Origin of the sequence: Cobetia sp. MC34, assembly GCF_018340035.1 — a bacterium.
GTDB lineage: Bacteria > Pseudomonadota > Gammaproteobacteria > Pseudomonadales > Halomonadaceae > Cobetia > Cobetia amphilecti.
In genome coordinates this window covers 1-57,671 of record NZ_JADPPY010000004.1, presented here as the reverse complement: position 1 = coordinate 57,671, position 57,671 = coordinate 1, and the positions used below count along the sequence as shown (strand labels likewise).

Here is a 57,671-nt window from a genome sequence, read left to right as displayed (position 1 = left end):
AGCACGCGCGCCAGGGTGGCACGCGCGATCGCCGCGATGATGCCGGGCTCGGAGCGCAATTCAGGGCTGGCCGGTGCCTTGATGCCGGCACTGGAGTGCACCATCGACATCGAGTCCTCGACGCTGATGTGCTGGGAAGCTACCTGTGAGGAGCGATCGATCTCGCTGCGACCGAGACACGGCAGAATCAGCGCATCGGTCTGCTTGCCCATCACCAGATGACTGCGATTGAGCTTGGTGCTGATCTGTACGTTGAGCTCGAGGTTGCGCATCGCGGCCTCGGTCCGCTCGCTGTCCGGCGTGGCACGCGTGAAGTTGCCGCCCAGCGCGATGAAGGTCTTCGCCTTGCCCTGCTCCAGCGCCGCCAGGCTCTCCACGGTGTTGTAGCCCTGCGCACGCGGCATGCTGACGCCGTAGCGCGCTTCCAGCGCATCGATCAGCCAGGTGGGCGCCTTCTCGTCGATGCCCATGGTGCGATCGCCCTGGACGTTGGAATGGCCACGCACCGGACAGGCCCCGGCACCGGGACGGCCGAAATGCCCGCCGAGCAACAGCAGATTGACGATCTCGCGCACACTCTCGACGGCATGCAGATGCTGGGTGATGCCCATCGCCCAGGTGCAGATGACGTTGCCGGCGCCCGCGAAGATGGCGGCCGCCTCCTCGAGCTGAGCGCGCGTCAGGCCGGACTGGTCCTCGAGGGTTGCCCACTCGGTCGCCTCGACCAGCGCCTGCCAGGCCTCGACGCCCCGGGTATGCGCCTCGATGAAGCTGGCGGCGCGCGTGAATTCGCCCCGCGCCTCCATCGCGAACAGCGCCTTGGCCATGCCGCGCACCGCCGCCATGTCGCCGCCCATGCGCGGCTGGTAATAGCGATGGCTGATGGGTTGGCTGGAGAGGGTCATCATCTCCAGCGGCGACTGCGGATCGGCAAAGCGCTCCAGCCCCCGCTCACGCAGCGGATTGAAACTGACGATGCGCGCGCCACGCCGTGAGGCACGCCGCAGATCGCCCAGCATGCGCGGGTGATTGGTGCCGGGGTTCTGACCGAACACGAAGATGGCATCGGCGTGCTCGAAGTCCTCCAGCAGCACCGTGCCCTTGCCGACGCCGAGGCTCGCCTTCATGCCGACACCGCTGGCCTCGTGGCACATGTTGGAGCAGTCGGGGAAGTTGTTGGTGCCGAACAGACGCACGAACAGCTGGTAGAGATAGGCCGCCTCGTTGCTGGCACGCCCCGAGGTATAGAACAGCGCCTCATCCGGCGACGTCAGCGCGCTGAGGTGCTCGGCGACGAGCTCGAAGGCCGCGTCCCAGCTGATCGGCATATAGCGATCACTGGCCGCGTCGTAGCGCATCGGTTCGGTCAGACGTCCCTGATCCTCGAGCATGAAGTCGTCCCAGCCCAGCAGCTCCGTGACGGTGTGCTGAGCGAAGAAGCGCGGCGTGACCCGCTTGGCGGTCACTTCCCAGGCCACCGCCTTGGCGCCGTTCTCGCAGAATTCGAAGGAGGAGCCGTGTTCCGGGTCCCCCCAGGCACAGCCGGGGCAGTCGAAGCCCTTGTCCTGATTGGCCTTGAGCAGGGAGCGCACGCTCTTCCACGGTGCCCTGGAGTGACTGACATGCTGACCGACGCTCTTGAGCGCGCCCCAGCCACCCGCCGGCCCGGAATAGGCGGCAATGCGCGGATGACGCGTCTGTTGCACATCCTCGCGGGGCAGGCTGGCAGACGCAGGCGTCTCGATCTCGGGGGCAGCAATGTCGGTCATGTCAGGATCCACTGGCTAGGATGAACGGGGGCGATCAGCGTGACCGCTGAGCAATTCGAGTCGACGCCCGCGGTGGGCACAGATCAGATTGAGGTCGCAGGCGCGGGCGGTCTCGACGGCGAGTCGCGAGGGCACCGCGAGGGTGATCAGGGTCGGAATTCGCGCACGGATGGTTTTCTGCACCAGCTCCAGGCTGCAGCGGCTCGACACCAGCAACGCCTCGGGCCACACACCGCTGTCGAGACTCATGCCGATCACGCGGTCCAGCGCATTGTGGCGACCGATATCGGCGCCCTGCGAGATCAGACCGCCTTCGGCGTCCAACCCCAGCGCCAGATGCATGCCGCGGCGCGTGGCGCGCTCCAGGCGTTCCAGCCCACGCATCAGCGCATCGGGCGCCAGCGCTGTCCGTGGCGGCAGACGCATGAGTCCCGCCATCAACTCCGCTTCGTCCTGCACGCCACAGGCGCCGCAACTCGAGACACTGCTCTCACGCCGCTGATGACGCTCAGCCTTGCGCGCCAGCGAGTCACTGACCTCGAGACGCACCGCCAGCCCATGACGCAGCCGCGAGAGATGGATCGCCGAGACCTCGTCACGCCGCGTGATCCAGCCCGCGGTGAAGGCATGCCCCAGCGCCAGCGGCTCAAGGGCCTCTGGGCTGGCCAGCAAGGTGCCCATCGCGGTGTCATTGAGCGCCAGGCTCACCGGTAGCTCCGATGGGCCATCCAGCTCGCGCAGCGGCACCTCGCGGGCATCCGCATAGCCTGCAGCGCCTGGCGCTTGTTGATAGAGCGAATCTTTCATTACGGCTCTCCGTGGCGCAGATGCGTGGCGAGAACGGTGCGCGCAACCCTCACCCGACCTCTGCGCAATATGGGAATATCCTACCGGCATGCCGTGAGGGCGACCAATTGAGCCGAGTCGCCAATTGATAGACACCGCCAATGAAGATGGCGTCCTGCCGGTGACAGGCATGCGGGCCATCGTGGTGGGCGAGAAATTCGCGCGCGAGTCGCGTAAAATGCGTCGCCGACCCTTGAGGGTGCTCCTGCTGTCGCGCTATCACCCGTCCGCCGGCCGCTCTCATCTCTCGATCATCCTGCTCCGGATTTACGTTCCGGCCCGCATGAGGACCCTTCGCATGACCGACACTCCCGACCTGACTGCCGCATCTGATCAGGCCAGCGCCCCGCAGCTGACTAGCACATCTGCCTCCACCCGCCCCAGCCCGCTGGCGCCGCAGCATGTGGTCTGTGCGCTCTACAAGTTCGTCACCCTCGAGGACTTCGAGGCGCTGCGCGACCCGCTGCTGGCGGTGATGAACGAGCACGCCATCCGCGGCACCCTGCTGCTGGCCCGCGAAGGCATCAACGGCACCGTGTCCGGCTCACGCGCGGGCATCGATGCGCTGCTCGCCTGGCTGACCAGCGACCCGCGTCTGGCCGAGCTCGACACCAAGCAGTCACTGGCCGAGCAGGCGCCCTTCCTGCGCGCCAAGGTCAAGCTCAAGCGCGAGATCGTCACCATGGGCGTCGAGGGCATCGACCCGCGTCACACCGTCGGGACCTATGTGGAGCCGAAGGACTGGAATGCGCTGATCTCCGATCCTGAGGTGCTGCTGATCGACACGCGCAATGACTATGAAGTGGAAGTGGGGACCTTCGCCGGTGCCGTCAACCCGAACACCACTGCCTTCCGTGATTTCCCGGACTACGTCTCGCGTGAGCTGGACCCGCAGCAGCACCGCAAAGTGGCGATGTTCTGCACCGGCGGCATCCGCTGCGAGAAGTCCACGGCCTATCTCAAGGAGCAGGGCTTCGATGAGGTCTATCACCTCAAGGGTGGCATCCTGAAGTATCTGGAAGAAGTGCCCGAGGAAGAGACGCTGTGGCAGGGCGAGTGCTTCGTGTTCGATGAGCGCGTCACCGTCGACCACCAGCTGCGCCCCGGCCAGTACGACCAGTGCCATGCCTGCCGCCTGCCGATCACCGAGGAAGACAAGCAGAGCGAGCGCTACCAGAAAGGCGTCAGCTGCCCGCGCTGCTACGACAAGCTGAGCGATGCCCAGAAGGCGCGCTTCGCCGAGCGCGAGAACCAGATCCGCCTCGCCAGAGAACGTGGCGAAGCTCATCTGGGCATGGATGCCGTCGCCCAGATGCAGGCACGGCGCGATGCCAAGCAGCAGCAGCGTGAAGCCGCCCGTCGTGCCGCGCTGGAGGCCAGCAAGAAGTCCAGCGAGAAGAGCTGATAGCGGCCAACGTCGCTTTCGCTACCCGAACACCCCGTCTCGACGGGGTGTTCTGCGTTGCAGGCTCACTCAATCGGCCACACCCGCCGAGTGAGGCAACGAACGCAGCAGTTCCAGTACGGCATTCAGCCGTCGGCTACGCTGCTGACCACTGCGCCACAACAGCCCGACCGTCTCGCCCTCGCCGGGCAGCCGACGCGCGATCAGCCCTTCACCAAGCCGCGAATCGGCCAGGTTCTCCGCCAGCACGCTGACTCCCAGGCCAGCCTCCAGCATCACGCCGAGGCCGGAAATCGAATTGGCCTCCAACAAGGGCGAGGGCTGCAGCCCCAGCAGCTCGAACTGCTGATTGAGGCGTCGCCGCTGCTGCATCTCCGGCGTCAGCAACACCAGCGGATAGTCACGCAGGCACTCCCACTGCGGCGCGTCGGGCAGGCGGAAATGCGTCTGACTGGCGATCAGCGCCGAATGCTCCTGATAGAGCGGCCGACAGGCAAAGCCGCTCATGGCCGGCGCCGCGGGGTAGCCGACCGCGAGATCCAGCTCGCCATCCTCGAGCCCCTGGGCCAGCGATGAGGTCGACAGCTCGCGCAGGCGCAGCGAGAGCTGCGGAAAGGCCTCCCGCAGCCGCGGCAGAAACTCGCCGACCGCCGCCAGCGCCGACGGCACCACGCCCAATGACAGGCGGCCGGTCAGCACCGCGTCCGGCGACAGGTCTCCCTTCAGCTCATCCAGCTCGGCGAGAATGCGCCGTGCGTGGGTCAGCACGCGCTCCCCTTCCGGCGTGAAGCCCTCGAAGCGGTGGCCGCGCAGTATCAGCGCCGTGCCCAGCTCCTCCTCGAGCTGCTTGAGGCGCGCCGACAGCGTCGGCTGGGTGACATGACAGACCCGTGCGGCGCGACCGAAATGGCGCTCACTGGCCAGCGCGACCAGAAAACTCAACTGTCGATGATCCATGTCGGGCCCTTGGCTCGCGGTGGCGGGAGTGACGCACGCTGGGGGCGCATGCCGTCAGCGCTATGATGACGCAAGGCGGCCCGTCAGTCAGCACGCCTGCATGTCTGGCGATCAGACACGAAAACGCCCGGCGCGATGGCCGGGCGTTGGATATCACCACTATCCGGGGCGTCGCTTATTGAGCGGCGTCCTGGACAGCTTCGCCAGCATGCTCGACATCCTGGCCGGCACCGTCAACGGTGTTGCAGCCGGAAAGCGCGGCCAGAGTGAAGAAAGAGGCGAAGATGAGTGCAATGGTGCGGGACATGGTCATGCTCCTTGCGGTAGTGAATATCGAGAAATCTCGTAAAGACGCCAGTGCCTGCGCCTCTACCCTCATACCTTGGGCCGCCCCATGGGCTTTCAAGGGGTGAGATTCATGTTTTGTTCACTCGCCGCCCATGCCATGGACAGTGCCATCAACTGGCCGATTCCTCGATGGAACCCCCAAGGTGTTCGAGATCTTCCCCGAAACCTTCCACGGTATTACAGCCACCCAACAGCAGGCCGAACAGCAGCGCGGTGCCAGTCATCATCATGAATCGTCGCATGGGCATTCCTCTCTCTCGGGCAATCAGCTGGCGGCGTTGTCGATCGAACCGCCCAGATGCTCCAGGTCCTTGCCGAAACCGGCCACGGTATTGCAGCCGGCCAGACTCACACTGGCCACCAACAGGGCAGCCACCATCAAACGCGTCATTCTCATCACTTCTCTTCCTGATCAACGGCCAATGAAGGTAAGACACCCTCACTGACCGAAGGTGCCAATACTCAACGATTTACCAGCAGAATCTTGCCCAGCGCCTCGCCGGACTCCAGCAACTCATGCGCCTTGGCGACGTCACGGAAGCTGAACTGGTGCTCGTCGAGCAGCGGACGTACCGCGCCGGCCTCCAGCATCTCGCTCAGGGCGTTGAGCAGTTCCGGCTGGTCGTCCATGCCGATACCGGTCAGCAGCGGTACCGAGCGGAAGATGACGTGCAGCGACAGGTTCTTGGAGTGCAGCTGGGTCAGGTCGTGGGTCGAGCGGGTATTGATGGAGCACAGACGACCGGAGGTCGCGGTGGCCTCGATGGAGCGATCCAGATTGTCGCCACCGACGGTGTCGAAGACCAGATCGAAGCCACGCCCGGAGGTCAAGCGCGTCACGTAGTCCGCGACCGCTTCCTCGCGGTAGTTGATGATCTCGTCGGCGCCCAGCTGGCGTGCCAGGTCCGCCTTGGCTTCGCTGGACACGGTGGTGGTGACATGCGCGCCGAGATACTTGGCGATCTGTACCGCGACATGGCCGACGCCGCCGGTGCCGGCGTGGATCAGCACGTGCTCGCCCTCCTTGATCTGACCGCGCGAGACCAGCGCCGTCCAGGCCGTCAGGAACACCAGCGGCAAGGCCGCGCACTCCTCCAGCGTCAGCGCCGCCAGGCTCGGGCGCTTCACGATCACACGGGTGTCGGCGATCATGTAATCGGCCAGAGCACCCTGCCAGCCCTTCACGCCACCGGCACAGCCCAGCACTTCATCCCCGACGGAGAAGTCCGACACGCCTTCGCCGACGGCATCGATCACCCCGGAGACATCGCCATTGAGAATGGCCGGGAATTCCGGATGCGACTTGACCAGCCCGCTGCGCAGCTTGGTCTCGATGGGGTTGATGCTGGAAGCCGTCACCTTGATACGCACCTGCCCCCGCGCCGGTGTCGGGGTCTCCAGTTCGCGCTCGACGAACACTTCGGGACCGCCGTACTGCTCGATGACCATGGCTTGCATGAGGAAAGACTCCTGAACGATGAAGGAAGAGACGCCATAGCCGGGCTCGGCGCCATCATGAATAGGGGGTGAGCGGCGTGCCGGTGTGTCGACGGGACAGACTGGCATTTCGCTCAGATTACCGCGAGCTTACTCCGTGTCTTGCATAAGGTCAGCATCAGGTCAGCGCCAGCTTGAGCACGATGATGAAGATGACCGCGACCGTCAGCCACTTGACCCACCGCGCGCCCGCGGGACTCATGTTGACCCGTGCACCGAGGAAGGCGCCGCTCATGTTGCCGACCGCCAGCACCAGACCGTAGGCCCAGCGCACCTGACCATCGAACACGAACACCGCCAGCGCCGGCAGGGTATACATCAACACGATGAAGACCTTGAAGACGTTGACCTGGGTCAGGTCGATCTTGAGCAGCCGGTAGAGCACCACGATGAACAGCACGCCGACACCGACCTGGATGAAGCCACCATAAATGCCGATGCCGAACATCGCCAGCAACACCACGGGCGTGATGCGCTCCGGCGTCAGCTCACGGGTGTCGATGCGCGGCGTCGGCAACAGCATCATGATCGAGCACACCACCATCACCACGATCAGGACGCTCTCGAAGGCCTCGGCACTGATGCGGGTCGCCAGCCAGGCGCCCAGCATGGCGCCTGCCACGGCAGGCACGGCCAGTCGCCAGGCCACCCCCATGTTGTGCGCGCCCGCCTTGAGGAAGGTGCTGGTCGCGGTCGCACTCTGCAACGCGATCGCCACGCGGTTGGTGGCATTGGCCTGCGCAGGCGGCAGGCCGAGAAACATCAGCAATGGCAGCGTCAGCATCGAGCCACCCGCCGACAGCACATTGATGAAACCGGCCACGCCACCCAGTGCGATCAGCGCCACTACGCTGATCAGATCAAGGCCGCTGGTCAGCCCTGCAACATCCGACATCATGTCGACATTCCTTGTCCCGCCATCCCGTTGAGTGAAGACGCCCAAGGCGGACAGGCCCCAGAGCGCGCGATGCCCGACACACCACCCTCGCGTGACTGAGCGGGGGAAAGTGATGCCGGGCATCGTTCATAGCATATCGCGTCGCGTCACGCCTGCTTCAGCCACATCGGCTGACGCGTCTGGCGCTCATCCGACACGCCTGGCTCAGTGCGCCAGCGCTTCCTGCCGGCCACTCTGACGCACGCTGTAGGTCAGCACGCCCAGGAAGATGACCAGACCCGCGAGGTCGTAGGTCAGCTGACCATGCGGCCACAGCATCAGTGCACCGAGCGGGAACATCGCCAGACGCAGCCACCAGGGCAGCTCGTGCTCCAGATAGCCTTCCAGGCCCGCGACGATGGCGTAGATCCCGAACAGCGCGAACACGAACACCGTCAGCATCTCGCCGATGTCACCGGAGATCAGCGGGCTCCAGGCGAACAGCAGCGGCACGATGTAGAGTCCCTTGGCGATCTTCCAGGCCATCAGGCCGGTCTTCATCGGCGGTGTACGGGCGATCGCGGCTGCCGCGAAGGCGGTCAGGCAGACCGGCGGCGTGACATTGGAATCTTGGGACAGCCAGAAGATGATCATGTGCGCACTCACCAGTGCCATGGTCAGCACGTGCGGCGACAGCGCCTGCTCATACAGTTGGCTCTGGAAGGTATCCGGCACCAGCGCCAGCAGTTCGCGGGCGGCGTCCATGCTCATCGGCGCGCCCAGCAGGTCCAGCTTGTCCGGTGCTGCCAGCATGAAGATGGCCTTGGCCTGCTCCGGCAGGTTGCCCGCCGCCAGCAGATCCACCAGCTGGGAATGGGCGATCAGGTTGTAGAGCGCCGGGGCGGACAGCGTGCCCAGCACGATATAGGACGCCGTCACCGGCAGGCCCATGCCCAGAATCAATGACGCCAGCGCGATCAGGATGATGGTGATCAGCAGGCTGCCACCCGCCCAGTCGGTGATCATCAGCGAGAAGGTGTTGCCGATACCGGTGGTGGAGACGACGTTGACGATCAGGCCGACGGTGATCAGCAGGATCGCCGTGGTGGTCATGTTGCGCACCCCGGCCAGCATCGCCTCGATGATGTCACCGAGCTTCATCGGATTCTTCGACAGCCACGAGGCCGCGATGACGGACAGGATCGCGATGCCGGCGGCGTAGGTCGGCGTGAAGCCGTAGATCAGCGCACCGACCAGCACGAACAGCGGTGCCAGATAGTGCCAGCCATCCTTGAGCACGTCCTTGAGACGCGGGCCCTGCGGGTCGTCCAGCGCCGTGGCGTCGGAGCGCTTGGCCTCGATGCGCACGAACATGGCCACCGACAGGAAGTAGAGCAGCGCCGGCAAGGCGGCCACGCCGACGATGGTCAGGTACGGCACCTGGGTGTAGGAGGCCATGATGAAGGCGCCCGCGCCCATTACCGGCGGCATCAGCTGGCCACCGGTCGAGGCGGCGGCCTCGACGCCTGCCGCGAAGCGCGCCGGGAAGCCGGCACGGCGCATCAGCGGAATCGTGATCACACCGGTGGAGACGGTGTTGGCGACACTCGAGCCGGACACCGAGCCCATCAGGCCGGAGGCGAACACCGCCACGAAGCCCGGGCCACCCTTGAAGCGACCTGCCGCACAGCGCGCCAGATCGATGATGAAGTCACCCGCGCCGGACTTGACCAGAAAGGCCCCGAACAGGATGAACATGAACACGTAGGACCAGGAAATGCGGGCGATGGAGCCCAGCATCCCTTCCCCGCCGATGAAGCTTCTGAACAGCACCGTCTCCCAGGTCAGGCCCGGGAAGTTGAACACGCCACCGACATACTTGCCCCACCAGGCCACGTAGGTCAGCGCGATCAGACACAGCACCGGGATGAACCAGCCGGTGGTGCGGCGCGCGAACTCGAGGATCAGACCGACCGCGACGATGGAGACCACCCAGTCCGCGGTGGAGAACACCACGCCGCGGTCATAGAGCGCATCCTCGAAGCCGATCAGATAGAGGCCGCAACCCAGCGCGGCCAACCCCAGCATGACATCCACGCCCAGCACCCAGCGCTTGGCACCATCACTGGCCGGCGTCAGCATCGGAATGGTCAGCGCGCACAGCAGACCGAACAGGCCGTAGTGCAAGGCGCTCACCCACAGCTCCGACAGGGTCGAGACGGTGTTGAAGTACAGGTGCGCCAGACAGATGACGATGGAGATCACGAAGACGGCACGCCCCAGCCAGGGCAGCTCCATGCGCCACGGCGCAGCTTCGGCGGATTCGTCGCGCACACCGGAGAGATCCGGCTCCTGCGCTTCGCTATCAGTGGGACGAGAGGGCTCTGGCGAGCGGGAATCATGCATGGCGTTGCCTCAAAACGGGATCAGACAGCGATGGCGCAGCGGCGACTTGCGTCACCATGCGCCCGGGCTTGCGAGGAGAATACGGGCTTCTACAGCAATCATTCGTGGGCACTGCTCTGGTCCTGCGCTTGCCACTTTACCCACGCGGGGCAGTGACATGGCGCCGGACCGGCGGTGGTTTATTGGTCTGGGAAACTGCGCTGCCCTCACCGCCGCCAGAGGCGAGCGATGAGGGCAGCGGGAACATCAGGTGTGGATCACTCGGCGATCAGGCGCGCCGGAATCTCGATGCCCTGCTCCTTGAAGTAACGTGCTGCACCCGGGTGCAGCGGCAGCGGCAGGCCCGCGATGGCCTTGTCGATGGCCATGGCCTTGGTGGCCGGGTGGATGTTGTTCAGGAACGGCAGGTTCTCGTACATGGTCTTGGTGATCTGATAGACGTCTTCTTCGGAGACATCGTCACGCACCACCAGGATGTTCGGCTGGGCGATGGTGTTGATCGCCTCGTCCTGCCCCGGGTAGGTGCCAGCGGCGATTTCATACGGGGTCCACAGCTCGAACTGCGAGTTGACCTTGGCCAGCTGCTCTTCGGTGAAGTCCAGCGTGGTGATCTCGCCTCCCAGGTTGGCGTAGGCACGGGTCACGGCGGAGGCCGGTGCGCCGGCCGGAATGTTCATGCCGTCGATGTTGCCATTCTGCATCGCATCGGCACTCGGGCCATAGCCCATGTAGGCCAGATCCATCTTGTCGGCATCGATGCCCAGCTGCTCGAGGATGAAGCGACCCGAGCCTTCGGTACCGGAGTTCTTCTTGCCGATGGAGAAGCTCTTGCCGTAGAAGTTGGTCATGTCCTCGATGGTGCCGGACTTGACCTCATCATTGCGGGCCACGAAGTGCTCGACGTTCTGCCACAGCATCGAGATGCTGCGCAGGTTCTTGTGCGCCTTGTTGACCGGCGGGGTGCCATTCCATGCCCAGGCGCCGTAGAGGCCCTGGATGATGCCGAACTGGGCCTGGTCCTCTTCCATCAGCTTGAGGTTCTCGCCGGAACCGGCAGAGGAGATCGCGGACACGGAGATGCCGGCGGTCGGCTCGAGCTTGACCTTGATCAGCGTGGAGAGTGCCACGCCGACCGGGTAGAAGGTGCCACCGGTGGTGGCGGTACCCATGATGTACTTGCCTTCCGCCTGAGCCACGGCACTGAGACCAAGAGAGGCTGCGATGGCGAGACCGAGACCGGCCTTGAGGAACTGGCGCTTTTGCATGGAGTGACTCCTTGGCGAACCTGCCGGGCGCAGGTTGAGCATTCTTGTAATGTGGGTAGGCAGACGGACATTGCGGCTGAGCAGGCTCTGGCCCTGGGCGGTGCTGGCCATGTCGCGACCGACAATGCGCAAGGTAGCCCTCTTTTGCGTGGGGCGTTCGTTGCGAGCCTCTGCTTCAGCGTAGGAAGAAGGTTAGCAACTGTCCGCGCGGCGCGGTATTTGGCGATGGGGGCATTGCGCAGCCCCCACAGCACGCACGGGCAATCCGCAAAGTGGCAGGATTCTGCCGATCTGGTCACACTGAGGGCATTCGCGGGCGTTCACGCCAAGGAGTCCGCCACGATTCGGGTTACCCTTTGCCCTCGACTCACGCCCGCCCTGCTCCATCCGATCAAGGAGAGACGATGACCCCCTTCAGCCTTCACCCGCAGCTGGACGCCGACACCCACTTCGTGGCCGACCTGCCGCTGTGCACCGTGCGTCTGATGAACGATGCGCGCTATCCGTGGCTGGTACTGATTCCGCGCCGCGATGCCATCCGCGAGATCTACGAACTGGACAGCAGCGCCCAGCAGCAGCTGTGGCAGGAAACCACCCAACTGGGCGAGCTGCTGATGACGGTAAGCGGCGGCGAGAAGCTCAATATCGGCGCACTGGGCAACATGGTGCCACAGCTGCACATGCACGTGATCGCCCGCCGCAGCGATGATGCAGCCTGGCCAGGGCCGGTGTGGGGCGTCGGCACGGCAGAGCCCCACGACAGCGAAGCGCTGACGGTGCTGGTCGACACCCTGCGCATGAAGATCGCCGAGCTGCCGAGCTACTCCTACTGACTCAGCCTCCTGCCAGCTGCGGCGAATCAGCTGTCACCGATGCCGTCACCTGCACTTTCACAGACACTGTCATCTACAAGAACGGGGCCCAATGGGCCCCGTTCTTGTAACTTGCAGGTAGTGTGTAGCAGGTAGTTAGGGCGACGCCGCAGACCTCACTCGCCGCCTGAGCTCTGCCCTGAAGACCTCGGGCCCAGAGGGCTCTGGAGGGAGGTGCCCGGCGCCGAGCGATCAAACGGCGAAGCACCGCGACCGGTGGGAGAGTCCAGCGCCTTGAGACTGCTGGCGACCAGCAAAGCGCCAAAGACCGTGATGATGATGCCGCCGAGCAGCCCGACCAGCGCCGCCCACGGCCACTGACGACGCGCGCGGCCGTTTGAGTGCGGCCCACCCAGGCGCGAGCCGGCCGCCGCCAGCCGTCCGCTGGCCTTCATGATCAAGGTGGCCATCGCCACGCTACCCACCGTCAGCGCGGTGCCCAATGACATCGCCAGCACCGCCAGTACCCCACTGCCGACCATGTTCAGCGCCAGCGCGGCCAGCAAGACCAGAATCGCGCCGGAACACGGCCGCAGGCCGATCGCCAGCACCGCCATGCCCATGGTGCGCCAGTCGCCACTGGCCTGCTCCGCCGTCACGCCATGCGCATGGCCGCAACCACAGTCATGCCCGTGTGAATGAGCGTGGCCGTGAGAATGAGAGTGAGAGTGAGAGTGAGAGTGAGAGTGAGAGTGAGAGTGAGAGTGAGAGTGAGAGTGAGAGTGAGAGTGAGAGTGAGAGTGAGAGTGAGAGTGAGAGTGAGAGTGAGAGTGAGAGTGAGAGTGAGAATGTGAGTGGTCGCGGCCAGGCGACGGCTCGAACGCCAGCCCCTGCATCGCTGGCGCCTGCGGCGCTCCCACGCTAGAGACAGGCTGTGCCCTGACAACACGCCATAGCGTGCGAGCGGCGCGCCACAGTAGCAACAGCCCCAGCACCAGCACCCCGAGATGACTGAGCAGAGTGACCTTCTCGACCTGTCCGAGCACATCGCGCCCCGCCCAGTCGAGCAGCCCCGCCCCGAGGCCGACCAGCACCAGCGCACTGACGCCCTGCAGCAAGGCCGCCAGCAACGACAGCCACAGTGCACGGCGCCGAACGATGGGCTGGCTGACCAGCAGCGTACTGATGACGACCTTGCCATGCCCGGGGCCCGCGGCATGCAGCACGCCATAGGCGAAGGACAGCCCGATCAGCGCCCAGGGCGTGCCGGGATGCGCGGCAAGCTCACTCATGGCGCGCCCCAGCGAGCGCTGGAAACGCGATTGCTCGGCGAAGATCCACCCCAGCGCCTCGCCCCAGCCCTGCACCAGGCCTGGCCAGAGCGCCATGCCCAGCACGAGCAGCCCGCAGCCGACCGCCAGCCAGCCGGCCAGGCGCCGCCCCCGCGACGAGGCCGGCTTCAGCAGGCCATCACGCATGCCCTTGAGGCTCTTGATATCGCCAAGCCCGCTGGTGTCCTTCGGCTCACTGCTCATCAGCCACCTCACAGCTGACACTGCCGACCTCGGCGAAGTACTGGCCGATATCCATCGGTGCGGTAGCGTTGATATCCAGCATCGAGGCCTCGGCGACCTTGGACGGGTCCGGGTCGGCCGGCGTGATGCCCGGCGTGCAGCTCAGCGCCGAGTCCTGCCCTTCCAGCCCGCTCACCACCAGCCCTTGCTGCACGGCGATGGCATCCGGGTCATGCAGAATCTCGATGTAATAGGTGGGGTCGTAGATACGATAACTGAGGGTATGGCCAGCCATCGCCACCGGCTCGGCCAGCGGCAGCTCCATCTGGAAGGCGACACGCTCGCCCTTGAGCCAGGTGGTCTGGCGCGTCGCCTTGCCAAGCGCCACGGGTTCGCCGTCCAGCGTGACATGGGTGTAGTAATCGAACTGCGACAGATTGGCCAGAATCTCGCTGCCCAGCACATCGAGGCGCTGCTCCATGCTGGTATCGTCCTCGAGCGCGGCCAGCTCCTGACGCAGCGTCAGGCTGTAGAAGGGGTCGAGCAGCCAATACTGGCGCATCGCGACGGCCCGCCCCTGGTCATCGAGGCGCAGCGTCACCCGCAGATCGACCCAGCCGTGCGGATGCGCGGCGGCGGGCTGACTGGCCACCAGGGTGCCCAGCATCAGCAACGGCGTCAGCCAGGCTACGGGGCGCAGGCTGTGACGAGACGGGAAACGCGCCAGCGCGGACGACAGCGCCGCCACCAGGCGATGAACAGCAACAGACATCGGGAAACTCCGGCAGAACGTCACGGGGACGACAGGAAGGGATTGGCAGGATGTTACTTCATGACAAAACGGGCGGCATCCCGACGCAGCCCTAGGATACCTTCGACAGGCAGCGGTGACGGTCAGTTCGCCTAATCATCATGGCCATGACGAAAGTCTTCACGGCGCAGCCCGTATTTGTGCATCTTGAGATTGAGCGTACGCCGCGGCAGTGCCAGCTCCTCCAGAACCTGAGCGATGTTGCCGCGTGCGCGGGTCAAGGCGGCGCGAATCAAGGTCGACTCGAACATCGCCACCTGTGCCGCCAGCCCATGCTCCTCGCTGCTCGCCAGCGCCTCATCGCTCGCGCCATTGCCGGTCTCGCCTGCGCCCTCCTCCGCTGAGGCACTGCCCGGTGCGGATGACTGCCGCGCGGTGGGCAATTCCCCCAGCACCACACGGCGACTGGCGGCCTGGCGCAGCTGCCACAGATTTCCCGGCCAGTCCGCCGCCATCAATGCGGCCAGCTCACCGCTGGCGAAGGGTTGCGCCTCCACCTCATGCACCTCGGCGGCCTGACGGCTGAAATGGGCCATCAGCAACGGGATGTCCTCGCGCCGCTCGCGCAGGGCGGGTGTCGTCAGTTCGATCTCGGCCAGTGCATGCCCCAAGGTGCGCGTCAGCGGCCCACTTGCCATCACGTCGCCCCCGCTGCACTGCGCGCTGCACACCAGCCGTGGCGCCTGACGGGCGCCGTCCTCACGCGTGGCGATCCAGCCTTCCAGCCACTGCCATTGCGCGCCACTCAGGTGGTCCACCTCATGCAGCAGCAAGGTATTAGCCGCAGGACATGCCGCGAGCGCATCCTCGATCGCGCTCGCCAGTGCTTCCGCGCCCTCTGCCCTGGCTTGCGACAGGGGCGCGCATTCCACTCGCGCCAGCAAGGCCGTCGCCGCCGTCGGCATGGCGGCAGTTGAGGGCGGCGCGTCAGCAGGTGGCGCATGCTCGGCCAGTGCCAGCGCCAGAGTGCTGCGCCCGCTGCCCGCCTCGCCGCTGATCCAGACGCGCGCCGGGTGCCCGCGCAATTCAAGCAGTCGCTCACGCAGCTGGCGAATCTGACGGCTCTCGCCCCGCAGCAGACCACTGAGGCCGCGCACGCTCAAGCGGCGGCGCAGGCGTTGGTTTTCATCACTCAGGCGCCGCCCCGCCAGCGCCTGACGCAGCTTGAGCTCCAGCGCTTCGGGGTCAAACGGCTTCTCGATGAAGTCGCGCGCGCCGCCCTGCATCGCGGCAACGGCCGTGGCGACATCGCCGTGACCGGTCATCATCAGCACCGGCAGCTCCGGTGCCTGCAGCGCAAGCCGCGCCAGCAGCGTCAGGCCATCCATGCCCGGCATGCGGATATCGCTGATCACCACGCTGACCGGCTCGGCGGCGGCCAAGGCTTCCAGCAGCGCCTCGGCGCGCGAGAAGCAGCGCAGGTGGATCTCGGCCAGCTCCAGCCACTGAGCAAGGGATTCGCGCACCGCCGGATCGTCATCCACCAGCCATACCGGCGCTTCACGGGTCAGATCGCTGTCCTGCTGCAGGCGCAGCTCTGCCGGATCCAGGCCCGTGGCGGCAAACTCCTCTGCGCCCTCGAAGCCATCGCTGTCGTGCGTATAGCCTGTCATTCGTGCGTATACCCCGTCATGTCACGGATTGCTGCCCGCTGCCTTGTTGTTCGATGCCGTCGGCTGCATGCATTGCCTCCGACGCCGGCGTGCGTAGCCACAATTCGAAGCAGGCGCCGCCCAGCGCAGAGCCCTCAGCCAGTGAGGAGCCCTCAGCCAGCGAGGAGCCCTCGGCCGGTTCAGACACAGAAGCGCCATCGGCCAGACGCAGCTGGCCACCGAGATCACGCGCCAGGCCATAACTCAGAAACAGCCCCATCCCCATGCCCTCGCCGACCTCACGCGTGGTGGTGAAAGGATCAAACAGCGTGGCACGCAGCGCAGGGTCGATGCCGGGGCCGTTGTCCTCGATGCGCAGACATCCGCCCGGCTGCCCCTCAAGGCTGGCCACTGCCGGCCAGGCCTGCCAACTGAGGCGCAGTCGCGGGGCCGCGCGCTCGTCGTCCGGCGCATCGCTCTGCTGATCGGCCTGCTGATCGGTCTGCTGCGCTTTCTGCTCCCCCTCCAGCGCATCGAGCGCATTGCGGATCAGGTTGGTCAGCAACTGCTCGAGACGCACCTGTTCGCCCATCACGATGATGTCTCGGGGCAGCCGGTCCTGCTCCACCGTCAAGTCGAGGGCGGTGACTCGCTCGGCGAGCAGTTCCAGAGCGAAGTCGATGCGCGGCGCCAGCGCCAGGGCGACGGGCGCCTGCTGACTGGCCGGACGCACGAAGACGCGCAGCTGGCGAATCATGTCGGCCAGACGCTCGGACAGCTCACTGATGCGCGTGAAGTTGCTGGCGGCGGATTCGGCGGCACGCGCGGTCAGCTCGGGGCGCGTAGCGGCGGAGGCGATGCCCCGCGCCAGCAGTTTGCCGCCGCTGGCGGCGTAGGTGCGAATGCCGACCAGCGGCTGATTGAGCTCATGGGCGATACCGGCCGCCATAGTGCCCAGCGCGGCCAGCTTGCCGGCCTGCACCAGCTCGTCACGCGTGGCCTCGAGTTCGCGCGAGCGCTGGGCGACCCGCTCCTCGAGACGCTCGTTGATCTCGCGCATCATCACCGCTTCACGCCGAATCAGCCCCAGGCGCGCCTGACGCTCGCGCATCCACAGCGCCATCATCGCCAGCCCCAGAATCACGGCGAGCCCGACCAGCACCACATTGCGCGCCTGGATATAGAGTGGCCGCAGCGGCATCAGAAAATGCAGCTGCCAGCCCAGCGGCCCGCTGGCCAGCGACTCATCCAGATAGCGCTGGCCCATCGCCGCCGTCGGCAGCCGCGCGATCTCCGACGCCGCCAGTTCGTGGTTGTCGCCCAGCACCAGGCTGCCGTCCTCCAGCTCCCGCGACAGCGGTGTCAGCGGCGCCCCGCGAAACTGCTGCTGTGCCCGAATGCTGTCCAGTGCCTGCGGCTCGATCGCCTCCAGCGCGCGATACTTCCAGTTACGCCGCGAGGCCAGCAGGACGATGCGATTGGCATCGGCGAGCAGCACCGTCTCCCCCGCCTGGCGCCAGGTATCCTCCAGCGCTTCCAGCGAGACCTTGACCACCATGACGCCCAGCGGCTGACCCTCGGCCCCCAGCACCGGCGCCGAGACGAAATAGCCAGGGCGCCCGGTGGTATTGCCGACGGCGAAGAATTCACCGCGCCCGCGCGCCAGGGCATCGATGAAGTAGGGGCGGTAGTCGTAGCGATAGCCGACGAAGCTGTCTGGCTCATCGAAGTTGCTCGCGGCCACGGTCATGCCGTCGCGGTCGGTCAGGAAGATGGCCGCCGCGCCGGAGGCACGCGCGACACGCCGCAGATGCTGATTGAGATCACTGTTCGAACCGAGGGGAGCGGCGGCACTGGCGGCGTCGCGTTCGTCTGAGGGGATAACAGGCGGCGTTGCCGCAGACGAGGCGCCCGGCTCGCCAAGGGCGATACGCACACGGGCCTGGCGCGCCAGCAATTCCGGCAGCCATTGGAAGCGCGACAACTCGGCATTCAGCGTGCTGGCGTAGAAATTCAGGCGAGTCGCGGCGTGCTGGCGGGCATCACGCTCACCACGCGCCAGCTCCCAGTGCCAGAGAGCAAACAAGGCCATCAGCCCGGCCAGCAGACTGGCCGAGAGCGCCAACCAGGCCAGACGCCGACGGCGCAGCGCACTCAGTGTCATGGGCCATCACACCGCGCGAGCGCGGGCTCGCCCGGGCTCCGGCACTGCCCACCTGCAAAGTGGTGGACAAGGCCAGAGAGGCGACGCCGAGGGCCGCCTCGTGGGGTTGTCATGCGTGGGGTTGGCATGCGCGGGGCGGTCACGGCGCGCCGATCACCGGCACGGTGCGCGCATCCAGAGCCACGGCGACCTCCACCAGCAGGTTGTCGAGGCGGCCCGGCGCGATATCGGCACCATTGCTGTCACCGCTCACGCTGAGACGAATCTGGCCGTTGACCTCGCTCACCCAGGCTTCCAGCGCCAGCGGCGGCCGGGCAGCGTAGCTGGCATCGAGGCGCTCGAGGTCCGGGTCTGCGCGCTCGATGATGAAGCCACGCTCCGCCAGCGTCGTCAGCAGGGTGACGAAGACCTGCTGGGAAGTCAGGGTGCCGCTGTTGGGGGCGATCACTGCGGTGCGCGAGTCCGGCGCATGGGTCGGCTGATTCATGCAGCCACCCAGTACCAGCAGGCCGGCGAGCAGCGTCGCGAGCCCCAGACGTTGCCACAGCGAGCGTGGAGATGCCTTGCGCATGTTCATCAGCGAACCTCCCGTGGATCACGACCCGCCAGCGCGGCCTGCAGCTGACGCTCGATCTGGCGGCAGCTGTCGCTGTCATTGTGAGGACGGGCATCGATGACGTAGCCGCCCTGATTGATGACCTGCTCATCGCGGATCACGCGCACGCGCTCATCCGGCGCGACCAGCGAGATGCGCTCGAAGCTGATCGGGTCATCGCGGAAGGTGTCATTGCCGACGCCCACGCCGAAATCATTGCCCGCCGCGACGCCATAGCCCACCGAGAAGCCGATGCGCGAGCCGAAGGGCCCATCGATCGCGCCCAGGCCAGGCTGGTCCACCTTGCGCTCACCCGTCACCACGCCCAGCGCCTGTTCGCTCTCGCGGATCTTGTAGCCACGGGCCTCGACGACCTGCGCCGCGGCACGCAACCACTGATTGGCATCGCCCTCACGCGGGAAGATGCAGGCTTCGGGCAGGCCAGCGCTGTCATTCGCGGCCAGCGGGTCCTTGCCGGACAGGGCCGAGCAGCCGCTCAGCAGCACCAGCCCCACTGCGAGCAGTGTCATGCGCGGCAGGCGCGAGCGCGCTGACGTATCAGCCACGCTCGGCCGTGCGGGAAATTCGGGAAGTCGATGGAGCATGCGAACGTCTCCGGTCAGCCACTTGAGCCGGCGCGGCATCACGATTTTCACACCATGAGACACGCCAGAGGCACTAGACTGACACATAAGTCTTGTAGGATTTCTGCATAATTATGGTATCGAGACAGCGGAATACCCTGGATGCAGCAAGCCTCATCTTAGCGCCCAGCCATGCCAGCGCCTACCGTATCCAGCCCCCGACAATGGGCGACAAGGCCGCACCGCCATTGCCATCCCGCACGATGATCACGCAACGCCAGCACTGCCAGGACCGCTCGCTCGGCGCGCAAACCGCCGGTCAGCGCGCGCAACACTGGTTACATATGGAAACGATATCGCGCGGACAACTCACGACGCTACAGGTTCAATAAGTTACCATTATCGACGAATAGGCAATCAGGGAGAGAAATTTATGTCAGAAAATGCCGACCAGCCCGCGGTCGCCAAGATCAATCCGCCAGTCTTCTTCGGCTCCGCCGTGGTGATTCTGGCGTTCGTGATCTTTACGGTCGCCATGCCGGATACCGCGCAGACCGCCTTCGGTCATGTCCAGACCTGGATCATCGACACCGTCGGCTGGTTCTACCTGCTGGCCATGGGCGTGTTCGTGATCTTCACGCTGGGTCTCGCCTTCTCGAGCTATGGCGACATCAAGCTGGGGCCAGACCATTCCGAGCCTGATTTCAGCTACGGCTCCTGGTTCGCGATGCTGTTCTCCGCGGGCATGGGCATCGGCCTGATGTTCTACGGCGTCGCCGAGCCTGTCTTCCACTTCACTGCGCCTCCGGTCGGCGATGCCGGCACCGTCGAGGCCGCCCGTGAAGCCATGAAGACCACCTTCTTCCACTGGGGCATCCACGCCTGGGGCGTCTATGCCGTGGTGGCGCTGGCGCTGGCCTACTTCAGCTTCCGCCACAACCTGCCGCTGCGCATCAGCTCTGCGCTGTATCCGCTGATCGGCAAGCGCATCCATGGCCCGATCGGCCATGCCGTCGATATCTTCGCCGTCTTCGGCACCATGTTCGGGGTCGCGACCTCGCTGGGTCTGGGCGTGCTGCAGGTCAGCTCCGGCCTGCATTATCTGTTCGATATCGACAACGACCTGACCACCCAGATCATCCTGATCGCCATCATCACCTGTCTGGCGACCGTTTCCGTGGTCATGGGTCTGGACGGCGGCATCCGTCGTCTCTCCGAGCTGAACCTTGGCCTGGCACTGGCGCTGATGCTGTTCGTGCTGTGCGTGGGCCCGACCATCTTCCTGCTGCAGACGCTGATCCAGAACATCGGTGGCTACCTCAGCGAAGTGGTCGACAAGACCTTCAACATGTTCGCCTATATCCCCGAAGATGGCCCGTCCAAGTGGCTGGGTGGCTGGACCCTGTTCTACTGGGGCTGGTGGATCGCGTGGTCCCCGTTCGTGGGCATGTTCATCGCACGCGTCTCGCGTGGCCGCACCATCCGTGAATTCGTCTACGGCGTGCTGTTCGTACCGATGGGCTTCACCTTCCTGTGGCTGACCTTCTTCGGCGACAGCGCCCTGCACATGCTGCTGACCGATACCGCGGGCAACCTGGCAGAAGCGGTCTCCGCCGATGCATCCGTGGCACTGTTCAAGTTCCTGGAGCTGTTCCCGTTCGGTAGCATCACCTCCATGCTGGCCACCCTGCTGGTCGTGACCTTCTTCGTCACTTCCTCGGATTCCGGCTCGCTGGTCATCGATATGCTGACCTCCAAGGAAGGTGACGAATCTCCGGTCTGGCAGCGTGTCTTCTGGGCCTTCTCCGAAGGTTTCGTCGCCGTGGCGCTGCTGATGGCAGGTGGTCTGGGCGCGCTGCAGACCGCTTCGCTGGCCTCTGCCCTGCCGTTCGCGATCATCCTGATGTTCGTCTGCTATGGTCTGCTCAAGGCACTGCGTCTCGAGGGCGTCAAGCAACGCTCCATGCAGCACCTGAGCAACACGCCGGGCCACACCGCCGGTGGCGCACGCAGCTGGCAGAAGCGCGTCCAGACCCTGGTCGAGACGCCGCGTCAGAAGAACGTCGAGCAGTACCTGATCAACACCGTCACGCCGGCACTGGCGGATGTCGCGAAGGAATTCGAGGCCCAGGGCCTGGATACTCGCGTCAATGACGAGGAAGACCGCAGCTATCTGCAGGTCAGCCACGGCGAGGAAGTCGACTTCGTCTACGGTGTGCGGGTGCGCGAATACGCAGCACCGGCCTTCGCGCTGCGCAACGTCAAGCGCAAGGGCACCAGCGATGTGGAGCGTCATTACCGCGCCGAGGTCTTCCTGCGTGAAGGTGGCCAGACCTATGACGTCATGGGTTACACCAAGGAGCAGGTGATCGGCGACGTGCTGGACCAGTACGAGAAGCACATGCACTTCCTGCACATGGCGCGCAACTGACGCCTGAGCGTTGCAAAAGTGATGACAGCTGATGACATGGCTGTCGCAAAGGCCCCGCCCCGTGCGGGGCCTTTGCGTATGTGGCCGAAATCAGCATGTCCGAGCCGACGACATTGGCTGCAATATCCGTGTGCGACCTTGAAAACCGCGTGCGCGCACCACATCTCCTACCAGGCATTCATCTACGGCTTGAGGGTGGTGCGCCGGCGACGATAGGGGTGGCCGATGAGGGCGATACAGTGAATTCGTTACCCTGCATCCCGCCCAGCCTCTACACTGGTGGCATACTGGCAGCACGGCTCGCCACCTGCATCTCCACTTTCCCCACAATGCCGTTCACTTCACATTTTTCAGGAGAGTCTTCATGTCCAACGATACCAATGCCATCGGCCTGCACACTGCCAGCGCCACTCAGCTGGCCGAGCACCTCAACATCCTGCTGGCCAACTACCAGACCTTCTACATGAATGCCCGTGGCTACCACTGGAACGTGAAGGGCAACCAGTTCTTCGAGCTGCACGTGAAGTTCGAGGAAACCTACACCGACCTGCTGACCAAGGTCGACGAGATCGCCGAGCGTATCCTGACCCTGGGTCACGAGCCGCTGCACGCCTACAGTGACTACGCGCGCGTCGCCACCATCAAGGAAGACACCCACGTCAGCGACGGCACGGCTTGCGTCAAGGGCCTGCTGACCGGTTACAAGTCCCTGATCGAACTGCAGCGCGAGATCATGTCCGTCGCGTCTGACGCCGATGATGAAGGTACCGCTTCACTGGTCGGTGACTACATCCGCGAGCAGGAAAAGACCGTGTGGATGCTGTCCGCCTACCTGGGCGAGTAAGCGCTCAAGCCAATGCAGTGCCAGGGCATGGCAGCGCGGATCTTTGATGCTGCTGCCTGACGCTGTACTTGACTGACACTGGGCCGCGAGGCATTCGCGCAGTGTGAACGCCGCCTTTCGACCCTGCACACGCGGGACTCGAAAGGCGGCGTTGTCATGTGGCCATGAAGGCCCGCCAGATACCGACCAGGAGGGTTGCATGTCACTGCCGCTGACACGTCTGCTACGCAAGCTGCTGCATGTGGCTGCCAAGCCCATGCGCCACGCCCAGAGCAAGGATGGCTACGTCATTCACGCCTATCGTGGCTACGGCTCGCACAGCGAAGCCTTTCTGATGGGGCGCATCTTCCGCCAGCCCGGCTCACGCAGTCAGCTGGCTCCCGGCGCCGGGCGCGACCTGATGGATGTCGGTCGCCGCATGCTGCGCTGGGGCAAGAGCGGCGTCGAGGTAGAGGTCGCGCTGGGGGACAACCGCACCACCGCCATCACCGACCGCGATGGCTACTTCAGCGTGCATCTGCCGCTCGATGAGCCGCTGGAGCACCAGGGCCAATGGCATACCGCCCGCATCACCGCGTGTCCGCCGAAGCAGCCTCCGGTGGAGGGTGAGGCGCAGGTCTATCTACCGCCCATCAGTACACGCCTCGGGGTGATCAGCGATATCGACGACACCGTGATGTACACCGGTGTCGCCAACAAGCTCAAGATGCTTTACCGCCTGTTCATCGAGTCCGCCGAGCGGCGCACCGCCTTCCCCGGCGTGGCCGCGCTCTATCAGGCGCTGCATGAGGGTGATGACGGCCAGCAACAGCGCCCGCTGCTCTATGTATCGCGTGGCCCGTGGAGCATCTACGAGATGCTGGAGGTCTTCTTCCAGCACAACCGCATTCCGGTCGGGCCGATCCTGTTCCTGCGCGAGTGGGGTCTGACCCTGCAACGCCCACTGCCCAGACGCTCCGAAGACCACAAGCAGGCGCTGATCGAGAAGATGCTCGGCCTGTATGACGAGATGCAGTTCCTGCTCATCGGCGACAGCGGCCAGCATGACCCGGAAGTCTACGCCGAGGTCGTGCGCCGTTATCCCGGCCGCATCTGCGCGATCTACATTCGCCAGATAGGCGATTCGGACTCGCGCAAGGCCGAGCTGGACCGGCTCGGCGAGGAGCTGGCCGCGCTCGGCTGCGTGATGCTGTTGAGCACCGACAGCCTCGACATGGCGCACCACGCGCATGCCAACGGCTACATTGATGCCGCCAGCGTCGAGATGGTACGTGCCGAGATCGAGCATCAACTCGCCGACGAGCCGGCCTGAGCGCCTCGCTAGCCAGCGGATAGATAGCGGCACTATCGCGGTACTACAACGCAAGACGGAGACCCCAGGGTCTCCGTCTTGCGTTGTGCGCGACTGATATGAGCCTCACCGAACGGCTCTGCCGAATGACGGCCTCAGGCGATGCGTGAGCGAATCAGCTGATCGAGCGACAGCCGTCCCGGGCCCTGCAATACCAGCACCAGCAGGCTGGACAACCACAGACCATGAGTGACCCAGGCCTGGGGATAGACGAACAGCTGGATGGTCAGCGTCATGAGGGCCAGCCCCAGCCCCAGCGCCGCGAAGCGCGTCCCCAGCCCCAACCACAGCATCAGCGGGAACAGGTGCTCGGCGATGGTCGCCAGCCAGGCGGCCAGTATCGGCGAGACCAGCGGCAGGGCGTATTCATGCTCGAACAGAAAGAAGGTGCTCTCCTTGATCGAGAAGCCGTCGACCTTGGTCTGCGCCGACATGAAGAATACCGCGCCGACGATGATGCGCATCAGGATCAACAGCGCATCCATGCGCAGGTTTTCCAGCCAGACGAACACTTTCAGGACCTGCCCCGCCACACCGGTACGAACCGCAGGCGTCGTTGATGATTCAAGGCTCATGATGAGGCCTCCTCAAGGGTGCGCCAGGGCGCGAAGGGTCAAACAGAAAGAGCCAAGCAGAAAAGAACCAGGCAGGATCAGGTCGGCGCGCGAAAGACACCACTTGCCAGCAGCAGTTCGAGCAACAAGGCAGCGGCCTCGCACAGCACCGTGACCTGCACCTCCAGCGCCGGGCGTGTGATCAAGATCCGCTCCGGGCGCGCGGTAGCCAGACCTTCAAGCGTCGCGTCGGCATGCTGATGGCGCTGCCAGATCTCGAGCACCGCATGCTCCAGGTGCAGCAGACAAGCCGCGGGGTGCGCCGAGAACCTGAGTTCCATCACCGCCTCAGGCGGCAGTCCCGCCAGCTGAGTCGGCACCAGGGCTTCGGCGTCCGCCGCGTGATAGGCCACCAGGCGAGCGGCCTCGAAGCGGGCCAGGTCCACCGCATAGAACGGCAGCTGAGCGACCGACACCTGACGCGTCTCGACCAGTGTGGTCAGGGTCGCGTGCAGGGTCTCGGCAAGCCCGGCCCCGTACTCCATCATCAGCGGTGAGCGCGGCAGATGCTGGCGGGAATGATCGTGGGCCAGGGCCGCAAAGAAGCGCTCGCCCACCACCTGACGGGTCACCGGATACGCCTCTTCCTGCGCACTGATCAGGCTGGCCCAGACATTGTTGCGATAGACATCGAGGCGCTGCTGATGGCCTGCCTCGATACCCAGAAGCGCGGCATCGGGCTGGGTGAGTGCCTCGATGAAGGCGCGCTGCCAGTCGGGCTGGCGCTCAGCGCTGGCATGCCGCTCGAGAGAGGTCATCGGTCGCCCTCCATACCGGAGCGCGTCAGCTGCTGCGCCCGTGTGCTGTGCAGCAACGCCTGAGCGCGCGTGGTCTGCCCCAGCAATACCTCCAGCGCCGGCACCTGGGTATCCCACTCAATCAGCGTCGGACGCGGCCCGATGCGATTGATGAAGTCGGCATACAGCGCCCAGACCTCATCGCAGACCGGCGCGCCATGGTTGTCGATCAGCAGGCCTTCACGCGAGTCCTCGCCATGCCCCGCCAGATGGATCTCCCCGACGGCGTGGCCCGGAATGGACTCCAGCCAGGCCGCAGGATCGATCCCGATGTTGTGCGCCGAGACGAAGACATTGTTGACGTCGATCAACAGTCCGCAGCCACTGCGCTCGACCAGGCGAGTGAGGAAATGCGTCTCGGGAATCAGTTCCGCCCCCAGCTCGCGCGCATCGAAACGCAGATAGTGGGCGGGATTCTCGATCAATACCTGACGGCCCAGGGTGTCCTGCAACTGCATCAGGTTATCGCTGACCCGTGCCAGCATCGCGTCCGTCAGCGGTACCGGCAGCAGGTCGTTGTAGAAGTGGCCGCTATGGCCGGCCCAGGCCAGGTGTTCTGATACGCTGGTGGGCGGATGACGCTCGCAGAGCGTTCTGAGGCGCGCCAGATGCATGGCATCCAGCGGGCGCTCCGATGCCAGCGACAGGCCGACACCATGAATCGAGAGCGGGTACTCCTGCAGCGCATCCAGCCGGGCATGGGGTGCCCCGCCGGCGCCCATGTAGTTCTCGGCATGAATCTCGAGAAACCCCAGCGCCGGGCGCGACGACATCAGCTCACGCACATGCTGCGCCTTGAGGCTGATGCCGACGGCCATCTCGTCGAGGGACGGATAGGCCGTACCGAAATCCGGACTGCCGGAGGAAGGGGATGGCTGGTGCATGAAGACCTCTCGAGGCGGCGAACATCCGGTGGCGGCGTGGCGCCAGGCCACCGGACGTCAAGTTCGGGGGGGGGCGCTCGGGAAAGCCCGAGCCAGCCCCGAGGCGTGATGCTTACTTGATCTCTTCCAGGCTGCCGGTGCCATTCGGCGTCTCGATGGAGGTGCAGGTGCCTTCCGGAACCAGCTTCCAGGCATTGCCCTGATAATCGACGGTGGAAGTCCCGGCACACGAAGTGCCCGGGCCAGCGGCGCAGTCATTCTCACCGGCCAGCGACACGCCGTAGCACTTTTCCATGCCCGCCGCGTGGGCCGGGAGGGAGACGACAGCGGTAGACAGAGCGACAGCGGTTCCGAGTGCGGAGGCCAGGGCAAAAGCGGTCTTGGCGGACTTGTTCGTCTTGGTAGACATGGGCACATCTCCTGAGAAAATGCTCTTTAATGAGCCAAACGTTATTTATCTATCACTTTCGCCCCTGCGCTGCGGGCTCAATCCAACTTACGGGGGGCTTGGGGAGATGGATGCAGAAAAGATCGAAATTCTTGCCGCGACTCGACAATATCGCGCTGACCGCACTCCCCTCATCGCATGCGGAAACGATACCCCGCGCTTGCGTTGACCTCGCCATGCAAACGCCAGCGGCCCCATATAGGGGCCGCTGGCGTCGACTGTCATCTGCTGTCTGAGGGCATGTCGCAACGTCTGTTGTAACCTCAGTCGCAACGGCTGCCTGGAGTGCTGCAGGCGATGAGGCCGATCAGCTATCGCCCTGCCACTTGCGCTCCATGAGCTCCCAACGCGAGAGCGACGCAGGCGCCTGCCCTGCCTCGGTGTCCAGTGCTTCGGCACCCGGTGCCTCGGCATCCGGTACTTCGGCACCCGGCGCTCCGGCGACATCCTGGCCTTCACTGGCCGCCGCTTCTTCAATGGCAGGCGCTTCTTCACTGGCAGGCTGTTCGGGCGCGGGCTGGCGATCAAGCGTCGGCGGCGCGGATGCCGGATGCTGATCCAGCGCCTGCTCGGGTTGATGCAGGGTGTCGCGCGACTGGCGCACCAGCGCTTCCGGCAGTGGCTTCTTCATGCGCGCGCCGAGTTCCAGCAGCTCCTCGGCACGGCTGATCAGGTTGCCGCGCCCGCTGGCCAGCCGCTTCATGGCGGTATCATGTGCCTCGCGCGTGCGTCCCAGCTGAGTGCCCAGCTCCTCGAGGGATTCGGCGAGGCCACGGAACTTGTCGAGCAGCGCTCCCGCGCGTTCACCGATCACGCGCGCATTGTCGTTCTGACGCTCCAGGCTCCACAGACTCGCCACGGTGCGCAGACTGGCCAGCAAGGTGGTCGGCGTCACCATCACCACGCCCTGGGTGAAGGCGTCCTGGAACAGGCTGTCATCGTGTTCGAAGGCCAGCGCGAAGGCCGGCTCCATCGGCAGGAACAGGAACACGAAGTCCGGCGAGCCCAGCCCCTCGATGGCGGGATAGTTGCGCCGCGCCAGCCCGGTGACATGGCCACGCACCGAGGTCAGATGCGCACGCAGCGCGCGTGCTCGCGTCACGTCGTCCTCGGCGTTGACGTACTCGGTGTAGGCGGTCAGCGAGACCTTGGCATCGATGATCAGGTGCTTGTTGTCCGGCAGGTAGACGATGGCATCCGGACGCTGGCGTCCGCCCTCGCCGGTGAACGACACCTCGCGCTTGAACTCGATGCCATCACGCAGACCGGAGCGCTCCAGCACGGTCTCCAGAATCATCTCGCCCCAGTTGCCCTGCATCTTGCTGTCGCCCTTGAGCGCCCGCGACAGGTTGGCCGCCTCCTCGGTGATCTGGCGATTGAGCCCCGCCAGCTGGTCGAGCTGACTCTTGAGGCTGGTGCGCTCACGTACCTCCTCGCCATGCAGCTGCTCGAGGCGTTGACGGAAGTCGCCGACCTGCTCACGAAACGGCTTGAGCAGCTGCTCGAGCTGGGCGCCACTGGCGGCGGTGAAGCGTTGCTGGCGCTCCTCGAACACCTTGCCCGCCAGCTGCTCGAATTCCTGACTCAGGCGCTCGCGCGAGTCGTTGAGCAATGCCAGCTGCTGCTCGTGATGGCTGGCCTCCTGACGCTGGCGCGTCACCAGCGAGGCATGTGTCTCGCGCAGCTCGGCGTAGCGCTCGCTCAGTGTCTCGAGACGCTCTTCACGCTCCAGCAGCTGCGCCTCCAGCACTTCCTGCTGGCGGGTCAGGCTGCGTGCCAGCGTCTGCTGCTCACTCAGGGCGCGTGACTGTTCATCCAGGCGCCCCTGCAGCGATTCGCGCAGCGTGGCGAGCTGCTCCGTCAGCGCATCACGCGCCTGGCGCGCCTCCTCCAGCGACTGGCTCAGGTAGCGTTGCTGCTGCTCCGCCTGCTGCCCATCCAGTGCGGCACGTTGCTCGATCAAGGCCGCCCGCTGCTCGGCCTGTTGCTGGCGCTCACGCGACTCGTCCAGCGAGGCCTGCCACGCTTGCTGCATCGACTGCTGCTCCTCCTCACTGCTTTCCTGCAGCGCATGGAGCTGCTCGCGGCTTCGTCGCCAGCCCAGCCCCAGGGCCAACGACAGCATCAACAGCACGCCGACCAGCAACCACATCACGGCGGAAGATTCAGAAAGCAGCGACATCGGGCACTCCATGGCCTGTGAAAACGCAGCGGGGTTGCCCCCTTGAAAGTCAGTATCGCGCATCCATGTCTTGAGTGTCAGGGCACGAAAGGACGGGAATTGCCTGCCATCATCGAGCGATGCTCACCACGGTGAGTGACGCACGCCGAGAGCAGAATTCTCCCCTTCTCTGCCCAGCACGCTCGCAAGAGCCGAAGCACGGAAAGGAGATTCGCATGACACAGCAGACCGATCAGCAGACACGTCAACAACTGCAAGGTAAGCGCGTGGCCATTCTCGCGACCCATGGCTTCGAGGAATCCGAGCTCGCGGTGCCACGCGCCGCACTGCAGGAGGCGGGCGTCGAGGTAGACATCGTCTCGCCGGAGAAAGACGGCATTCGCGCCTGGGCCGAAACCGACTGGGGCGAGAAGTACCAGATCGACACCCCGCTCAGCGATGCCAGCGAACACGACTATCACGGCCTGGTGCTACCGGGTGGCCTGTTCAATCCGGACACCCTGCGTCAGGACGAGAGCGCACTGAGCTTCGTGCGCAGCTTCTTCCAGGCCCACAAGCCGGTCGCCGCCATCTGTCACGCGCCGTGGATCCTGATCGATGCCGGCGTCGTCGAAGGCCGTCAGATGACCTCCTTCCCTTCCGTCGCACAGGACCTGAAGAACGCCGGTGCCGAGTGGCAGGACAGCGAAGTGGTGTGTGACAGCGCGCTGGTCACCAGCCGCAAGCCAGCAGACCTTGATGCGTTCAACGCCAAGCTGCTTGAGGAACTGGCCGAAGGCAAGCACCAGCATCAGCACGCCTGAGGCCGCAAGCCAGAGAGCCGCAAGCTAGATAGCCGCAAGCTCTGAAGCTTGAACAGACAGACGCCCCTGCCACTTCGGCAGGGGCGTTTTCGTTGCCTCAAGGGCGCAATCCGGTGCCTTGGCGGCAGAAGTGAAGTGTCCTCGCAGCACTGGCTGAACCCCTCATCTCCGAGGATCGTTGGCCACTCTGCAGCCGTGCATCCCAGAACCTCATTGCGAGCAACCACTTACGCCACAGGCAACGCAATCTGGACAACTCAGCTCCACAACAACACGACAAGCGACGCACGGAGACATTAGCGAACGCCTTTCGTAAAAGGCGCTGCGACACGATATTCTGACGACAAGGATCCTCTTGGGTGACTGACCGACCATACGGGAGACCGCCCCATGCATATCTCTACCTTGACCACAGCCCTTCACTCTCCGCTGACTTCCCTGCTGCCCTCCTTACTTCTGGGACTGACGCTGATGCTCGCCACGCCGACGCTGGTCGCCGCGGATGATCGCCATCGCGCGCAGGGCCAGCACGGCGAGCGCCACAGCACGCCGCACAGTCGCCACGAGGCGATCAAGCGCCGCCACCTCAGGATGTTCGACGAGCCGCGCGTGGAGCGCCATCACTCGCGCCAGCACTCTCGTCATGACATCCGCCGCCACGTCCCCAAGCGCCGCTACCATCAGCATGGGCGTCTTGAGCACGACCGCTACCGCCCGTACTACTACCAGAACCATGACTCCGGTCGGCATGGCATACGCCGCTACCATAACGGCGTGAGCATCGGCATTCCGGCGATCCGCATCAATATCAACTGAGCTTGCGCACTCTCATCAGGCCACGCCAGCGCCTGATGCCCAGAGATGACGACGCCCCCGCAGGCTGACCTGCGGGGGCGTCGTTCGTCTACGTGACGAGTCTTGCCTGAGAGTTGATCAAGCGGCCTTGGCAGGCTCGGCAAGTTTCGTGATCAGGCCCTTGAGCACCTGCCAGAATTCACCGACCGACTCGACCTCGACCCGCTCGCTGGGCGAGTGGGCACCGCGAATCAGCGGTCCGAAGGAGATCATCTCGAGCTGGGGATACTTGGCCCCCAGAATGCCGCACTCGAGCCCGGCATGGATGACCTTGATCTCCGGCGCACGGCCGGTGACGCGCTCGTGCAGGCTGCAGAAGCGCGCCAGCAGCTGCGCATCCGGCGCCGGCTGCCAGCCCGGATAGGCATTCTCGGCCGTGGTGGTCGCGCCGATCAGCGCAAAGAGCCCACGAATGCGTTGCTCCATCATGGTCACGGCATCATCGCGCAGCGAACGCACCAGCGCGCAGAGATGGAAGCGCCCCTCGCGCAGCTGCACCACGCCGAGGTTGTTGGAGGTTTCCACCACGCCTTCCACCGCCGCGCTCATGCGCTCGACCCCGTAGGGCGCGGCATCCAGCACCGCGACCAGCCGCTGGGTGTCCTCGACGGACAGCGCGTTCTCGGCGTTGCCGCGGGTCACGCTGAGCGAGACATCCGGGTCCGTCTCGCGCAGCTCATCGCGAATCTGGGCCTCGAAGTCCGCGAGGCGCTGGCGCGCGGCGGCGACGCGCTCGTCATAGATCACCACGCCGACCGTGGCCTCACGCGGCAAGGCATTGCGCAGCGTACCGCCAGACCAGCTGACCAGACGCGGCTTGAACTCGGCCAGCGCGACCAGCGCGCGTGACATCAGGCGATTGGCATTGCCGCGCCCACGATGGATATCGAGCCCGGAATGGCCACCGACCAGGCCGCCGATGGTCAGCTCCAGCTCCGCTTCGGCATCCTTCAGAGAGGAAGTGGCAAACTCGTGGGCGACATTGATGTCCGCGCCACCGGCACAGCCGATATAGACCTGACCGCGGTCTTCCGAATCCAGATTGAGCAGGTAGCGCCCTTCCAGCCAGTTCTCGGCCAGATTCAGCGCGCCGCCCATCGAGGTTTCCTCCTCGAGGGTGAACAGCGCTTCCAGCGGGCCGTGCACGAGGCTGTCGTCTTCGAGAACGGCCAGCGCCGCCGCGACGCCGAGACCGTTGTCGGCCCCCAGAGTGGTGCCGCGCGCCTTGAGCCAGCCGTCTTCCAGATAGGTATCGAGGGAATCACGCGTGAAGTCGTGATCACTGTCGCTGGCCGCCTGGGCGACCATGTCGAGATGGCCCTGCAGCACGATGCCCGCTGCGCTCTCGTGGCCGGGGGTGGCGGGCTTGCGCAGGCGCAGGTTGCCGAAAGCGTCGCGATCATGGGCGAGACCACGCGCTTCGGCCCAGTCGATCAGATAGGCCACCAGCGCGGCTTCATGCCCGGACGGGCGCGGGATATTGCACAGAGTGCGGAAATGACGCCAGAGGATGGCGGGGTCCAACGTATCGATATGCTCATTCATGGCGAAGATTCCTGTTCTTGTCATCAATGAGCATACGGAACAGCGGACGGGCGTGGCTAGTGGTTGTCGACACCTATCGATCAGTGACTTCGAATATGCAAGGATGACAATCACGACCCTGCTGACAGCTGCATGCCATTCCCCACCTTCATCGGAGCCTTTTATGCCTCGTCGACTACTGCTGCTGACCGCCATCTCCGCCACTGCTGGCCTGCTGATGCTGAGTGGCTGCTCGCCGATTCCTGACATGCCCGGCCCGATCGGCATTCCGGGCCTCTGAGCCACGCCCGGCCGCTCTGCTCTTGTCAGACAGGCTTGACCGATGCTCATGTCAGATGAGCTTGTCAGACGGCCTTGTCATTCGCTCTGTTCGATCAAGCGCCCGGTGGCCGCTCGGCACCAGCGATCGCGCGCCTTGCGGCCCACGATGCCCTGCCCCTCGGCCCAGCTGATGAAGGCAGGCGCATCCTGTCCGCCCAGCGCCAGCACCAATCCGTGACGTGACGCCTCATCGAGTCGTGCAGGCTCACAGGATTCGAGTACTGTCTCGAGCCACGGCCGCACCAGCGCCAGCCCCCCGCCACCACGGCGATACCAGTCCAGTCGCTGCGCGCATGCGGCTGGCGTCAGCATGGCCAGGTCAGTTTCACTTCCCCGCTGCCTCAGCCTGTCGGCCAAGCCGGGCGGCAAGCCGTGCAGCTCATGCGTGAGCAGGCTGGGCAGCAGGCGCTGGAAGTCCTGCTGCAGCGCGCCGAGCAAGGCATCCTGCGCCAACTGCCCGCGCGGCGCAGATTCGCCACTCCCGCTTTCGCCGATAGCCTTGCCCATCATCACTGCGTGCTCGCCACTGGCGGCATCGCGCTTGAGGCCCATGCGCAGCGGCACGAAACCCTGCGCCAGCCAGAAGGCGACCAGATCGGCCTCGGCCCCGAAGCTGGTGCCGAGCCGCGTGACGCCTGCCGCCAGCGCCTGCTGCTCCAGCGCCTTGAGCAAGCGCGCGCCCTGACCACGCCGCCATAAAGCGGGATGCACCGCGATGCGCAGCACCCGCCACCAGCGGGCTTCGGCGGCGCCCTGGTGGCCTGCATGCGCCGCCAGCGACTGTGCCAGCAGATGCCCGCGCGGACGCCGCTTGCCGCACCAGATGTCATGCGCCAGAGGCGTCGGGAAGCCGCCCTCCTCGACGGCGGCCACCACCCCCAACCAAGCATCACGCCCTGTCGTGGCATCACGCTGACGAATCGCCATCAGCGTGAGCCCCGGCGTGTCGAGCAGCTGGCGCAGGTCCGCCGGTGTGGTGCGGTAATGCGCCTGCACCAGCAGGCCGAACAGCTGCCGCAACGCCGCCTCATCACGCGCCAATGCATCACGCTCCAGTACGACAATGTCGCAGCCCTCCAGCCACTGCTGAGCATTCTTCGCGCATGGCTCAGGCAGCTCAGGCGGCTGCGCCGAGAGCAGCAGCAGGTCATCGGTCAATGCTTCCAGCGGGTCGCCGGACGCCCAGCGCACGGGCGTCGTCATCTCCAGCGCCTGCCAGCCGGGACACTGGCGCTCGAGGTGATGGCGAAACCGCAACTGAAAGCCGCGACCGGTGCCTTCATAGCCATGCACGGTGGTGGCGAAGGCGATGCGCGGGAAATGCGCCAGATAGCCTTTCAGCAATGGCGTGGGGATGGCCGCGGCTTCATCGACGAACAGCCGCGGCAGCACCTCATCGTGGCAGGCGAGGCGAGCCGCCTCGATGGCATCCGGCGCCAGAAAGCGCAGTTCGCTGCCGGAAGCCGTGTCGCCCTCCGCCTGTCCAGCCGGCAAGCGAAAGACATTGCCCTCGCGCTGTCCCCGGGGCAGCAGGGCCGCCAGGCGTTCGAAGATCGCGCTGACCGCCGCAGGGCGTGGCGCCGTCAGCCAGACATCCTCCCCCGCCGCCAGACAGCGCGCCGCCGCGATGCCCAGCGCGCCACTCTTGCCACGTCCGCGATCGGCACTGATCACCACGGGTCGCGTAGGCGCCAGTGCCTCCAGCGCAGCCACGCTGGCGGCCTGGTCCTGCGTCAGGCAATCGCTGTCGGCGATGGCGTCTGCTCGCGCTGCTTGATCGCCGCCATCCAGCGATGGCGCAGGCAAGTGTCCACCCTGTGGCCAGTGCAGCACACTGGCATGCGATGAGAGGCGCCGCGCCAGCCGCGCCAGCCGCGCCAGATAGCGTGCCGTCAGCTGCTGCCGCTCGAAGGGCCAGTGAGCCAGACGCGCGTGATCGCCATCCGGCACTGGCGCAGGGTCTGCCGCGGCCCAGGCGGCAGGCGTCATCAGCACCAACAGCCCCCCCGCCTTCAGGGTGCCGGCCACGGCGCCGAAGGCATCGGGGTCGAAGCCAGTCGCCGGCTGCGCTGCATCGAAGATGACCAGTGACTGCTCACCGCCCAGCTGAGTGGCGGCCTTGGCCAACGCCAGCGCACGCACGGGCATCGCGCCCGGCGTCGACAAGGCTTCACCTGTGCCCAGCCACAGCGGAGCAGGCTCACGCGCTGGCCACCGCTCGCAGATCGCCTGCGCGGCGCCAGTGGGGTCATCGCCGCTGATCCACAGGCAGGCACGCTGACGCCGCGCGAGCAGATGTTGATGCAGCGTTCGGCACCACGCCTCGAGGGCAGGCAGATCAATGCGAGAAGGAGAATCTGAAGGAGGAGTCGTCATGTCGCGCAGCATGCCGCATGGCAGCGCGCCAGACCAGATGGCGCGAGAAAGTCGTGAGGCAGCCGTAAAGTAGTCGTGAGAAAACCGCGACCTGCTCGGCGCTGCCGCCAGGCCTGCCACCCGCCCCTGTTACTTGTGAAGAATCTCGTGCTTACTTGAGAAGAAGCTCATACTCATACAACGCCCCGTTGCAAGATGAGCAACGCAAGCGGCGCAGGGATGAGAATGGTTATATTTAGGCTTATCGGGATAATGAAGCTCCACTTCCCATCATTGCGAGTCCCCCCGATGCCACAGCGTCACTCCCTCACCACTGCTCTGCCCCGCGCGCTCAAGCCTTGCCTGCTCGCCCTGAGCCTGGCGGCAACATTCGTGGCGGGTCAGGCCTCGGCACTCGAATACCCGATCGGCACGCCGGTCAAGGAAGGCGGCATGGAAATCGCTGCGGTCTACCTGCAGCCGGTGGTGATGGCCCCGGCCGGCAAGCTGCCTGCCAATCAGGCCGATATTCACCTGGAAGCCGATATCCACGCGCTGATGGAAAACGACAACGGCTTCGCGCCGGGCGACTGGATTCCCTATCTCGGCATTCACTACACCCTGACCAGGCAGGGTGGCGAGGCGCCGATCGAAGGCGAGCTGGTGCCGATGATCGCCAATGACGGCACCCACTACGGCAAGAACGTCAAACTGGATGGCCCGGGCAAGTACCACCTGACCTTCGAGATCCAGCATCCGGACATGCCGCGTCATATCGACAAGGAAACCGGCGTCGCCGAGTGGCCGCAGACCATCACCACCGACTACGACTTCGTCTATGCCGGCGTCGGCAAGAAAGGCGGCTACTGAGCGCTGCTCTGCCCTTTCTGCATGCCCCTGAATGTCTGCATCCCGTGAGGCGGCCATTGCCGCTTGCTCCTTCGATGGCCGCCTGTGCTGACCTGCACTCGCGGCCATTGGTCGCTCTACCACCAGCGCCTTGCGCTGGTGTCAGTGTGCGCTTTCCCTCATCGTCCGAAGTGTCCCATGCGCCTGACCTCTCTCTTGCCCTCCCTCTTGCCCTCTCACTTGCCATCTCGCCTGCCCTGTCGAGTGAGCGCCCTGCTGCCCGCGCTCGCCATGTTGCTCGTGGCCCTTTTGCTCGTGGCCCTGCTGCCTCGGCCGGCGGCCTCCAGCGACATGCCGTCCTACGACCTGACCCTCGACAACGGCAAGCTCATCCCTGAGGTCCTTGAGGTGAAGGCCGGCGAGAAATTCGTCATCCAGCTGCACAACGCGGGCAATACGCCGGCCGAATTCGAGAGCAACTCCCTGCGCAAGGAGAAGGTGCTGGCACCGGGCGTTAAGTCGTTCGTCGTCATCCATCCGCTGCGCGCGGGCAGCTATGACTTCTTCGATGATTTCCACCTGCCGGACGCGCGTGGCAAGGTCGTCGCCGAATAAGCTCGGCCACCCTGTGCCAATGACGCCTTTTCCGTCATCGATGGCGCGCACCGAACGTCAGTAGAAGAGAGTCCGCATGTTTGATCAGATCCTGTTTATCGTCTGGCGTGAAAGCGTCGAAGCCATTCTCGTCATCGGCATCATGCACGCCTGGCTGGTGCAGTCCGGCACCCGCGCGGGCCTGCGCTACCTGTGGGGCGGGGTCGTCGCCGGTCTGGTGCTGGCCGGCCTGATGGGGGCAGCGCTGATGGGCGCCAACACCTGGCTGACCGGCACCGCGCAGGAGGTCTTCCAGGCCGTACTGGTACTGACCGCCTGCCTGTTGATCACCCAGATGGTGCTGTGGATGCGCACCAAGGGCCGCACGCTCAAGGCAGAACTCGAGAGCGGCCTGGCCAGCGCCGTCTCCTCCGGCAGCTACTGGGGCGTGGCGACGCTGGTCGCCATCGCCGTGGCACGCGAAGGCGCGGAAACCGTCGTCTTCCTCTATGGCATGGGCGCCGCCAGCCTGCAGTCCGGCGGCATCGCCAGCTTCGCGCTCGCCGCAGGCCTCGGCTTCGCCCTCGCGGTGGCGACCTTCATGGCGCTGCAGCTCGGTTCACGCCTGTTCTCGTGGAAGCTATTCTTCCGCGTGACCGAAATCCTGCTGTTGCTGCTGGCGGCGTCACTGCTGATGTCGGGCCTCGAACAGCTGATCGGCCTCGGCTATCTGCCGGCGGGCCTCGACCCGCTGTGGGATTCCAGCTGGCTGCTCGATGATGGCAGCGGCCTCGGCGGGCTGCTGGCGACCTTTGCCGGCTATCGTGCCTGGCCTGCCACGACGATGGTGGTCGGCTATCTCGGCTACTGGGTCATCGTCGCAAGCCTCATGAAGCGTCAGCGCAAGAAGGAGCGCGTGGAGCAGCGCCGTCAGCTCACTGCCCGCGCGCGCAGCTGAGTCTTGTTCACGCGATCTGCCAGTCAGGAGAAACGATAGTCATGGCCAATTGCGGCTCCAGCCCCCACGGCGACATCGCCAACCTCATCGCCAGTGATGGCGGCACCTCGCCTGGCCGTCAGGCCACGCGCATCGCGCGCTTCGGACAGGCGATGCAGCAGCGGCGTGGTCTGATCCAGCTGGTGCAATGGCTGGTGGTCGGCGTCTATGCCTTTCTGCTGGTGGTGCCGGCCATGTTGCCGCTGCCGGATTACCAGGCGCATATCCTCACCAATCTGACGGTGTTCGCCGAGTTCGTGTTCTGGGGGCTGTGGTGGCCCTTCGTGCTGATCAGCATGGTGCTGATGGGGCGGGTGTGGTGCGGTGTCTTCTGCCCCGAAGGCACCCTGACCGAAGCCGCCAGCCGCATCGGCCTGGGTCGCCCGATTCCCGGCTGGATGCGCTGGGGCGGCTGGCCCTTCGTGGCCTTCCTCGGCACCACGCTCTATGGCCAGCTGGCCAGCGTCTATCAGTACCCGCTGGGCGCACTGGTGGTACTGGGAGGCTCGACGGTGGCCGCGATCATCGTCGGGCTGATCTACGGCAAGGGCACGCGCGTCTGGTGCCGTCAGCTGTGTCCGGTGAATGGCGTCTTCAATCTGCTGGCGCGCCTGTCACCGACCCACTTCCGTACCGACCAGGCCCGCTGGAACGCCCACAACCAGGCTGTCCGTCAGGGCAACGCCGTGCGCATGCACGCTCCTGACTGCGCGCCGCTGATTCCGCTCAAGCAGCTCGACAGCGCCGGTGACTGCCATGTCTGCGGACGCTGCAGCGGCTACAAGGACGCGATGCAGCTGGAGTGGCGTGCGCCGGGGGTAGAGCTGGTCGAGCCGCCGCAGCCGGTGCGCTTTACCCACTACTCGGTGCTGGTGTTCGGCCTGCTCGGCATCGCCATCGGCGCCTTCAGCTGGAGCGCCAGCCCGTGGTTCGTCACCCTCAAGCAGCAGCTGGCCTTCTGGCTGATCGATCACGACCTGATGTGGCCACTGACCACCACCCTGCCGACCTGGATTCTGACCAACTACCCCGAGCACAACGATGTCTTCAACCTGCTCGATGGCAGCCTGATCACGCTGTGGATCGTGGTCGGTGGCGGCCTGCTGGGCGCACTCACCAGCCTGCCGCTGCTGCTGGGTAACTGGCTGATGGGTGGCAAGGCGACGCTGTCACGTCTGTGGCACCTCTCGCTGAGCCTGATTCCGCTGGGCGGGCTGGGCGTGTTTCTCGGCCTCTCCGCCACCACCATGACGCTGCTGCGCGGTGATGGCATCAATCTCACCTGGGCCAATGATCTGCGCGCCACCCTGCTGGCACTGGCCTGCCTGTGGGGGCTGCGGCTGGCCTGGCGCATTACCGGTGAGCAGCGCAACGGCGGCCTGCTCGCCGGCAACGCTGCACGGCTGATCGGTACCGCGAGTGTCGCGCTGGCCTGCCTGCCCGCACTGGGCGTCTGGTATCTGATGTTCTGGGGCTGGTGACGCCCTGCTGGCTGGATGCTGGCTGACTGATCAGAGGCTCAAGACCTGACACACCAAGGCTTGAAAGACAAAGACCCGCCGATTGGCGGGTCTTTGTCTTTCAGCGACATGCGGCGTTTTCTCAAACTACGATCAAGGAGCCTTCAAGGCGCCATCAGTGCGCTGGGCTCTGTTCGGCACTTTCGCTGGCATCCGCCTTGCTGGCCGGGTCTTGCGGGCGACGGAACAGGAAGGCCGCCACGCTGCCGAGCACATAGACCGCGCCCAGCCACAGGAAGATATTGTCGAAGGCCAGCACCTCGGCCTGGATGCTGATGCGCTGGGCGATCATCTGCACACCGGCCTGCCACGGATCAGCCAGCCCCGCGAAGGTCGACTGATAGCTTGCCAGCTGATCGATCACCACCTGGCGGCTCTGGTCGATGGCCCCGATCATCTGGTTCCAGTGATAGTCCTCACGCAGCTCGCGGATGGTGTCGATCAGCGCCAGCCCCACCGCGCCGCCCAGGTTGCGCATCACGTTGAACAGGCCACTGCCGTTGCCTATCTCATGGGGCGCCAGACGTCCCATCGCCAGCCGGGAGACCGACAGCAGCACCATGATCTGGCCCGCGCCGCGGATCACCTGCGGCCAGAAGAAGTCATCGAAGCCCGAGTCCGAGGTCAGGTGCACGTTCATGCCGGTGCCGAGACCGGTCAGCACCAGGCCGATGCATAGCATCAGGCGCAGGTCGATGCGGTCGGAGAGCTTGCCCGCCACCGGCGCCATCAGGAACATCACCACGCCGCTGACGAACATCACCTGCCCGATCTGCACGCTGGAGAAGCCGGAAATCGAACCGAGAAACAGCGGCACCAGATAGACCAGCCCGTAGAGCACCACGCCGATCCAGAAGCCGATGATCGCCCCCAGCGCGAAGTTGCGGTCCCTGAACACCCGCAGGTCGACGATGGGGTTGCTGGTCGTCAGCACGCGCCAGAAGAAGCCGACTGCCGCGACCGCGCACACCACACTCCAGAACAGGATCAGCGAACTGGCGAACCAGTCATCGCCAGGCCCCTCCTCGAGCACGAATTCGAGGCTGCCGAGAAAGACCGCCATCAGCGCCAGGCCCAGCGTATCCAGACGACTGAGCAGACCGCGGTCGCCGCTGTCGATCTCCAGATTGCGCCACACCAGTGTCGCCACGATGATGCCCGGCACCAGGTTGACCAGAAACAGCCAATGCCAGCTCATGTATTCGGTGATGTAGCCGCCGACGGACGGCCCGATGGAGGGCGCCATGGTCGCCACCAGGCCGATCACCGCCTGGATGCTGCCCATCATGCGGCGCGGGAAGATCGAGAAGCTGGCCGCCTGGGTCAGCGGAATCATCGCCCCGCCCATGAAGCCCTGGACCGCACGCAGCACGATCAGGGCTTCCAGCGAGGTCGAGAGCGCACAGCCCAGACTCGCCAGCGTGAAGCCCAGCGCCGAGACGGTCAGCACCAGCCGCGTCGAGAAGATGCGCGCCAGCATGCCGGAGAGCGGAATCATCACGATCTCGGCGATCAGGTAGCTGGTCTGTACCCAGGAAATCTGGTCCTGACTGGCGGCCAGGCCCGCCTGCAGCTCGTTGAGCGAGCTGGACACGATCTGGATATCCAGAATCGCCATGAACATGCCGAACACCGCGGCCACGAAGCCGATCTGCTGGCGGCGCGTCGGCATGTCACTGGCGGTGCCCGTCGGAGGCTGGCTCGGGGGCTGAGCCGAGGACTGGGTCATCTCGACCATGCTTACTGCGCTCCGCGATCAGCGCTGGCGACCTGCGCGGCATCGGGCGCGAGGACGTCCCTGGAGAGGCTATCGACGGCATAGGTGCCGGTGTCCGCAAGCTCTCGTGTATCGACGCTGGGGATGACCGACAGACCGGCGCGCAGACGCGGCAGCGCATCCGCTGGGCCGGTCAGGCGAATGCGCACCGGCACACGCTGGACGATCTTGTTGAAGTTGCCGGTGGCGTTGTCGGTCGGCAGCAGACTGAACTCGGTGCCGGTCGCCGGCGCCAGGCTATCCACCACGCCCTCAAACTCGATGTCCGGGTAGGCATCCACCTCGAGACTGACCGGCTGGCCGACGCGCATGCGCTCGGTCTGGGTTTCCTTGTAGTTTGCCACCACATAGGCGCTCTTCACCGGCACCAGCTGCATCAAGGTCAACGAGGCGCTGGCCATGGTGCCCACCTCGACACTGCGATTACCGACCACGCCATCTTGCGGCGCGTAGATCGAGGTCTTCTCCAGCTGGTGGCGCGCGTAGGCGAGATCCGCCGCTGCTGACACCACCTGGGCACGCGCCGACTCCAGCTGCGCCTTGTAGACCTCAAGCTGCTGCCGGGCAGACACCAGCGCGGCCTGCTTCTGGGCAACGCTCGCCTCGGCGGTGCGCATGGTCACCTGGTCATCTTCATAGGACTGACGCGAGGCGTAGCTGCGGCTCTCCAGACTTCTGGAGCGCTTGAGATGCAGCGCCGCCTGATCGCGTTCGGCCCTGGCCGAGGCCAGCGCGGCCTTGGCCTCGTCGATCTTCGCGCCTTGCAGATCCAGCTGACGCTCGGCCTGGACTCCCCCGGTGCGGGCGTTGTCCAGCGCGGCACTGGCCTGGTCCAGATTGGCCCTGGCATCTTCGTCATCCAGCTGCACCAGCAACTGCCCCTTCTTCACCGGCTGGTTGTCATGCACCAGCATGCGCGTCACCCGCGCGGTGATCTCGGAGCGCACCGCGACGCTGTCGGTACGCACATAGGCGTTGTCGGTCTCCTGCATGAAGCGCCCGACCTGCCACCATTCGACCCCCATCACTCCACCAGCGATCACGCCCGCCACCACGATGAGTGCCACGACACCCTTGCCTGCCTTGTTCATTCGGCGACTCTCTCTTGCTGCCTGTCGGTGACAGGCGTGTAATCTGTCTGACGCTGCGGATGAGGCGGCCACGGCGCTTGCGAGCGCTCAGGCCACGGCTATCATCTTGCATCGCCACAAAGTGTAATGAATACTACACTTCCTTGAGGCAGCCCCGACAGTTTCGACAGACAGCGTCTCTCGTTCGCAATATCGCAACCTTGCCTGCTTCAGGCGGTTTCCGGATCACAGACAGGACACTCACATGACTGATTCGCCCTCATCAGAGACCGCCCCTGACTCGGGAAGCACCACGACTCGCGCCTCACCGCGCGGGGAAGCACGCCGCAAACGCCAACTGGAAGTCGCGCGTGAACACTTCCTCGAACACGGCTTCGCCGCGACCAGCATCAATGAGATCGCCCGGCAGGCCGGCGGATCACTGGCAACGCTGTATCGTAATTTCGGCAACAAGGACGGCCTGTTTCTGGCCGTGATGCAGCAGGAGGCGCAGACGGTGTGGTCGGTGATGGACCACGAAGCCAACGAGACACGCAGTGTCGAGGAAGCGCTGGAAGACTTCGGCATGGCGATGCTGGCGCTGGCCCTCGCGCCCGAACTGATCCGCCTGTTCCGTGGCCTCGCCTTCGAGAGCGGCCGCAACCCGCAGCTCGGCAAGCTGTTCCTCGACAACGGCCCCAAGCTGACGCGACAACGCCTGGCAGGCTACCTGTCGCGTCAGGTCGCCCAGGGCCACCTGCCGTCCACCGGCCTCGGCCAGGAACCGCTGGCCGCCGCCAACCTGCTCACCGGCATGCTGCTCAACCCGCTGCATGTCGACGCCCTGCTCGGCTGCCCACCCGACACCGCAAGCCCCGAACGACTCCGCCCACATGTCAGACGCTGTGTGCGCGTCTTTCTTGCCGGCTTCGGGGCAAGTTAGAGAGCTTGCTGGCTTCGGAGCAAGTTGAAGAGCTTGCTGGCTTCGGAGCCTGAGGGACAAGCTGTGAAAGGAAAGCGGGCACACGATCATCGAGGGAGGATTGAAGAGGTGAAAAGCGAGGGTCGAGGATGAGTAAAGGCCCGGGCAGCACTGCCGGCTTCAGGGCGTGTGGGTGAACTTCTGCATCTTCTTGACCAGCGTCGACTGGTTGATCCCCAGCGATGCCGCCGCAGCGCGAGTGGTGCGGTGCTTTTCCAGGGCTTGCTCGATCAAGCGCCGCTCCAGAGCTTCGATATGTTCCTTCAGCGTGCGCTCCTGTGTGCCATCCTCCGGGGCGGTTATCGCGCCGAGTATCATCGAGTCATCCCACCCGGAACTGGCATGCGCCGCAAGATACTCTGCCGGCAAGACATCGGACGTGATCACCTCGTTGGTGGTGGTCACCACGAGGCGCTCCACCAGATTGATCAACTCACGGATATTACCGGGCCATGCATGGCCGCCCAGCAGTTCGAGCACTTCAGGATCAAGGCGCCGGACCAGTGCATGACGCTGACAGAAATGGCGGAGGTAATGCTGCAGCAGCGGGATCACTTCGCTGCGCCGCTCACGCAGCGGTGGCAGCGTGATGGGCACGACACTCAGGCGATAGTAGAGGTCTTCCCGGAAACGTCCCTCCTTCACCCGAGCAGCCAGATCATGATGTGAGGCGATCAGCAGACGGACGTTGGTGCGCCGAAGCTCTGTCCCGCCGACAGGCATGAAACGCTGCTCCTCGACGACCTTCAACAATTTGGCCTGCAATGAAAGCGGCAGATCACCGATCTCATCCAGGAAGAGCGTGCCACCATTGGCGACGTCCAGAAGCCCCTGCTTGCCACGTGCGTTTGCACCGGTGAAGGCGCCAGGCGCATAGCCGAACAACTCGGCTTCCAGCAGCCCTTCCGGCAAGGCAGCACAGTTGAGCTCAAGGAATACCCCCTCGGCACGCGTGCTGTGCTCGTGAAGATAGCGGGCCAGCAGCGTCTTGCCCGTTCCCGTCTCGCCCTGAATCAACACCTTCACATCAGTGGCAGCCACGCGTTCCGCCAACGCGAAACAGTCGGCAGTAGCGTCACTGGTCACCAGCTCCAGCGACTGTTCATCCGTCCCGGAGCTGACGCTGTAGGTGTCATGCAGAGAGTGCAGTTGACGCAGCTGCTCCTGTGCATGCTTGGCGCGCAGCAGCTCGGTGATATCGCGCACGCTGGTGACCACATGGCTCAAGGTGCCGTCGTGGGCCAGCATCGGGAGACCGCTGACCAATATCTTGCGGCCATCGCGCAGACTCTGCACGAGGGTGACGGGCTTGCCGTCACGGATGACCTCCAATGACACCGACTTGGAGATATACCCCCGGCGCACCAGCTCCTGCATGTGATGCCCCAGCACGTCACTGCGCTTGAGCCCGGTAATACGCTCATAGGCCTGATTGATGGCGACGGTCACGCCACGCCCATCGGTGATATAGACACCGTCATGCAGGGCATCCAGCAATCGCTGGGTCGGCACCTGAGCCAGCAGATCAGACGCCGGATTCGCGCCAACCTCCGTGGCATTCTTCCCGGTTGAGCTGCCCCGCTGATTGGAGAGCGCGAGGCGTTCCTTGAGTTCCGCGGCGGACTCCACCTCCTGACGCGTCAAGATACCGATAACCTCACCACGTGTATCGATGACCTTGACGGCCTCCAGTGACTGGCGCTCCAGCAACGCCAGCGCTGCTTCAAGCCTGAGATCCTGCTCCACGTTCTGCATTGACGACTCCCCCGGCAGAAACCCCCGCGCGCTCAGGCGGCGGGGGGACATGGGGTCACGATACGTCAATGCGAGGACGTCGGGGAGTCTGTCGAAGCGGCACCTGTCGAGGACAGGCTTGCTGTCTTGCTGTCGGCCGGCGCGATATCTGACTTGCCGATATCACGACTGAAGGTCTCATCGATCTCGCCGGAGAAGAAGCGCTTGCCGTAGATCAGCAGACACAGCGCAATGCCGATCCCGAAGGCCCAGGCAGCCCCCTTGATGACCAGTACGGCGGCGATCACCCCGGCAATGCCCAGGTCGCGCTGGCTACGCGCTTCCAGAATGCCCAAGCGCACGCTGACATAGCCCTGGATCAACAGCGTCAGTGCCAATGCTATCCCCAGGATGGGCTGGACCAGACTGACGATGGGCAGTAACAGCAGACCGGTGTTGGTGCCCCAGCGGAATGAGCCCGAGCCACCGAACAGCGAATGCATCGCCTGCTTGCCTTCCTTGTAGCGTTCGACCACCACCACCTGCATGGCAGCCCACAGCGGGCCACACATGGTGACGTCCGGGCCGAAGAGACTCATCAGTGTATTGCGCCCGCCGAAGATCATGTGTGCACGGTTGGCGTCGTAGTCGATCTTCTCGTCGGGGCGGGACTCATCAGCCTCCTCGACCAGTGCCTTGGACTGCAGAACATCGCCGAACAGCACGATATAGGCAGCCAGCACGGTCGGCAGCGCCGTCAGGAACATCGACAGCGGCGGCAAGCCGACACCGAAGACAGTGTACTGGCTGAACATGGTCACGAAATCAGGTTGGCTGAAGCCCCACTGCACATCAGGCCATGCGGCCTCGCCCACCAGCGGAGCGACGACGATCGCCAGCAGGATGATCGGGAAGATGCCCAGCTTGCCGAGATTGCTCCAGAACGGATTCGTGGTCTTCAGCTTGGCGAAATGACGCGAGAAGATGATGTAGAAAGCCAGACCTACTGCGATGCTGATGGTGATGGGATAGGTGTCGAAACGCCCGCCTTCCTTGAAGACCACGCTGATTGCGGCCAACCCCGCGCCCATGATGATGCCAGCCTTGATCGCCGAGGGGATCATGTTGACCACCTTGCTGGCCAGCCCCGTTCGCCCGAGCACGATGGCCAGTATCCCGAGCATCAGCTGGAAGGCAATCAAGGCATGCACCCGCGTCTCCCCCTCCGGGAAGGTCGCCACATAGGCCATCAACAGTGGAATGGCCGGCGTGATCCAGCCGGGAATGACCGGGTCGCCCAGCAGGTGGTGAACCAGATACAGCAGACCATTGAGCATCACGATGGCCAGTGCGGCCTCGAACGGCATGCCCAGGAGCTCCGTCATCAACGGGATGGCGGCGAGATCCACCGCGCACATCAACAGCCCTTGCAGGTAGTCGGGCAGCTCGAAACGGTAGTGCAGGAAGGGAAGACGAATCTTGAAGGGCCCCAGCGCGAAGTAGGGGCTTTCCTCACCGGGCTGGCGGGTTTTCCAGTGGCTCATGATGGCGTTCCTGTTGTTATCGTTATGCATCTTCACCTGTGGTGGAGATGGTGTTCAGAAAGGAGATTCAGCGCTTCAGTAGGCCGCGCGATAGATACTTTCGATATCGGCCTGGCTGAGCTGGCGTGGATTGTTGCGCAGCAGGCGTTCGACCTTGAAGGCATCTGCCGCAAGTGAGGGGATGTCCTCTTCGGGGATGTCGAAATGGCGCAGGCCGCTGGGGATGTCCACATCACGACATAGCTTATGTAGTCGCTCGACGACCAGTTCGGCAGTCGCTTCATCCTTGAGCTTGCGATGTGATGTATCGAGGGCCTCCGCAATATCTCGGAAGCGCTCGACACAAGCCAATGCATTCCAGCGCATCACGTGGGGCAACAGCAGCGCATTGGTCACGCCATGTGGCAGGTGGTAGCGCCCTCCCAACGGATAGGCCAAGGCGTGCACCGCCCCGACACCGGCATTACCGAACGCCATCCCGGCCAGCAGACTGCCAGTCGCCATGTCTTCACGCGCCTTGAGATCGGCAGGATTGGCATAGGCCTTGGGCAAGGCCTTGATGATCAGGCGCATGGCCTTGATGGCCAGTGCATCGGTGATCGGCGTGGCGAAATTGGAAAGATAGGCTTCGATGGCGTGGACGAGCGCATCGACACCGCTGGCGGCAGTGACATGGCGGGGGCAGCTCACCGTCAGCTCCGGGGCAACGATGGCGACATCTGGCAGCAAGTAATCATTGACGATGCCTTTCTTCATCCTCGCTTCGGTATCAGACAGAATCCCGATGTTGGTCACCTCGGACCCGGTGCCTGATGTCGTCGGCATGGCGATAAGTGGCGCACCGCGGACACGCGCCTTGTTCTCGCCAAACAGACTCTCGAGATCACCATCATGGGTGGCATACACCGCCACGCATTTGGCGATATCCATCGCACTGCCACCGCCTACCGCGATCAGGCTATCGCAGCCCCCCTCGCGGTAGCTGCTCATGCAGTCCTCGACGATATGCACTTCAGGTTCGGCGCTGACATCACTGAAGATGCGATAGTCCGTCAGGTGTCCCCTGGACTTGAGGTCATCCAATTGAGCCTTGATCGGCTCCAGTGTTCCGGACCCCAGTACACCAGGGTCGGTGACCAACATCGGCGAATGCATGCCCAGTCGCATGACCTCCTCAGCAAGACGAGTCGAGGCTTGTTGTCCGGTGATCAGACGATTGGCAGATTTGAAGCTGGCGATAGTCATGGCGATATCCTTTGGTGTGTGACGAGATGAATCCGCTGACCGCGTCTCTTGTCACTGTGGATAGCAAGCGCCATGCCAGCACCATTCACCTTACAACCTACTGATATTACTAGCATTGTTTTTAACCACCCTTCCAAGGTCGCTACACCAATGGTCTAGAGGTGATTCTATATCGCATCAAATAAGCGCCAATTAGATTCCCCATGGAATCAGAGACGATACCTATCATGCTGTGCAGTCGGCGTGGATTGCCTATACCGAAAAGTATGCGAATGACCAGAAGCGCACCCCGCAGAAAGCAGAACAGAGCCCAGAGCAGAGCGCGAAGAGCGGTACGCAGAGCGACAGGTCCCGCTCTGCAAGAGGCCGAGGGCGGGAGCCATCCCTCGGCGCCCGCCCATGCCGTCAAGGCGGCAGCAAGGCTAGGTCAGCCTCACAAGCTGGCCTTCACGGCGGCCAGGGCATCCTCGCCATCGCGCGTGGTCACGTCGGCGAGAAATTCCGCCAGCCGGTCCGGATTGGCGGCCAGCCAGTCGTGCGCCACCTCATCGAGGTCACGCTCCTTGAGGCTGTAATCGAGGATGAAGCCGCTCTGCTCTTCGGAGCTGAAGACCAGCTGATCGAGGAAGCGGGCGAGGTTGGGATTGGCTTCGGCGTAGGCGGCACGCACGACGGTCTTGACGTCACTGGCGCCATTGTCGGGGCCGAACACCGACTCCGGATCCTCCAGGATATGGGTGTCGAATTCCGGCACCATCCAGTGCGGTGTCCAGCCGTAGAAGGCGATCCAGCGTTGCTCGCGCTGGGCGGCACGCACCTCGCTGAGCATGCCGGGCGTCGAGGACTCCATCGCATCCCAGTCGCCCAGGCCATAGACATCATTGTCAATGGCGCCATTGAGCATGTCGCTGACGGTAGAGCCGCTTTCGATGGAGTAGACGGTCTCGTCGAATTGCTCGGCGTGGGCGGCAAGGTCCGCGGCGCTGTGGATGCCGGCCTCGTAGACATAGCCCGGCACCGCGAAGCCCATGCGGGCGCCGGTGACGTTGTTGCCGAGATCGGTGATCGCACCGGCGGCCATGGCCGCGTCATAACTGTCTTTCTGGGCAGGCAGCCAGCCAGCGAGGAAGGCGTCGCTGTCGCCGGTGGTCAGGGTGTTGTAGCCGACGGTGGAGCTGACTTCCTGTCGCTCCACGTCGTAACCCAGCGGGGCGAGAATCTGGGTGACGATCTCGCTCTTGACGGTGACGCCGGGCCACGGCGGCACGATCAGCGTCAGCTCGTCATCCTTGTCCTGGGCCGAGGCTGCCAGGCTAGCCGTGCTGAGCAGCAGCGTCGCGAGGGCAAGCAGGCCACGGCGGACGCCGTGCTGCGTCGTAGGTGTCAGGGGGTACGGGGTGGTGGTCATCGTGTCTTTCCTTGTCGGTTCCGGTCGCGCCGGGCCTTGTTGTTGTCGGGGCTGAAAGGCTTCATATATGGCGGTCGTCGTGCGTGTCCATCGCTCACGGCGCTGTCGTGGTCGTTGTCGGCGCTTGTGTCTTCTCCGCCCTGCTGCGTCGCTGAATTCGCCGCAAGCAATTGATTCGTTGGAGCTTTACCCTCCAGAGGAGTGCGTCTTCAGCGAGCACTGGCCTGCCTGGCCATGCCCTTCTCAAGTTCTGGCTCCATTTCTGCCTCAATTTCTGGCTCCGGCACCAGATCCGGCAAGCCGCCGAAGGGCGCGCGCGCCATCACGCGCTCCAGCATCGGGATGAAATGCTCAAGCGGCAGGGTGTCGTATTCGGGGTCGAAGCTGATCTGGTCCCACTCATCACAGAAGCGCACGGTGCGCTCATAGGCGGGGTGCCCGGCATGTGCCTCGCGGGCGTGGCGGTCCTGCCCGAAGAATTCGCGGTAGTGATAGCCCTGGAACAGCTCGTGATGACGAATCATCCAGGTGTTCAGCGGGTCGATGAACGGCTCGAGGATACCGGCGGCGATCTCGGCATGATTGGCTGGTGCCAGGTCATCGCCGATGTCATGCAGCAGCGCGCAGACCACCATCTCCTCATCGGCGCCGGCGCGCAGCGCGCGGGTAGCGGTCTGCAGGCAGTGTTCGTAGCGATCGACCGGATATCCGTGGTGATCGCCCTTGAGACGCCCAAGATGCTCGATCACACGCCGGCAGGCATCAGACTGATATTCCCGGAAGCGCGCATCGATCAGCGCCCACTCGGCATGCGTGCTTTCCTCGAAACTGCGGAAGCGGGCCTGCTCGCTCATGCGCTGGCCTCCTCATTGGCGAACTGACCGGCGAGCTGATCGGCCAGCAGCAGACGGCGGCTGGCGGTGGAGTCGCGGTCCACGTAGCCCTGGCGCATATGGCGGATGCCGCCCTCCAGCTGGAAGGCGCTGCGACCATGGAACAGCCGGTAGTTGTCCATGATCAGCATCTGGCCCGGTGCCAGCTTGAGGTGCAGCGTGAAGTCATCACCGGAGATCAGGCGATAGAACGCCTGGCGGGCAGCGTAGTAGCGACGCAGCGTCGCGCCGGGCAGCGCCGGCACCCGCTCGGTGCGGTTTGAGAAACGTACCCGGGCGACCTGACCACGGCTATCCAGCTCGATCAGCGGGCCTTCGCTTTCTAGGCGCGTGCTGGCGTCGTGGTAGCGGAAGCCGGGGCTGACTTCTGTCAGGCAGGCGAAGACCTCGGGATCTTCACGACGCAGGTGCTCCGCCGCGCTGTAGCCATCCACCAGCATGCTGTCGCCGCCCTGGGCCGCGTTGCGCAGACAGTGCAGCCAGATATAGCCCGGAATCGGGTCGCGGTAGGGATTGTCGGTATGCGGCTCCAGCCCGCGCTGGGTCATCGTGAGGTCATAGGCATTGGCGACGGATTTCACGTCGGCGATACCGCCCCAGTTGGTGCGCCGCAGCGGCCCGATACGGTGGATCAGCTCCTGCATGCCGTCCTCCGTGTCCGGCACGCCGCTGACCCGCACGAAGCCGAAGCGCTGCAACTGCTCCAGCATGTCCAGCAAGGCCGCGTCATCCTCCAGCGCCGCCGCGAAGTCGGCCTCGGGCAGCTGGGCGAGACTCCCCTGCCAGAAGGTCATGCCCTGATAGGCCTCACACGGCTGACACTCCGCCAGCAGGGCCGCCAACGAGAAGCTCGCCGCATGGCCGTCACTGAAGGCCAGCGACAGCGTGTCGCCATCCAATTGTGCCTGAGTCAGGCTCAGGTCCAGCGGCAGGTCCGCCGCCTCGATCAGGCGCTGACCGGTGAGGGAGTCGAGCGTCGTTTCATCGGGACTCCGCTCACGCAGCCAGAGCGCCTCGAGGGTCAGATCGCCCTCGGCGTGGCTCAGATGCAGTTGTTGTCCATGGTCTTTCAGGCTGACGGAATGCGGGCTGCTGGGCACTCGATGATCTCCACGGCTGAGGGAGCGGCACTGTTGTTTTACTGGTCAGGTACCTGCTCGCGGATGCTGGTGCGACGCTGAGTCTCCTTCTACCTTAATCACTTCAGCCAGAGCGGATTGATATTATTGGACGTATATTTGATCAAATTGGCCATATGTCAGACCAGCAGACGACGACAAGCGGCCGTGGCAATGCCACGGCCGCTTGTGTTGTCAAACGTCTGTCGGGAGATCAGTCGCTCAGGTGCAGCACCTGACCATTGAGGGAGCGCCCGGCGCCACCGGCCAGAAAGCGCGCGCATTCCGCCACGGCGTCCGGTCGGCTGCCCTCGGGGCACAGCAGATTGGCGCGCACCTTGTCCGGCGCGCGTGATGCCAGCCGCTGGATCAACTCACTCAGCGCCGCCTGTGCCATGGCAGTGCCGTGATGCTCCTGAGAGGACAGCTGCGAGGACAGCGATGAGGACAGCTGCGAAGGCAGCGGTGGTGCCACCGCCAGCAGGCGCCCGCCGTGGCGCAACATGCGCGCACAGGCCGCCTTGAGCAAGGCACCAGGACCGGCGACCTGCGCGACCAGACAGGCTTCCAGCGACTGCCCGGCCATGGCCTGAGGCGGCATGCAGACCAGTACGTCGAGGCGCCCGAGACGCGCCACCAATGTCTCGAAGCAGCCCTCGCCGACCACCTGGCCGAAGCGATCCGACTGCTCGCCGCCCAGTGCATCCAGCACGCGTTCGAGGTCCGCCGGCGCGGTGCCCATCAGGGCGATGATGGCGCCATCTTCCAGGAAGGTGCGCGCCATGGCCTCCAGCCACTCCCCCTGCCCCGCGATCAATACCCTGCGTCGTGGCAGCATCTCATTCTCCCTGATAGAACCCCCGAAGGGTCGCCCCTGCGTGCCTCATGCCGCGCTGCGCTGCTCAGCTCTTTGCTCAACCCTCTGCTCAGCTCTCTGCTTACCCAGACATCACCTCCCTGTGATGTCCCAAGTGGCGTGGGTCAGGGCATCAGACCCGGCAGCCACAGCACCAGCGCCGGGAACAGCATGCACAGGATCAGACCCGCCAGCTGCAGGCCGACGAAGGGCAGAATCGAGCGATAGATGGTGCCGATGGACACCTGCCCGGCGGTGATGCCCTTGAGATAGAACAACGCATAGCCGAAGGGTGGCGTCAGGAAACTCGTCTGCAGGTTGATGGCGACCAGAATCGCGAACCACACCAGCAGCCCCTGGCCGGAAAGCCCGAGCCCGAAGTCCAGCGCCTCGACCACCGGCGCTACCAGCGGCAGCACCACGAAGCTGATCTCGATCCACTCGAGGAAGAAGCCGAGCACGAAGATCAGCCCCATCAGCAGCAACAGCAGGCCGTAAGGGCCAAGGCCGGTGCCGGTGATGACATCCTCGATCAGGTAGTCACCGCCGAGGCGCTTGAAGACCACCGAGAAGCAGGTCGCGCCGATGACGACGAACAGGATCATCGCGCTGGTCCGCGAGGTATCGCGCAGCGTGTTGCGCAGGGTGGAGAAGGACAGTCCGCCCATCACCAGCGCCAGCAGCAAGCTGCCACCCGCACCGATGGCCGCAGCCTCGGTGGGCGTGGCGATACCGGTCATGATCGACCCCAGCACCGCGACGATCAGCACCATCGGGCCGAGCAGGTCACGCAGCAGTGCCAGCGGCAACGGTGTCTTGTCGGTGCCGAGCAGCGACTGGTCCGGCAGCGGTGCCCAGTCCGGGCGCAGCTTGGCGGTGATCAGCAGATAGGCGACGTAGAGCGCGCCGAGCATCAGCCCCGGAATCAGCGCCGCCTTGAACAGCGCCCCCACCGAGATCTGCAGGATGGAGCCCATCAGCACCAGCATGATCGAGGGCGGAATCAGGATGCCCAGGGTGCCGGAGGCCGCGATGACCCCGCAGGCCATCTCGGCCTTGTAGCCCTGCCCCAGCATCACCGGCAGCGCCAGCAGACCCAGCATGACCACCGAGGCACCGATGATGCCGGTACTGGCGGCCATCACCACGCCCAGCAGCGCCACCGAGACGGCCAGACCGCCATGCACGCGACCGAACAGTCGCTGCAGTGTCATCAGCAGATTGCGCGCCACGCCGGAGCTTTCCAGCATCAGCCCCATGAACACGAACAGCGGAATCGCGATCAGCAGCCAGTTCTCGATCACGCCGCCGAAGATGCGCGAGCCGACGGTGCCGAGAAACGGCAGCGGGATGTCGCCGATGAAGGCGAACAGGATGCCCAGCCCGCCGAGCAGAAAGGCCACCGGGTAGCCGGAGAAGATACCGATCAGAAGTGCCACCACCATGGTGATGGGCAAGGCGTATTCAGCGAGCATTGTCATGGCTCCCGTCTGCATGATTCTGGGGTGCCGTGGCGTCGGTGGTCGCTTGCGCAGCATTCTGCTGATCCGCAAGGCCGGCCAGACTGGCAATCTCGTGGTCTTTCAGGCGCTCGGGGGTGCGCGCCGGGTCGAACAGGCAGGCCAGATTCTCGAAGATCTGCCCCAGCGCGCCGAGGGCGAGGAACACCAGCCCCGTCGGCAGCATCGCCTTGATCAGGTAACGGTCTACCAGACCGCCATAGTTGGACTTCTCGCCGGACATGTAGGACATGGTGACGAAGTGCTTGGACAGCCAGGCGATCAGCAGGCAGAAGGGAATCAGCATGATGATATGGCCGAGGATATCGACCACGGCGCGTCCGCGCGGCGAGAGGCGCTGATAGAACAGGTCGACCCGCACATGCGTATCGCTGTGCAGGGCGTAGGTGCCACCGAAGAGCGTCAGCAGACCGAACAGGTGCCACTGCAACTCGGTGACGGAATTGATGGTGATCGCGGTGCCGAACAGCAGCACGTCGGGCGACCCCCAGTTGGCGATTTCATTGATGCCCAGGGCGTTGAGCGTGACGGTGGTGAGCACGGCCAGGATGATCGCCAGACCCAACCAGCTGGTCAGGCGACCCACCCACAGCCCCAGGCCGACCAGCGGTCGACCCAGGGCGTCACACACCGCCCCGCCCTGTGCCCGCCAGGGCGCAAGGCGGGGGTCGGTCATTGGGCGCTACCCTCGTCAGCGTTGTCTGCCTGCTTCATGGCCATCGGCTGCGGCATGGCCTGCAGCTCGTACCATTCGTCGATCAGTGCGGCGTGCTTCATCAGCGAATCGTAGGCCTTGGCGAAGTCAGGATTGGTCTGCTTCTCTTCGGCCAGCACTTCACCCCAGGCTTCCTGCAGCGCGGTCATCACCGGCTCCGGGAAGCGCTTGACCTCGACACCCTTCTCCTCGAGCTCATGGATCGCACGCACCTGAGCCGGCGGCGCTTCGGCCATCGCCCACTGCAGGGTCGCGCGGCAGGCAGTCTGGAACTGCGCCTTGCGCTCATCGCTGTAGCTGTCCCACACCTGCTGGTTGATCAGCAGCGAGAACCAGCTGGCGCTCTGGTGCCAACCCGGGAAGTAGTAGTACTTGGCGACTTCATTGAAGCCCATCGCCTGATCGACCTGCGGCACCGAGAACTCGGTGGCATCGACACGGCCACGCTCCAGCGCGAGGTAGATCTCGCTGCCCGGCACCAGCTGAGTCGAGGCGCCCAGCTTGTTGAGCACCTTGGCGCCAAGGCCTGAGATGCGCATCGACAGGCCCTTGAAGTCCTCCGGCGAGTTGATTTCCTTGTTGTACCAGCCGCCGGTTTCCTGCGGCGAGATGAAGCACGGCAGCACCTTCACGCCGTAGGGGTCGTAGGCGGCCTGCACAAGCTCGGTACCCTCACCGGCCCACATCCAGGACATGAAGGCTTCCGGGCTCGGGCCGAACGGCAGTGCGCCGTAGAGGTTGGTGATCGGCACCGTGCCGGCCCAGTAGCCCATCCAGTCCCAACCGGCCTGGATGGCACCGGAAGACACGGAGTTGAAGACTTCGAAGGCCGGCACCAGGTCCCCCGGCTCGTGCACGCGCAGGCCGACTTCGCCGCCGGTCGCGCTCTTGAGTTCCTCGGACAGGCGCACGGCACCGGCACCGAGGAAGTTCTTGGTCGAGAAGGTACTGGCGACGTCGAGCTGTTTCGGCCCTTCCGCCTGGGCTGGCGCGGCGGCCATCAAGGTGGTGGTGGCCACGGCCGCCGCAATGGCAGCTCCGAGGCGCAGGCGGCGGGTCGGCGTCGATTGATACGGCGTGGCGTGTTGCGACATGGTGCGGCTCCCTGATTTGTTGTTGTGCTCGCTGGTCGTACGGCTTGAGGCTTGCTGGACATGAGTCACGTTGCAAGATGACGCTTACGTCAACTTACCCGATGACAACGCAAGCGGCTGACCACGCCACAACAACGTCAATGATTTCAGAGAGCTACGGGAGCAAGGCCCGCGCGAGGCGACTCACCGCGCCCTGAGCGACAGTATCGGCTCACGTCAGCGTCCGGAAAGCCGGACACTCAGGCCGCCAAGGCTGCGACCAAGGTCGCGCGCTGACATGAATTCTGTCTACGACTCCAGTCGAATATGCCGATAGAGGAATGCAGACCCCATGCGGCTATGCACGCTGTGAGGTGGCGAGAAACGCAAAGCGTCCGGAATTCCGGTCACTGACCGAGATTCCGGACGCTTTGGCCACTCGTTGGTGGCGGGGAGGTGAAATGCCGGTCGATCAGGACGTTTCAGCCAACAGGCCATGCCGATTGAGCTTCTCGTAGAGCGAGGACTTGGCGATGCCGAGCTGACGGGCGGCGCGGGTGCGATTGCCCTCGGCGGCGCGCAGCGCGTCCTCGATCAATTGGCGCTCCGCCTGGGCCATCGCCTCACGCAGTGTGGCCGGCGTGGTGTGCAACTCCCGGGCTGTTGTGGACGACTCGGCCGCTGAAGCGGGTGTGGACAAGTCGCTTTGATGGGTAGCGCCGTGCCGGGCATCGCCATGCCGCGCATCGCCATGCCGGGCGCCGATGGCATCCGGCAAGTCGGTCGGTTGGATATGGCTGCCGCCCAGATAGAAGGCAGCTTCGAGCACGTTTTCCAGCTCGCGCACGTTGCCGGGCCAGTGGTGGGCGCACAGGCGTTCGAGGGCGGCTTTGGAGAGAATCGGCGGGCGGCGGCCACTGCGTCGCGCCAGACGTGACAACAGGTGCGTGGCCAGGGTCGGCAGGTCGTCGCGGCGCTCGCGCAGCGGCGGCACCTTCAAGGGCACCACGTTGATGCGATAGAAGAGGTCTTCGCGGAATTCGCCGCTCTCGACCAGCGCTTCCAGCGGGCGGTGAGTCGCGGCGATGACACGTACATCGACACTGACCAGACGGGTCGCACCGACCGCCTCGACCTCGCGGTCCTGCAGCACGCGCAGCAGCTTGGCCTGCATCGCCAACGGCATGTCGCCAACCTCATCGAGAAACAGCGTGCCGCCATCCGCGAGCTGGAACTTGCCGGGCTTGCCGCCACGCTTGGCGCCGGTGAAGGCGCCTTCTTCATAGCCGAACAGCTCCGCTTCCAGCAGCGCTTCGGGAATCGCCGCACAGTTGAGCTTGATGAAGGGGCCCTTGGCACGCGCCGAGCTGCGGTGCAGCGCATGGGCGTAAAGCTCCTTGCCGGTGCCGGACTCGCCACGGATCAACACCGAGGCACCGCCGGGGGCGATCTTGCGCACCTTGCAGGCAAGTTCCCGCATGGCGGGCGAATCGCCGATGATGTCACTCAGCTGCCAGCGCGCGCCGGTGGGGGTTTCCAGCGCCTGACGGTAATAGTCTACCTCCGCTTCCAGCGCCTGAACCTGGGCATTCACCTGCCGCCATTCCCAGGTGTCGTGATAGAGCACCGAGCCGATGGCACCGATCAGTTCGCCATCGCGGAAGATGGGGTAACGGTGGGCAATCATGTGATGGCCACGAATCAACTGCAGCTGGGCAAGCTCCGCGCGTCCGCTCTCCAGCACCTCGTGCATGCGGGTGTTCTCGATCACCTCGCTGACATCGCGCCCCAGCACCTCGCTGGCCTCAACGCCGAGAAACTCTGCATAGGGCGCATTCAGAAACTGGATACCGCCCTGGGCATCCACCACCACGACCCACTCCTCCACCGCATCCATCGCGGCACGCAGCAACTCGCGGCGTGCCCGCTCCAGATGAATCGAGGTGGCAGGTAGATCATCACGCAGCGGGGCGGCCATCTTCTCCCCGCCCACCGCGCCTGACACAGGCATCTGCTGAGCCATCACCGCTCTCCCTTGGCGTGTCCGGTCATCGTGGGCAGCCGTATCCCTCTGCCACCACACCCGCCGGATCTGATTGTTATGGGCTGCGCCATCACGCAGCCAGCGTCCGGAAAACCGGACACCCCCCACAGCATCGGCCTACCGCCGCCAAGGATCAACGTAGCCAGTGGTCGTAGAGATAAAACTTACCTAATATAAGATTGCTCAACTCCCAAATTTCACTACAAATAAAGTAATGCCACTCATAAATTTAAAAGTATTCAATAGATTTTAACATTGCTGAGATATCTTTTTTCATTCCATTATTCACCCTAACGTCATGATAATATTGCTTACCCTTGAACCTGACCTCAACATCTTCACCTTGTGATATAGCTTTGGCGATTTGTAGCCCCTTTCCTTTAAGAGGAATAGAAGCGACCTCCCAAACCTTATCAGTATGATCTCTAGAAAAACGCAATCCATTTAGATTGTAATTCTTGCCATCCACATTAACTTGTAGGTCTTTTGCAAACAACCACTGAGAACCATAATATTTAAATACTAGGCGAAAATTTTTTGCTTTTTTGTTAGAAATTTCCCCTCGCAAGGAAACATAACTTGAACGTGAGTATTGTCCAGTCAAGTATCGTAGTGGCTCGATCTTTATCGTATTATCAAACTTATCATATTCAAACCAATACCTAGAAAAAGCATCGATAATGTTATCCCTAGCGACTTGGGAATCAGGCATTATTGACTTAAGAATTCTTAGGGAAACACTGCACAAATCCTGCCGTTGGTGCCTGATCGCCACCGACGGGGTAGAATCTAGCAATATCGCTACCGCCTGATAGAGCCATCCGATGAAGCAGATCTCATTCGCCCAAGCAGAGCATCAG

The 57,671-nt window shown here is 64.4% G+C and carries 49 protein-coding genes (1 of these 49 running past the window's edge); 12 read left to right on the top strand and 37 right to left on the bottom strand.

Annotation, left to right across the window (positions count from 1 at the left end; all coding sequences use genetic code 11):
• Window positions 1-1,769 carry the 5' portion of an FdhF/YdeP family oxidoreductase gene (locus IZU87_RS03405; RefSeq protein WP_213113687.1) on the bottom strand. 619 nt of this gene lie to the left of the window's left edge, so only the first 1,769 of its 2,388 coding nucleotides appear in the window; its start codon is at window positions 1,767-1,769; its stop codon lies beyond the left edge, outside the window.
• Window positions 1,770-1,784: 15 nt separating this feature from the next.
• The gene (locus IZU87_RS03400; protein ID WP_213113686.1) at window positions 1,785-2,576 is read right to left on the bottom strand and encodes a formate dehydrogenase accessory sulfurtransferase FdhD; all 792 of its coding nucleotides are present in this window, start codon (window positions 2,574-2,576) and stop codon (window positions 1,785-1,787) included.
• A 337-nt stretch (window positions 2,577-2,913) separates the two neighbouring features.
• Between IZU87_RS03400 and trhO the strand changes: the two genes are divergently transcribed.
• Window positions 2,914-4,020, top strand: a complete 1,107-nt coding sequence (trhO, locus tag IZU87_RS03395) for an oxygen-dependent tRNA uridine(34) hydroxylase TrhO (RefSeq protein WP_213113685.1) — start codon at window positions 2,914-2,916, stop codon at window positions 4,018-4,020.
• Between the two features lie 69 nt (window positions 4,021-4,089).
• Here the strand turns inward: trhO and IZU87_RS03390 are convergent, their stop codons facing one another.
• The 8 genes from IZU87_RS03390 to IZU87_RS03355 form a co-directional block, all read right to left on the bottom strand.
• Window positions 4,090-4,977: a LysR family transcriptional regulator gene (locus IZU87_RS03390; protein WP_213113684.1), complete on the bottom strand. Its 888-nt coding sequence runs from the start codon at window positions 4,975-4,977 to the stop codon at window positions 4,090-4,092.
• Window positions 4,978-5,152: 175 nt separating this feature from the next.
• The gene (locus IZU87_RS03385; RefSeq protein ID WP_043333217.1) at window positions 5,153-5,284 is read right to left on the bottom strand and encodes an entericidin A/B family lipoprotein; all 132 of its coding nucleotides are present in this window, start codon (window positions 5,282-5,284) and stop codon (window positions 5,153-5,155) included.
• 151 nt (window positions 5,285-5,435) lie between these two features.
• Entirely contained in the window at window positions 5,436-5,567 is a 132-nt protein-coding gene (locus IZU87_RS03380; protein ID WP_107335644.1) for an entericidin A/B family lipoprotein, read from the bottom strand.
• 23 nt (window positions 5,568-5,590) lie between these two features.
• Entirely contained in the window at window positions 5,591-5,722 is a 132-nt protein-coding gene (locus tag IZU87_RS03375; RefSeq protein ID WP_084589348.1) for an entericidin A/B family lipoprotein, read from the bottom strand.
• Window positions 5,723-5,787: 65 nt separating this feature from the next.
• On the bottom strand, window positions 5,788-6,783 hold the full coding sequence (locus IZU87_RS03370; RefSeq protein ID WP_054555249.1) for a zinc-dependent alcohol dehydrogenase family protein: 996 nt from the start codon (window positions 6,781-6,783) through the stop codon (window positions 5,788-5,790).
• 157 nt (window positions 6,784-6,940) lie between these two features.
• Window positions 6,941-7,720: a sulfite exporter TauE/SafE family protein gene (locus IZU87_RS03365; protein WP_225347489.1), complete on the bottom strand. Its 780-nt coding sequence runs from the start codon at window positions 7,718-7,720 to the stop codon at window positions 6,941-6,943.
• Window positions 7,721-7,924: 204 nt separating this feature from the next.
• Window positions 7,925-9,997, bottom strand: a complete 2,073-nt coding sequence (locus IZU87_RS03360) for a TRAP transporter permease (protein WP_152965327.1) — start codon at window positions 9,995-9,997, stop codon at window positions 7,925-7,927.
• Between the two features lie 365 nt (window positions 9,998-10,362).
• On the bottom strand, window positions 10,363-11,370 hold the full coding sequence (locus IZU87_RS03355; RefSeq protein ID WP_043333219.1) for a TAXI family TRAP transporter solute-binding subunit: 1,008 nt from the start codon (window positions 11,368-11,370) through the stop codon (window positions 10,363-10,365).
• Window positions 11,371-11,774: 404 nt separating this feature from the next.
• Between IZU87_RS03355 and IZU87_RS03350 the strand changes: the two genes are divergently transcribed.
• Window positions 11,775-12,203 carry an HIT domain-containing protein gene (locus IZU87_RS03350; RefSeq protein WP_054555248.1) on the top strand — a complete coding sequence of 143 codons (429 nt, stop codon included), beginning with the start codon at window positions 11,775-11,777 and terminating at the stop codon, window positions 12,201-12,203.
• 155 nt (window positions 12,204-12,358) lie between these two features.
• On the opposite strand, the gene IZU87_RS03345 is transcribed toward IZU87_RS03350, so the two are convergent.
• The 6 genes from IZU87_RS03345 to IZU87_RS03320 all read right to left on the bottom strand — a co-directional run bounded on the left by IZU87_RS03345 (window position 12,359) and on the right by IZU87_RS03320 (window position 19,463).
• Window positions 12,359-13,717, bottom strand: coding sequence for a nickel/cobalt transporter (locus IZU87_RS03345; protein ID WP_213113683.1), 1,359 nt, complete (start codon window positions 13,715-13,717; stop codon window positions 12,359-12,361).
• Complete coding sequence (locus IZU87_RS03340) at window positions 13,707-14,468, bottom strand: DUF1007 family protein (RefSeq protein ID WP_213113682.1); 762 nt, start codon at window positions 14,466-14,468, stop codon at window positions 13,707-13,709. Before IZU87_RS03340 ends, IZU87_RS03345 begins: the two co-directional genes overlap by 11 nt.
• A gap of 131 nt (window positions 14,469-14,599) precedes the next feature.
• The gene (locus tag IZU87_RS03335; RefSeq protein WP_213113681.1) at window positions 14,600-16,120 is read right to left on the bottom strand and encodes a sigma-54-dependent transcriptional regulator; all 1,521 of its coding nucleotides are present in this window, start codon (window positions 16,118-16,120) and stop codon (window positions 14,600-14,602) included.
• Between the two features lie 16 nt (window positions 16,121-16,136).
• Window positions 16,137-18,263 (bottom strand): sensor histidine kinase, encoded by a 2,127-nt coding sequence (locus tag IZU87_RS03330; RefSeq protein WP_249330416.1) that lies wholly within the window; start codon window positions 18,261-18,263, stop codon window positions 16,137-16,139.
• Between the two features lie 139 nt (window positions 18,264-18,402).
• The gene (locus IZU87_RS03325) at window positions 18,403-18,840 is read right to left on the bottom strand and encodes a hypothetical protein (RefSeq protein ID WP_043333222.1); all 438 of its coding nucleotides are present in this window, start codon (window positions 18,838-18,840) and stop codon (window positions 18,403-18,405) included.
• On the bottom strand, window positions 18,840-19,463 hold the full coding sequence (locus IZU87_RS03320) for a hypothetical protein (RefSeq protein WP_213113680.1): 624 nt from the start codon (window positions 19,461-19,463) through the stop codon (window positions 18,840-18,842). Before IZU87_RS03320 ends, IZU87_RS03325 begins: the two co-directional genes overlap by 1 nt.
• Before the next feature lie 412 nt (window positions 19,464-19,875).
• Here IZU87_RS03320 and IZU87_RS03315 point away from each other — a divergent pair, with 412 nt between their 5' ends.
• From IZU87_RS03315 to IZU87_RS03305, 3 genes are all read left to right on the top strand, one after another.
• Window positions 19,876-21,873 (top strand): BCCT family transporter, encoded by a 1,998-nt coding sequence (locus IZU87_RS03315; protein WP_213113679.1) that lies wholly within the window; start codon window positions 19,876-19,878, stop codon window positions 21,871-21,873.
• Between the two features lie 364 nt (window positions 21,874-22,237).
• Complete coding sequence (locus IZU87_RS03310) at window positions 22,238-22,717, top strand: Dps family protein (protein ID WP_043333228.1); 480 nt, start codon at window positions 22,238-22,240, stop codon at window positions 22,715-22,717.
• Between the two features lie 199 nt (window positions 22,718-22,916).
• Window positions 22,917-24,029 carry an App1 family protein phosphatidate phosphatase gene (locus IZU87_RS03305; RefSeq protein WP_213113678.1) on the top strand — a complete coding sequence of 371 codons (1,113 nt, stop codon included), beginning with the start codon at window positions 22,917-22,919 and terminating at the stop codon, window positions 24,027-24,029.
• Between the two features lie 134 nt (window positions 24,030-24,163).
• Here IZU87_RS03305 and IZU87_RS03300 read toward each other — a convergent pair whose 3' ends face one another.
• The 5 genes from IZU87_RS03300 to IZU87_RS03280 form a co-directional block, all read right to left on the bottom strand.
• Window positions 24,164-24,643 (bottom strand): DoxX family protein, encoded by a 480-nt coding sequence (locus tag IZU87_RS03300; protein ID WP_213113677.1) that lies wholly within the window; start codon window positions 24,641-24,643, stop codon window positions 24,164-24,166.
• 77 nt (window positions 24,644-24,720) lie between these two features.
• Window positions 24,721-25,440, bottom strand: coding sequence for an HvfC/BufC N-terminal domain-containing protein (locus IZU87_RS03295; protein ID WP_213113676.1), 720 nt, complete (start codon window positions 25,438-25,440; stop codon window positions 24,721-24,723).
• Window positions 25,437-26,363: an MNIO family bufferin maturase gene (gene bufB / locus IZU87_RS03290; protein ID WP_249330415.1), complete on the bottom strand. Its 927-nt coding sequence runs from the start codon at window positions 26,361-26,363 to the stop codon at window positions 25,437-25,439. Before bufB ends, IZU87_RS03295 begins: the two co-directional genes overlap by 4 nt.
• Window positions 26,364-26,475: 112 nt before the next feature.
• A complete protein-coding gene (locus IZU87_RS03285; protein ID WP_043333233.1) occupies window positions 26,476-26,772 on the bottom strand; it encodes a BufA1 family periplasmic bufferin-type metallophore in 297 nt (98 codons plus the stop codon).
• Window positions 26,773-27,118: 346 nt separating this feature from the next.
• Window positions 27,119-28,993, bottom strand: coding sequence for a DNA recombination protein RmuC (locus tag IZU87_RS03280; RefSeq protein ID WP_249330414.1), 1,875 nt, complete (start codon window positions 28,991-28,993; stop codon window positions 27,119-27,121).
• 215 nt (window positions 28,994-29,208) lie between these two features.
• Between IZU87_RS03280 and IZU87_RS03275 the strand changes: the two genes are divergently transcribed.
• A complete protein-coding gene (locus IZU87_RS03275) occupies window positions 29,209-29,796 on the top strand; it encodes a type 1 glutamine amidotransferase domain-containing protein (RefSeq protein WP_213113675.1) in 588 nt (195 codons plus the stop codon).
• A gap of 390 nt (window positions 29,797-30,186) precedes the next feature.
• A complete protein-coding gene (locus IZU87_RS03270; protein WP_213113674.1) occupies window positions 30,187-30,612 on the top strand; it encodes a hypothetical protein in 426 nt (141 codons plus the stop codon).
• A 117-nt stretch (window positions 30,613-30,729) separates the two neighbouring features.
• Here the strand turns inward: IZU87_RS03270 and IZU87_RS03265 are convergent, their stop codons facing one another.
• The gene (locus tag IZU87_RS03265) at window positions 30,730-32,196 is read right to left on the bottom strand and encodes an aminoacyl-histidine dipeptidase (protein ID WP_213113673.1); all 1,467 of its coding nucleotides are present in this window, start codon (window positions 32,194-32,196) and stop codon (window positions 30,730-30,732) included.
• A gap of 357 nt (window positions 32,197-32,553) precedes the next feature.
• Entirely contained in the window at window positions 32,554-34,893 is a 2,340-nt protein-coding gene (locus tag IZU87_RS03260) for a tRNA(Met) cytidine acetyltransferase TmcA (protein WP_213113672.1), read from the bottom strand.
• 288 nt (window positions 34,894-35,181) lie between these two features.
• Here IZU87_RS03260 and IZU87_RS03255 point away from each other — a divergent pair, with 288 nt between their 5' ends.
• The 4 genes from IZU87_RS03255 to IZU87_RS03240 all read left to right on the top strand — a co-directional run bounded on the left by IZU87_RS03255 (window position 35,182) and on the right by IZU87_RS03240 (window position 38,793).
• Window positions 35,182-35,742, top strand: a complete 561-nt coding sequence (locus IZU87_RS03255; RefSeq protein WP_054555234.1) for an iron transporter — start codon at window positions 35,182-35,184, stop codon at window positions 35,740-35,742.
• A gap of 243 nt (window positions 35,743-35,985) precedes the next feature.
• Window positions 35,986-36,336: a cupredoxin domain-containing protein gene (locus IZU87_RS03250; protein ID WP_349305158.1), complete on the top strand. Its 351-nt coding sequence runs from the start codon at window positions 35,986-35,988 to the stop codon at window positions 36,334-36,336.
• Window positions 36,337-36,412: 76 nt separating this feature from the next.
• On the top strand, window positions 36,413-37,273 hold the full coding sequence (locus IZU87_RS03245; protein ID WP_213113671.1) for an FTR1 family iron permease: 861 nt from the start codon (window positions 36,413-36,415) through the stop codon (window positions 37,271-37,273).
• Between the two features lie 41 nt (window positions 37,274-37,314).
• Complete coding sequence (locus IZU87_RS03240) at window positions 37,315-38,793, top strand: 4Fe-4S binding protein (RefSeq protein ID WP_213113670.1); 1,479 nt, start codon at window positions 37,315-37,317, stop codon at window positions 38,791-38,793.
• A 154-nt stretch (window positions 38,794-38,947) separates the two neighbouring features.
• Here the strand turns inward: IZU87_RS03240 and IZU87_RS03235 are convergent, their stop codons facing one another.
• Both IZU87_RS03235 and IZU87_RS03230 read right to left on the bottom strand, forming a co-directional pair.
• Entirely contained in the window at window positions 38,948-40,570 is a 1,623-nt protein-coding gene (locus IZU87_RS03235) for a DHA2 family efflux MFS transporter permease subunit (protein ID WP_249330413.1), read from the bottom strand.
• Between the two features lie 2 nt (window positions 40,571-40,572).
• The gene (locus IZU87_RS03230) at window positions 40,573-41,700 is read right to left on the bottom strand and encodes an HlyD family secretion protein (protein ID WP_213113669.1); all 1,128 of its coding nucleotides are present in this window, start codon (window positions 41,698-41,700) and stop codon (window positions 40,573-40,575) included.
• A gap of 244 nt (window positions 41,701-41,944) precedes the next feature.
• Here IZU87_RS03230 and IZU87_RS03225 point away from each other — a divergent pair, with 244 nt between their 5' ends.
• Window positions 41,945-42,622: a TetR/AcrR family transcriptional regulator gene (locus IZU87_RS03225; protein ID WP_213113668.1), complete on the top strand. Its 678-nt coding sequence runs from the start codon at window positions 41,945-41,947 to the stop codon at window positions 42,620-42,622.
• A 159-nt stretch (window positions 42,623-42,781) separates the two neighbouring features.
• Here IZU87_RS03225 and IZU87_RS03220 read toward each other — a convergent pair whose 3' ends face one another.
• From IZU87_RS03220 to IZU87_RS03165, 12 genes are all read right to left on the bottom strand, one after another.
• The gene (locus IZU87_RS03220) at window positions 42,782-44,416 is read right to left on the bottom strand and encodes a sigma-54 interaction domain-containing protein (RefSeq protein WP_213113667.1); all 1,635 of its coding nucleotides are present in this window, start codon (window positions 44,414-44,416) and stop codon (window positions 42,782-42,784) included.
• A gap of 65 nt (window positions 44,417-44,481) precedes the next feature.
• Window positions 44,482-45,939 (bottom strand): hypothetical protein, encoded by a 1,458-nt coding sequence (locus IZU87_RS03215; protein WP_166019638.1) that lies wholly within the window; start codon window positions 45,937-45,939, stop codon window positions 44,482-44,484.
• A 75-nt stretch (window positions 45,940-46,014) separates the two neighbouring features.
• Window positions 46,015-47,184, bottom strand: a complete 1,170-nt coding sequence (locus IZU87_RS03210) for an iron-containing alcohol dehydrogenase (RefSeq protein ID WP_213113666.1) — start codon at window positions 47,182-47,184, stop codon at window positions 46,015-46,017.
• A 433-nt stretch (window positions 47,185-47,617) separates the two neighbouring features.
• On the bottom strand, window positions 47,618-48,592 hold the full coding sequence (locus IZU87_RS03205) for an ABC transporter substrate-binding protein (protein ID WP_213113665.1): 975 nt from the start codon (window positions 48,590-48,592) through the stop codon (window positions 47,618-47,620).
• A gap of 209 nt (window positions 48,593-48,801) precedes the next feature.
• The gene (locus IZU87_RS03200; RefSeq protein ID WP_213113664.1) at window positions 48,802-49,446 is read right to left on the bottom strand and encodes an HD domain-containing protein; all 645 of its coding nucleotides are present in this window, start codon (window positions 49,444-49,446) and stop codon (window positions 48,802-48,804) included.
• A complete protein-coding gene (gene tmpA / locus IZU87_RS03195) occupies window positions 49,443-50,585 on the bottom strand; it encodes a 2-trimethylaminoethylphosphonate dioxygenase (protein ID WP_474373664.1) in 1,143 nt (380 codons plus the stop codon). Before tmpA ends, IZU87_RS03200 begins: the two co-directional genes overlap by 4 nt.
• Before the next feature lie 232 nt (window positions 50,586-50,817).
• Complete coding sequence (locus IZU87_RS03190; protein ID WP_213113663.1) at window positions 50,818-51,441, bottom strand: SDR family NAD(P)-dependent oxidoreductase; 624 nt, start codon at window positions 51,439-51,441, stop codon at window positions 50,818-50,820.
• A gap of 143 nt (window positions 51,442-51,584) precedes the next feature.
• Window positions 51,585-52,934: a TRAP transporter large permease gene (locus tag IZU87_RS03185; RefSeq protein WP_054555227.1), complete on the bottom strand. Its 1,350-nt coding sequence runs from the start codon at window positions 52,932-52,934 to the stop codon at window positions 51,585-51,587.
• Window positions 52,924-53,655 (bottom strand): TRAP transporter small permease subunit, encoded by a 732-nt coding sequence (locus tag IZU87_RS03180; RefSeq protein ID WP_082388172.1) that lies wholly within the window; start codon window positions 53,653-53,655, stop codon window positions 52,924-52,926. Before IZU87_RS03180 ends, IZU87_RS03185 begins: the two co-directional genes overlap by 11 nt.
• Complete coding sequence (locus IZU87_RS03175) at window positions 53,652-54,788, bottom strand: TRAP transporter substrate-binding protein (RefSeq protein WP_082388171.1); 1,137 nt, start codon at window positions 54,786-54,788, stop codon at window positions 53,652-53,654. The genes IZU87_RS03180 and IZU87_RS03175 overlap by 4 nt, the downstream gene beginning before the upstream one ends.
• 451 nt (window positions 54,789-55,239) lie before the next feature.
• Window positions 55,240-56,790, bottom strand: a complete 1,551-nt coding sequence (locus tag IZU87_RS03170; RefSeq protein ID WP_249330412.1) for a sigma-54 interaction domain-containing protein — start codon at window positions 56,788-56,790, stop codon at window positions 55,240-55,242.
• A 250-nt stretch (window positions 56,791-57,040) separates the two neighbouring features.
• Entirely contained in the window at window positions 57,041-57,523 is a 483-nt protein-coding gene (locus IZU87_RS03165; RefSeq protein WP_213113662.1) for a hypothetical protein, read from the bottom strand.
• Window positions 57,524-57,671 lie beyond the last annotated feature (148 nt).

Bases quoted from the DNA above. Each gene is read 5' to 3' on its own strand.
- IZU87_RS03280 (WP_249330414.1), bottom strand. From the start codon at position 28,993: ATGTCGCTGCTTTCTGAATCTTCCGCCGTGATGTGGTTGCTGGTCGGC.
- IZU87_RS03370 (WP_054555249.1), bottom strand. From the start codon at position 6,783: ATGCAAGCCATGGTCATCGAGCAGTACGGCGGTCCCGAAGTGTTCGTC.
- IZU87_RS03205 (WP_213113665.1), bottom strand. From the start codon at position 48,592: ATGACCACCACCCCGTACCCCCTGACACCTACGACGCAGCACGGCGTC.
- IZU87_RS03240 (WP_213113670.1), top strand. From the start codon at position 37,315: ATGGCCAATTGCGGCTCCAGCCCCCACGGCGACATCGCCAACCTCATC.
- IZU87_RS03190 (WP_213113663.1), bottom strand. From the start codon at position 51,441: ATGCTGCCACGACGCAGGGTATTGATCGCGGGGCAGGGGGAGTGGCTG.
- IZU87_RS03260 (WP_213113672.1), bottom strand. From the start codon at position 34,893: ATGACGACTCCTCCTTCAGATTCTCCTTCTCGCATTGATCTGCCTGCC.
- IZU87_RS03270 (WP_213113674.1), top strand. From the start codon at position 30,187: ATGCATATCTCTACCTTGACCACAGCCCTTCACTCTCCGCTGACTTCC.
- IZU87_RS03255 (WP_054555234.1), top strand. From the start codon at position 35,182: ATGCCACAGCGTCACTCCCTCACCACTGCTCTGCCCCGCGCGCTCAAG.
- trhO (WP_213113685.1), top strand. From the start codon at position 2,914: ATGACCGACACTCCCGACCTGACTGCCGCATCTGATCAGGCCAGCGCC.
- IZU87_RS03400 (WP_213113686.1), bottom strand. From the start codon at position 2,576: ATGAAAGATTCGCTCTATCAACAAGCGCCAGGCGCTGCAGGCTATGCG.
- IZU87_RS03170 (WP_249330412.1), bottom strand. From the start codon at position 56,790: ATGGCTCAGCAGATGCCTGTGTCAGGCGCGGTGGGCGGGGAGAAGATG.
- IZU87_RS03335 (WP_213113681.1), bottom strand. From the start codon at position 16,120: ATGACAGGCTATACGCACGACAGCGATGGCTTCGAGGGCGCAGAGGAG.
- IZU87_RS03230 (WP_213113669.1), bottom strand. From the start codon at position 41,700: ATGAACAAGGCAGGCAAGGGTGTCGTGGCACTCATCGTGGTGGCGGGC.
- IZU87_RS03390 (WP_213113684.1), bottom strand. From the start codon at position 4,977: ATGGATCATCGACAGTTGAGTTTTCTGGTCGCGCTGGCCAGTGAGCGC.
- IZU87_RS03365 (WP_225347489.1), bottom strand. From the start codon at position 7,720: ATGATGTCGGATGTTGCAGGGCTGACCAGCGGCCTTGATCTGATCAGC.
- IZU87_RS03350 (WP_054555248.1), top strand. From the start codon at position 11,775: ATGACCCCCTTCAGCCTTCACCCGCAGCTGGACGCCGACACCCACTTC.
- IZU87_RS03380 (WP_107335644.1), bottom strand. From the start codon at position 5,567: ATGCGACGATTCATGATGATGACTGGCACCGCGCTGCTGTTCGGCCTG.
- IZU87_RS03245 (WP_213113671.1), top strand. From the start codon at position 36,413: ATGTTTGATCAGATCCTGTTTATCGTCTGGCGTGAAAGCGTCGAAGCC.
- IZU87_RS03220 (WP_213113667.1), bottom strand. From the start codon at position 44,416: ATGCAGAACGTGGAGCAGGATCTCAGGCTTGAAGCAGCGCTGGCGTTG.
- IZU87_RS03355 (WP_043333219.1), bottom strand. From the start codon at position 11,370: ATGCAAAAGCGCCAGTTCCTCAAGGCCGGTCTCGGTCTCGCCATCGCA.
- IZU87_RS03210 (WP_213113666.1), bottom strand. From the start codon at position 47,184: ATGACTATCGCCAGCTTCAAATCTGCCAATCGTCTGATCACCGGACAA.
- IZU87_RS03225 (WP_213113668.1), top strand. From the start codon at position 41,945: ATGACTGATTCGCCCTCATCAGAGACCGCCCCTGACTCGGGAAGCACC.
- IZU87_RS03330 (WP_249330416.1), bottom strand. From the start codon at position 18,263: ATGACACTGAGTGCGCTGCGCCGTCGGCGTCTGGCCTGGTTGGCGCTC.
- IZU87_RS03385 (WP_043333217.1), bottom strand. From the start codon at position 5,284: ATGTCCCGCACCATTGCACTCATCTTCGCCTCTTTCTTCACTCTGGCC.
- IZU87_RS03310 (WP_043333228.1), top strand. From the start codon at position 22,238: ATGTCCAACGATACCAATGCCATCGGCCTGCACACTGCCAGCGCCACT.
- IZU87_RS03320 (WP_213113680.1), bottom strand. From the start codon at position 19,463: ATGCTCCATCGACTTCCCGAATTTCCCGCACGGCCGAGCGTGGCTGAT.
- IZU87_RS03185 (WP_054555227.1), bottom strand. From the start codon at position 52,934: ATGCTCGCTGAATACGCCTTGCCCATCACCATGGTGGTGGCACTTCTG.
- IZU87_RS03180 (WP_082388172.1), bottom strand. From the start codon at position 53,655: ATGACCGACCCCCGCCTTGCGCCCTGGCGGGCACAGGGCGGGGCGGTG.
- IZU87_RS03285 (WP_043333233.1), bottom strand. From the start codon at position 26,772: ATGTCTACCAAGACGAACAAGTCCGCCAAGACCGCTTTTGCCCTGGCC.
- IZU87_RS03360 (WP_152965327.1), bottom strand. From the start codon at position 9,997: ATGGAGCTGCCCTGGCTGGGGCGTGCCGTCTTCGTGATCTCCATCGTC.
- IZU87_RS03235 (WP_249330413.1), bottom strand. From the start codon at position 40,570: ATGGTCGAGATGACCCAGTCCTCGGCTCAGCCCCCGAGCCAGCCTCCG.
- IZU87_RS03315 (WP_213113679.1), top strand. From the start codon at position 19,876: ATGTCAGAAAATGCCGACCAGCCCGCGGTCGCCAAGATCAATCCGCCA.
- IZU87_RS03175 (WP_082388171.1), bottom strand. From the start codon at position 54,788: ATGTCGCAACACGCCACGCCGTATCAATCGACGCCGACCCGCCGCCTG.
- IZU87_RS03345 (WP_213113683.1), bottom strand. From the start codon at position 13,717: ATGAGCAGTGAGCCGAAGGACACCAGCGGGCTTGGCGATATCAAGAGC.
- IZU87_RS03340 (WP_213113682.1), bottom strand. From the start codon at position 14,468: ATGTCTGTTGCTGTTCATCGCCTGGTGGCGGCGCTGTCGTCCGCGCTG.
- IZU87_RS03305 (WP_213113678.1), top strand. From the start codon at position 22,917: ATGTCACTGCCGCTGACACGTCTGCTACGCAAGCTGCTGCATGTGGCT.
- IZU87_RS03300 (WP_213113677.1), bottom strand. From the start codon at position 24,643: ATGAGCCTTGAATCATCAACGACGCCTGCGGTTCGTACCGGTGTGGCG.
- bufB (WP_249330415.1), bottom strand. From the start codon at position 26,363: ATGCACCAGCCATCCCCTTCCTCCGGCAGTCCGGATTTCGGTACGGCC.
- IZU87_RS03200 (WP_213113664.1), bottom strand. From the start codon at position 49,446: ATGAGCGAGCAGGCCCGCTTCCGCAGTTTCGAGGAAAGCACGCATGCC.
- IZU87_RS03325 (WP_043333222.1), bottom strand. From the start codon at position 18,840: ATGAACATGCGCAAGGCATCTCCACGCTCGCTGTGGCAACGTCTGGGG.
- IZU87_RS03275 (WP_213113675.1), top strand. From the start codon at position 29,209: ATGACACAGCAGACCGATCAGCAGACACGTCAACAACTGCAAGGTAAG.
- IZU87_RS03375 (WP_084589348.1), bottom strand. From the start codon at position 5,722: ATGAGAATGACGCGTTTGATGGTGGCTGCCCTGTTGGTGGCCAGTGTG.
- IZU87_RS03265 (WP_213113673.1), bottom strand. From the start codon at position 32,196: ATGAATGAGCATATCGATACGTTGGACCCCGCCATCCTCTGGCGTCAT.
- IZU87_RS03165 (WP_213113662.1), bottom strand. From the start codon at position 57,523: ATGCCTGATTCCCAAGTCGCTAGGGATAACATTATCGATGCTTTTTCT.
- IZU87_RS03215 (WP_166019638.1), bottom strand. From the start codon at position 45,939: ATGAGCCACTGGAAAACCCGCCAGCCCGGTGAGGAAAGCCCCTACTTC.
- IZU87_RS03295 (WP_213113676.1), bottom strand. From the start codon at position 25,440: ATGACCTCTCTCGAGCGGCATGCCAGCGCTGAGCGCCAGCCCGACTGG.